The organism is Janthinobacterium foliorum (genome assembly GCF_978021625.1).
In genome coordinates this window covers 168742-224967 of record NZ_CDXDQE010000004.1, presented here as the reverse complement: position 1 = coordinate 224967, position 56226 = coordinate 168742, and the positions used below count along the sequence as shown (strand labels likewise).

Below are 56226 nucleotides of genomic sequence, written 5' to 3'. Positions count from 1 at the left end.
AGTAGGCGCGCAGGAAGTCGATGGTCGGCATTTAGTCCTGGGACTTTTTGGTGAGCTGCTTTTCAAACGCCACATCGAGCTTGCTGACGCGGCGCGCCTTTTGCGGCCCCAGGCCATTGACGAAGGCGACAAAGGCGTCCAGTTCCAGCGGCGGGCACAAAGGCGGCAAGCCGGGACCTTCGGTGAGGAAGAACAGCTCGTCGCCCGTGCGCGCCATCGTGTACAGGCGGTGGCCGGTGCGTTCCTTCAGCCGCTCGATGGCGGAGGTGGCGCGGGTCGAGCGCATCAGATGGCTCCCGTGCGCTGTTCCAGCCACGCCAGCGCAGGCGCATCGGCCGGCGCTGCCAGGTGCGGCGCCAGGCGCGCGCGCACGGTGGCGTGATAGTCGTTCAGCCAGGCCGCCTCGTCGTCGCGCAGCAGGCTGCGCTCGACGCAGCGCGTGTCGATCGGGCACAGGGTCAAGGTCTCGAAGCGCAGGAATTCGCCGAATGGCGTCGTTTCGGCCGCTACATTCAGCACCAGGTTCTCGATGCGGATGCCCCACTGGCCCGGGCGGTAGATGCCCGGCTCGATGGAAGTGATCATGCCCGGCTCCATGGCCGTCTGCGGCTCCGGCATGGCCGTCTGCGAAATCGACTGCGGGCCTTCGTGCACGTTCAGGAAGAAGCCCACGCCGTGGCCCGTGCCATGGCCGAAGTCGATGCCCTCGGCCCACAGCGGCGCGCGGGCGATCGCGTCGAGCATGGGCGACTTCACGCCGCGCGGGAACTGCGCGCGCGACAGCGCGATCATGCTGCGCAGGACGAGGGTGAAATCGCGCCGGTGCTCGGCCGTGATCGTGCCGACGGGGACCACGCGCGTGATGTCCGTGGTGCCGCCCAGATACTGGCCGCCCGAATCGATCAGCAGCAGGCCGTCGCCTTCGATGGTCGCCTGCGTGCCCGCATGGGCGTGGTAATGCATGATGGCGCCGTGCGCATTGAAGCCGGCGATGGTGCCAAAGCTGGGGCTGACAAAACCGGCGCGGCGCGCGCGCGCGGCCGTCAGGTGCTCGTCGACGCCGATTTCCGTCAACGGGGCGCGCCGCGGGTCGGCCAGGGTGGCATCGAGCCAGCTGAAAAATTCGCACAGGGCCGCGCCATCCTGCTCCATGGCGGCGCGCACGTGAGCCGCTTCGCTGTCCGTCTTGCGCGACTTGGCAAACGTGGTGGGATTGATGGCTTCCACCACGCGCACGCCATCGGCCACGGCCTGGCGCGTGCCGTAGGTGATGCGGCGCGGGTCCAGCAGCAGGGTGGCGCCGGCCGGCAAGGCGGCCAGCGCGGCGGCCGCACGGTCATACGCGGCCACGTCCACGCCTTCGCTCTCCAGGGTGGCGCGCAGGGTGGCCGGCAGCTTGCCGTCGGCAACGAATAACGTGGCACGCTCGGGGCCCACCAGAGCATGCGCGAGGAAGACCGGGTTGTAGTGCACGTCGGCGCCGCGCAGGTTGAACAGATACGCGATGTCGTCGAGCGTGGAAATCACATGGTCGCTGGCGCCGTGGCTCGCCATGCTGGCGCGCAGGGCCGCCAGTTTCTGCGTGCGCGACAGGGCCGGATACCCGGCCGCGTGCTCGTACACGGGCGCGGCCGGCATGGCCGGACGCTCCGGCCAGACGGCGTGCAGTACATCGATATCCGTGCGCAAGGTCACTTGCGCGCCCAGCGCCTGCTGCAGCAGGCGCGCATTGGCCAGGCCCAGCACGGCGCCGTCGACGGCCACCGTCTGCCCCGGCTGCATGGTCTCGCCCAGCCAGTCGATGTACAGCACGCTGGCGCCGGACGGGATTTTCTTCAGGACGATGCCGCTGCCGGCCAGCTCGTCTTCCGCCTGTTCCCAGTAGCGGCCATCGGTCCACACGCCGGCAAAGTCCTGCGTGACGACCAGCGTGCCGACGGAGCCCGTAAAGCCGGACAGCCATTCGCGGCCCTGCCAGCGCGCCGGCAGGTATTCGGACAGGTGCGGGTCGGCCGAGGGCACGATGCAGGCGTCGATGTGCTGCGCGCGCATGGCGGCACGCAGCTCGGTCAAACGGGAAGCGGGGGTACTCTGAACGGATGTCTGCATGGCGGCGAAGAGGTGCGGTGCTGGGAAGCGTCTATGATACCGCGATTAGCCCGGCGCTTGCAGGCCGTTCCGGCGGCGCGGCCTCATTCCGCATCATCGGCTTCATAGCGGCGCAAGCCGTCGAGGTCCAGCACGCGGATGCCGCCGTAATCGAGGCGCAGCAAGCCCTTTTTTTCCAGCACCTGCAAGGCCTGGTTGGCGCGCTGGCGCGAAGAGCCGGACAGCAGGCCGATTTCCTCCTGCGACAGCTGTACCAGGGTGTCCACGCCCGGATACAGATGCGAGTTGAACATCGACGCCAGGCAGCGCGCCACGCGCGTGTTCAGGTCCAGCAGGCGCTCGTTTTCCACCATGCCGATGAACTGGCCCAGGCGTTCGTTCAGCTGCATCAGCAGGAAGCGCGTAAACGGCAGGCTCGTTTCCAGCAGCCAGTGGAAGGTGGTGCCGGGCAGGCGCGCCACGCGCGTGTCGCGCAGGGCCATGGTGTCGTATTTGCGGATTTCATTTTTCAGCAGCGAACCTTCGCCGAACCAGCTGCCGGGCGGCACGCCGATGAAGGTCATGGCCTTGCCGGAGGCGGAAAAATTATTCATCTTGACCATGCCGCTGATGACGCCGATCCAGTTGTCCACCGGCTCGCCCTTGCGGCAGACAAAGCCGCCTTTCGGCACGAAGGTTTCAAACACATCCGCTTCGACCCGCGCCAGTTGAGCGGGGTCGAGCAGCCGTGCCCAGTGGGCCGCGCGCACGGCATCCTTGAGACTGATATCAGGGTTGGTCATTGTGCGATGCACCATCGAAAAGTGGGTAAATGTCCCCGAAAAGACAACTCGGCAAACTAACGCAAGCTACTATCATTGCACAAACGCCTGACACATAAAAAACACAGAGCGCCATCCAACGAGGTGGGGCCTGAGACAAGCAACAGGGAGACACTGGTGCAGACACATACCACAGCAGCAATGCCGACTTTTCCGCGGCGCTTATTGCAACACGGGACAGCACGATCCGACAAGCCCGCCTTTCGCGAAAAATACCTGGGCATCTGGCAGACCTGGACCTGGGCCGACGTCAACGACGAAGTGCGCGCACTGGCCTGCGGCCTGGCCGCCATCGGCTTCCGGCGCGGCATGAACCTGGCCATCATCGGCGACAACCGCCCGCGCCTGTACTGGGCCATGCTGGCCGCGCAAAGCCTGGGCGGCGTGCCCGTGCCCCTGTACCAGGACGCGCCGGCCGCCGACATGGCCTACGTGCTGCAGGATGCGCAGATCCGCTACGCCATCGTCGAGGACCAGGAGCAGGTCGACAAGCTGCTGGAACTCAAGGCGCTGTACCCGCACGTGGCCCACATCGCCTACGACGATGAGCGGGGCATGCGCCACTACCGCCAGCCGGAACTGATGTCCTTTGCCGCCCTGCAGACCTTGGGGCGGGCCTACGACCGCGAACATCCGGGCTTCTTCGACGCCGCCGTGGCAGCGGGACTGGGCAGCGACTCGGCCGTCATCCTCTACACCTCGGGCACCACGGGCAAGCCAAAGGGCGTGTGCCAGAGCCACACGGCGCTGCTGGCCGCCGGCGAAGGCTGCGTCGCCTTCGACAAGCTCACCGACAATGAGGACATCCTCTCCTACCTGCCCATGGCCTGGGTGGGCGACTGCCTGTTCTCGCTGGCGCAGGCCATGGTGGCCGGCTTCACCGTCAACTGCCCGGAATCGGGCGACACGGTGATGATCGACATGCGCGAAATCGGCCCCACCTGCTATTTTGCGCCACCGCGCGTGTTCGAGAACATGCTCACCAGCGTGATGATCCGCATGGAAGACGCGAGCAGCATCAAGCGCCGCATGTTCAGCCATTTCATGGACGTGGCCAGGCGCTGCGGCGCACAGATTTTGGACGGCAAGCCCGTCTCGCTGGCGGACCGCGTCAGCTACAGGCTGGGCGACATCCTCGTGTATGGCCCGCTGAAAAACGTGCTGGGATTGACGCGCGTGCGCGTCGCCTACACGGCCGGCGCCGCCATCGGCCCGGACCTGTTCCGCTTCTACCGCTCCATCGGCGTCAACCTCAAACAGCTGTACGGCTCCACCGAAACCTGCGCCTACGTCTGCCTGCAGCCGGACGGCAATATCAAGTTCGACAGCGTGGGCTTGCCCGCGCCGGGCGTGGAAGTCAGGTTGGCGGCGAATGGCGAAGTGCTGGTGAAGTCGCCCGCCACCATGAGCGGCTATTTCCAGCGCCCCGACGCCACCGCCGAAGTCATCGACGATCAAGGCTACTTCCATACGGGCGACGCGGGCGTGTTCGACGCCGAAGGCCATTTGAAAATCATCGACCGCGCGGCCGACGTGGGCAAGATGAATTGCGGCGCCATGTTCGCGCCCAACTACATCGAAAACAAGCTCAAGTTCTTCCCCTTCATCAAGGAAGTGGTGGCCTTCGGCCATGCGCGCGACCAGGTGTGCGCCTTCATCAATATCGATATCGAGGCGGTGGGCAACTGGTCCGAGCGGCGCGGCATCGCCTATTCCGGCTACACGGACCTGGCGGCGCGCGCGGAAACCTACGGCTTGATCCGCGACTGCATCGAGCAGGTCAACGCGGAACTGGCGGCCGATCCGCTGATGGACCGCACCCAGGTGCACCGCTTCCTGGTGCTGCACAAGGAACTCGATCCCGATGACGACGAACTGACGCGGACGCGCAAGGTGCGGCGCAAATTCATCGCCGAAAAATACGCGGTGCTCATTTCCGCCCTGTACGACGGCAAGGCAACGCAGTACATCGAGACCCAGGTGAAGTTCGAGGATGGCCGCACCGGCTCGACCAGCGCCGACCTGCAGATCTGGGACAGCAAAACGTACCGGCCCCAGGGCCTGGCCGCATGATGGAGCACAGCACGATGCAAATGAACGAACCTGAGACCCATTTCGGCACGGCGCGCAAGACCGGTCCCGTGATCCTCGACCTGAAGAATATCTCGCTGTCCTTCGGTGGCGTCAAGGCGCTGACCGACATCTCGTTTGACGTCAGACAGCATGAAATCCGCGCCATCATCGGCCCGAATGGCGCGGGCAAAAGCTCGATGCTCAACGTGATCAACGGCGTGTACCGCCCGCAGCAGGGAGAAATCATCTACCGCGGCGAACACCGGCGCGGCATGGATTGCTATGCGGCCGCCAAGTCCGGCATCGCCCGCACCTTCCAGAACATCGCCCTGTTCAAGGGCATGACGGTGCTCGACAACATCATGACGGGACGCAACCTGAAAATGAAGTCGAATTTCCTGCTGCAAGCCCTGTACTGGGGACCGGCGCGGCGCGAGGAAATCGAGCACCGCAAGAAGGCCGAGGAAATCATCGACTTCCTGGAAATCCAGGCCATCCGCAAGACGCCCGTGGGACGCCTGCCGTACGGCTTGCAAAAGCGCGTGGAGCTGGGCCGCGCCCTCGTGGCCGAGCCGGAAATCCTGCTGCTGGACGAACCGATGGCCGGCATGAACGTGGAAGAAAAACAGGACATGTGCCGCTTCATCCTCGACGTCAACGACCAGCTGGGCACGACCATCGTGCTGATCGAGCACGACATGGGCGTGGTGATGGATATCTCCGACCGCGTGGTGGTGCTCGATTACGGCAAGAAGATCGGCGACGGCACGCCCGACGAGGTGCGCAGCAACCAGGATGTCATCAACGCCTACCTTGGCACGAGCCATTAATTCCCGGGACCCGTATGAATATCAATTTTTTCTTTGAAGTGCTGATCGGCGGCCTGCTGTCGGGCGTCATGTACGCGCTGGTGGCCATCGGTTTTGTATTGATCTACAAGGCCTCGGGCGTCTTCAATTTCGCGCAGGGCGCGATGGTGTTCTTCGCCGCCCTCACCTGTGTGGGTTTCATGGACAAATTCGGCCTGTCGCTGTGGCTGGCCATTCCGCTGACGATGGTGACCATGATAGCTCTGGGCATGGCGATTGAAAAAGTGGTCTTGCGCCCGCTCGTCAACCAGCCCGAGATCACGCTTTTCATGGCCACCATCGGCCTGACCTTCTTCATCGAGGGCCTGGCGCAGCTGATGTGGGGCTCGCAGGTGCACAAGCTGGACCTGCCCATCGAAGACGTGCCGATGCCCTTCCTGATGGACCACTTCAATATCATCGTCTCGCAGTTCGACGTGGTGGCGGCCGGCATCTGCGCCCTGCTGGTAATTTGCCTGGCCCTGCTGTTCTCGAAGACCAAGGTGGGCCGCGCCCTGCGCGCCGTCGCCGACGACCACCAGGCGGCGCTGGCAGTGGGCATTCCGCTGCAGCGCATCTGGGCCGTCGTGTGGGGCGTGGCGGGCCTGGTGGCCATGGTGGCGGGCTTGCTGTGGGGCGCGCGCAACGGCGTGCAGTTCGCGCTGACCTTCATCGCCTTGAAGGCCTTGCCGGTGCTGATCCTCGGCGGCTTCACCTCCGTGCCAGGCGCCATCGTCGGCGGCCTGATCATCGGCGCCTCGGAAAAGCTGGCCGAAGTCTACCTCGGCCCCATGGTGGGCGGCGGCATCGAAGGCTGGTTCCCGTACGTGCTGGCCCTGCTGTTCCTGCTGGTGCGCCCGGAAGGCCTGTTCGGCGAACGCATCATCCGGCGCATATAAGGCAGCAACAGCAGCGTAGGTCGGGTTAGCCGAAGGCGTAACCCGACAAACACCCCAACAGCGAGCAAAGGACCACCCCATGATCTACCGTGAAGCAGGACAGTTCAAGACCAGCTACCAGGCGGACAACCAGATCTTCCCGATCCGGCAAGACCGCCTGGCATTGACGGCGACATTGATCGCCGCCGTGTTCATCCTGCCGTATTTCGCCTCGCCGTACATGCTCTCGGCGATCCTGATCCCGTTCCTGATCTTCGCCCTGGCGGCATTGGGCCTGAACATCCTGACGGGCTACGCGGGCCAGCTGTCGCTGGGCACGGCCGCCTTCATGGCCGTGGGCGCGTTCGCCTCGTATAACTTCATGGCCCGTCTGCCCGGCCTGCCGCTGCTGGTGTCGTTCATCCTCGGCGGCCTGTGCGCGGCCATGGTGGGCATCGCCTTCGGCCTGCCGTCATTGCGCATCCGCGGCTTTTACCTGGCAGCGTCGACGCTGGCCACGCAGTTCTTCGTCGTCTGGTGCCTGACCAAGATCCCGTACCTGACCAACTACAGTTCCTCGGGCGTCATCACGGTGCAGAAGATGAGCATCTTCGGCTACCAGTTCGACACGCCGCAAAGCAAATACCTGCTGGTGCTGGCCATCGTGGCCGGCATGGCGCTGATGGCCAAGAACATGATCCGCTCGAACGTGGGCCGCTCGTGGATGGCCGTGCGCGACATGGACATGGCCGCCGAAGTGATCGGCTTTCGCCTGATGCGCACCAAGCTGCTGGCGTTTGCCGTCAGCTCCTTCTATTGCGGCGTGGCCGGCGCCCTGTATGCGTACGCCTACCTGGGCACGGTGGAACCGGAAGCGTACAACCTGGACCTGTCCTTCCGCATCCTGTTCATGATCATCATCGGCGGCGTCGGATCGATCCTCGGCTCCTTCCTTGGCGCGGCCTTCATCGTGCTGCTGCCCGTCTTCCTGAACACCATCGCGCACGGCCTGGCGCTGCCCACCAGCGTGGCGTCGAACCTGGAGCTGATGGTGTTCGGCGCGCTGATCATCTTCTTCCTGATCGTCGAGCCGCACGGCCTGGCCAGGCTGTGGCAGATCGCGAAAGAGAAACTGCGTTTGTGGCCTTTCCCGCACTAAGAATTTGTACCTTGCAGTCAGATGTCGGTTCTGTTGAAAACCAAATAAAACAAGAGGAGACACAATGAAACACATCCAATCGCTCATGCTGGCCGCCGCCATCGCCAGTGCCGCACTCACCATGGCCGGCAGCGCACAAGCCCAGGACAAGGAACAGTACATCGCCCTGCCGTCCTACCGCGTGGGCCCCTACGCGGCCGGCGGTTCCGGTTTCTACGGCGGCATCATCGACTACTTCAACCTGGTCAACCAGGCCGGCGGCGTGAATGGCGTGAAGATCAGCTGGGAAGAGTGCGAAACGGAATACAACCCGTCGCGCGGCGTGGAATGCTACGAACGCCTGAAAACCAAGCAGGGCGGCGCCACTCTGGTGGAAACCCTGTCCACGGGCGTCGCCTACGGCATCCTCGACCGCGTGGCGCAGGACAAGATCCCCATGACCATGATCGGCTACGGCCGCTCGGACGCCGCCAACGGCAAGGTCTTCCCGTATGTCTATCCGCTGATCTCCAGCTACTGGAGCCAGGCCGCCGCCATGATCAAATACCTGGGCGACAAGGATGGCGGCATGGACAAGCTGAAAGGCAAAAAGATCGTCCACCTGTACCACGATTCGGCCTTCGGCAAGGAGCCGCTGCCCGTGCTCGAAGCGCTGTCGAAACAGTACGGCTTCGAGCTGGTGAAAATTCCCGTCGCGCCGCCAGGCAGCGAACAGCAGTCGCAATGGCTGCAGATCCGCCAGGCCAAGCCGGATCACGTGATCCTGTGGGGCTGGGGCGTGATGAATTCCGTGGCCATCAAGACGGCGCAGCGCAACGGCTTCCCGCGCGACAAGATGCTGGGCGTCTGGTGGGCCGGTTCCGAGGAAGACACGATTCCATCGGGCGACGCGGCCAAGGGCTACACGGCGATGACCTTCAACACGCCCGGCAACTACCCCGTGCTGGACGACATCCGCAAGAAGCTCTACGCCTCCGGCAAGGGCAATCTGTCGGACCAGTCGCGCATCGGTTCCGTCTACCACATGCGCGGCGTGACGGCCGGCATCCTGTGGGTGGAAGCGATCCGCACGGCGCAGGAAAAATTCGGCAAGGGCAAACCGATCACGGGCGAGCAGATGCGCTGGGGCCTGGAAAACCTGAACGTCGACGACGCGCGTCAAAAAGCCGTGGGCGCGCTGGGCATGTTCCCCACCGTGAAAACCAGCTGCGACGACCATGAAGGCTCGGGCGCCGTGAAGGTTCAGCAGTGGGATGGCAAGAAATGGACCGCCATCACGCCGAAGTGGATCGTCGGCGACAAGGCCCTGGTGCGCAAGCTGGTCGAGGAATCCTCGAACAAGTACGCGGAAGAGAAAAAGATCACGCCGGCGTGCATGAAGTAAATCGCTGCCGATGGTGGTGTCGGATTACGGCCCGCGGCCTAATCCGACCTACGCCGCATCCACGTAGGTCGGATTAGCGAAGCGTAATCCGACAGCATCGCCAACACATATGAAAACGAAGCAGCCATGACCCACACAGCCACGCAAACCCCGATCAAGCCGGACGCACCGCCGCCGTACCTGTCGGTGAACAATATCGAAGTCATCTACGACCACGTGATCCTGGTCTTGAAGGGCGTGTCGCTGCAGGTCCCGCAGGGCAAGATCGTGGCGCTCCTGGGCGCGAACGGCGCCGGCAAGTCGACCACCCTGAAAACCATCTCGACCCTGCTGCGCGGCGAGCGGGGCGACGTCACCAAGGGCGAAGTCCAGTTCAAGGGCGAACGCGTGGATCAATTGACGCCGAATGAGCTGGTGAAGCGGGGCCTGTCGCAGGTGATGGAAGGACGCCATTGTTTCGGCCACCTCACCATCGAGGAAAACCTGCTGACGGGCGCCTACACGCGCAGCCTGTCGCGCGGCGAATTGAAGGACGCGCTGGACAAGGTGTACCACTATTTCCCGCGCCTGAAAACGCGGCGCGCCAGCCAGGCCGGCTATACCTCGGGCGGCGAGCAGCAGATGTGCGCCATCGGCCGCGCGCTGATGGCCAGGCCCTCGATGATCCTGCTCGACGAACCGTCGATGGGCATCGCGCCGCAGATCGTCGAAGAGATCTTCGGCATCGTCAAGGACCTGAACCACAAGGAAAACGTATCGTTCCTGCTGGCCGAGCAGAACACCAACGTGGCCCTGCGCTACGCCGACTTCGGCTACATCCTGGAAAACGGCCGGGTCGTGATGGAAGGCCAGGCGCAGGAACTGGCCAGCAATGAAGACGTCAAGGAATTCTACCTGGGCGTGTCCAGCGCCGGGCGCAAGAGCTTCCGCGACATGAAGTTCTACCGCCGCCGCAAGCGCTGGCTGGCCTGACGCGGGAGGCAAGGCATGGACCTGGAGCGGGCGAAAGCCGTCTGCCGCGGCTTTCCCGGCGCGACAGAAGACATCAAATGGACGAACGTGCTGGCGTTTTCTGTCGGCGGCAAGCTGTTCGCCCTGTGCGGCGCGGAAGCGCGCAGCACGCGCGGCATGAGCTTCAAGGTCGATGCGGAACGCTTCCTGGAACTGACGGACCGCCCCGGCTTGCGTCCGGCGCCCTACTTGGCACGGGCCGGGTAGGTGCTGGTCGCCAGTCCCGATGCCCTCTGGCCGCCCTGCTGCACCGCGCATACCGCCTGATTGTTGCCGGGCTGACCAAAAAACTGCAATTGACCTTGGAGAATCCGTAACATGACCGATACGCTCGACAGTCTGGAAACGCGCGCCCCCGACGCGCGCGAACGCGAATTGATGGCCGGCCTGCCGCAGCTGATCGCGCGCGCGCAAGCGGCGCCGGGCTGGGCCCGCATCCTCGACGGCATTGATGCGGCCAGCATCACCAGCCGTGCCGCGCTGGCGCAGCTGCCCGTCACGCGCAAGTCCGACCTCAAGCAGCTGCAGCACGCGCAGCTGCCGTTCGGCGGCTTGAACACGACGCCGAAAAACGCCCTGTCGCGCGTTTTTGTCTCGCCCGGTCCCATCTTCGACCCGGAAGGCCGCGGTCCCGACTGGTGGCGCTTCGCTCGGCCCATGTATGCGGCTGGCGTGCGCGCCGGCGGCCTGCTGCAAAACTGCTTTTCGTATCACTTTACGCCGGCCGCCTTCATGGTCGAAGGGGGCGCCGCGCGCATAGGCTGCACCGTCATCCCGGCCGGCATCGGCCAGACGGAAATGCAGGTGCAGGCGATGATGGATCTGAAGCCGGACACGTATATCGGCACGCCGTCCTTTTTAAAACTGATCATTGAAAAGGCGCGCGAGATGGGTGCCGATATCAGCAGCGTCACCAAGGCCGTGATGGGCGCCGAAGCCTTGCCCGAATCGCTGCGCAGCTGGTTTGCCGCGAACGGCGTGCCGCACGTGTTCCAGACCTATGCCTCGGCAGACATCGGCAGCATCGCCTATGAAACGGCCAGCAATGGCAAGCTCAATCCGGGTATGGTCATCGACGAGAACGTGCTGCTGGAAATCGTCCATCCGGGCAGCGGCATGCCCGTCGCGCCGGGCGAGGTGGGCGAAGTCGTCGTCACCGTCTTCAATGCCGACTACCCGCTGATCCGCTTCGCCACGGGGGATCTGTCGGCCGTGCTGACGGGCGCGCCGGAGTCGCCGTGCGGGCGCACGAATACGCGCATCCGTGGCTGGATGGGGCGCGCCGACCAGACCACCAAGGTGCGCGCCATGTTCGTGCATCCGTCGCAGGTGCACGAGATCGCGCGCCGCCACCCGCAGATCAAAAAGGCGCGGCTGGTAGTGTCCGGGCGCATGGCCAACGACGAGATGACTTTGCATTGCGAAGTCGATCATCCCCATGACGCCAGCGGCACGGAAGCCATCATCGGCTCGATCCGCGAGCTGACCAAGCTGCGGGGCGACGTCCTGCTGGTGGCCGTGGGCAGCCTGGCGCAGGATGGAAAAATCATCGACGATATACGCGATTACAATTAGTTCGCTGGCACGCGGATGGCGTTTGCGGGATAATACCCGCATTCATCATCAGCCCCATTCATCGCCATGCAAGAGTCCATGCAAGAATTTCATCACAACCGTGCCCGTGACCTGATCAAGAACGCGGAACTGCTGTTCGACCAAGATACCGTGCAGGCGTCGATCACGCGCATGGCCGATGTGCTCAACACGCGCTTCAACGCCGACGATTCCAAGGAATTCCCGCTGGTGCTGGGCGTAATGGGCGGCGCCGTCGTGTTTACGGGCAGCCTGCTGCCGCAACTGAGCTTCCCGCTGGAGTTCGACTACATCCACGTGAGCCGCTACGGCGACGATGACAAGGGTGGCGAAGTGGTATGGAAAGTCATTCCCCGCTCGAACGTATCGGGACGCACCGTGATCGTGCTCGACGACATCCTGGACGAAGGCGAAACCCTGGCGCACGTCAAGCAGCGCCTGCTGGACATGGGCGCCGCGGAAGTCATCCTGGCCGTGTTTGCCGACAAGGCCATCGGCAAGAAAAAGCCCGTGCAGGCCGATATCGTCGGCCTGGTGATCCCGAACCGCTTCGTCGTCGGCTTCGGCATGGACGCCTATGGCTACTGGCGCAACCTGCCAGGCCTGTGGGCCATCAAGCCCGAGGATTTGAAGCAGGAGTGATGGCGACATGCCGGGGCCAGACCCCGGCATTTACGTTTTACAGCTTCAGCCGCGCGCGCGCCGCCTCATATTCCGCCTTCAGGCGCGCCACCATCTCTTCCACGCTCGGCACGTCATCCATCAAGCCCACGCCCTGGCCCGCGCCCCAGATGTCGCGCCAGGCCTTGGCGCTGCCCGAACCGAAGTTCATCGAACTCTTGTCCGCTTCGGGCAACGCTTCCGGATCGAGTCCCGCCGCTTCGATCGATTTTTTCAGGTAATTGCCATGCACGCCCGTAAACAGGTTCGTGTAGACGATGTCCGCCGCGCTGGAATCGACGATGGCGTCGCGGTAGCCGTCGCTGACGTTCGATTCCTTGGTCGCCAGCCAGCGCGAGCCGATATAGGCAAAGTCGGCGCCCATGGCTTGCGCGGCCAGCACGGCATCGCCCGTGGCGATGGAGCCGGACAGCGCCAGCGGACCATCGAAGAACTTGCGCACCTCGCCCACCAGGGCGAACGGCGACAGGGTGCCGGCATGGCCGCCGGCGCCCGTGGCCACCAGGATCAGGCCGTCGACGCCCGCTTCCAGGGCCTTTTTCGCGTGGCGGATCGAAATCACGTCATGCAGCACGATGCCGCCATAGCTGTGGATGGCGTCGAGCATTTCCTTCGGCGGCGCGCGCAGCGAGGAAATGATGATGGGGATGCGGTGCTTCACGCACACTTCCACGTCATGCGCCAGGCGGTCGTTCGACTGGTGCACGATCTGGTTGACGGCGATCGGCCCCACTTTTTTATCGGGATGGGCGGCCTGGAAGGCGGCCAGTTCGGCTTGCAGCTCGGTGAGCCAGGTGTCGAGCAGTTCAGCGGGGCGCGCATTCAGGGCAGGGAAGGAACCGACGATGCCGGCCTTGCACTGCGCCGCGACGAGGGCCGGGCCGCTGGCGATGAACATCGGCGACGCGATAACGGGTAAGGAAAGGTTTTGCAACGCTACAGGCAATGCCATGGCGGACTCGCTGAAAAGTTGATCGGACGTGGAAACACACACTGAACGGTGATTATAGTGCAGAAAAAGTACGATCGTGCTGAATTTAATCTGGCATCGCGTCAGCCATCGTTGAGCAAGTACTCACCCTCGACCCGCGCCGCCACCGCCCTGACCAGTTGCGCAATCGCCCACTCGGCCAGCGCGGCCGCTTCCTGGCGCAGGAAGCGCCGGTTGGCCTCTTCGAAGATGGGCATGCCGCGCAACAGTGCCGGCACCTCGGCGATGGCGATGCGCCGGCGTTCCAGCAGCAGGAACTTCAGCAGCACTTTCACGGCGTTCTGCGCATTGCGCACGGGATCGGACGCCAGATAATCGAGGCGCGAATACGCGCGCTGCAGGGCGCCGGCGGCATCCTCGAACGGCCGCCCGTGGCCGGGGATGACCACGCGCACGTCGAGGCTGGCGATCAGGTCCAGGGTGGCGCGCGCCTCCAGAAAGCCCGAGCCGCCATCGAGTTCGGGGAAGATCACGCCAAAGCCGTTTTCCCACAGGGCGTCGGCCGAGATCAGGATGCCTTCACCGGCACAATAAAAGATCAGCGAATGGGGGTCGTGGCCGGGCGCGCCCAGCGCCTGCCAGGCCATGTCGCCCAGCGTCAGCATGTCGCCGGGAGCCAGGGTGGCGTCAAAGCCGAAGCGCGGGCATTGCTGGCCCGTGGCCTGGAAGCTGAGGGCCTCGACATCCCAGGCGCGCACCTTGTCCGCTTCCGTCGCGGGAATGGCCGTATGGCAGCCGTATGCGGCCTGCAGCAGCGCGTTGCCGCCGCAATGGTCGGAATGCAGGTGGGTGTTGAACAGCCGGTCCAGCGGGCGGCCGGCCAGGCTGTGGCGCAGCAGGGCCAGCGTTTGCGGCGCGTGGGTCACATAGCCGCTGTCGATCAGCGCCGTGTCGTCCCGGCCCAGGAACAGGATGTTATTCGACGACAGCCAGCCGCGTTCGAACACCTGCATCGCATCGGGGAACAGTGCTGGCGATCGCGGCATGGGCTTTCCTCAGTAGTCGGGCTCGAAGTCGAGCAGCGATTCGCGCCCCGGCAATGCGGCCCAGACGGCGCGCTTGAAGTCGTCGTCGGCCTTGCTCCAGGCGATGATTTCGTCGAGCGTGCGCAAGCAGCCTTCGCACAAGCCGCTGTTGCGGTTCATCTTGCACAGGCTGACGCACGGCGAGGGCACGGGCGACGGCAAGGAGGGCGGAACGGCGGGCGGAGGGGGCGTAGCGGCCATCATGGAGCGGCACCGGTAAATGGACAGGCTTGCATTATGCCGCGAAACCATGCGGACGCGGCGATGGCTTCCCTGGACAATGTTTCTACCGCGATAATTTTTCATGCAAAACATGATCAGAAAGGCAATGTCTGCACATTTATTTTGTGCCGCGTTTTCATTCTGCGGGTGCCCGTCCTACAGCCTTGTCAGGCCAAATCCTGCTTGACTTGATGTTTTTCAGACCTATACTACCATCCATACAGATGGCAATTGGATGCCACAGGGAGTTTATGGAGACATATGGCCAAGCAAGATAGCAAGCCCAAAATTGGGGAATCAGAAAAAATCACGATCAATCTGGGCTTGATCGACCTGGGGCAGATCGATCTGCTGGTCCAGGAAGGATTTTATTCCAACCGCACGGATCTGATCCGTACGGCCATCCGCAACCAGCTGGGCACCCACGCCGACGTGGTGAAACAAACCGTCGCCCGCAAAAGCCTGGTACTGGGCATGCAGCATTATTCGCGCGCCGACCTGGAAGCGATCCAGGCAGCCGGCCAGCGCCTGCAGATACAGGTGCTGGGACTGGCCAGCATCGCCAGCGACGTCTCCGTGGAACTGGCCCTGGCCACCATCGAGTCGATCTTCGTATTAGGTGCCCTGCACGCCAGCACCGTCGTCAAGACGGCGCTTGCAGGGCGAATTCACTAGCGCACCGGTTTGCGGCAATGACCCGGCCGTTGCGCGGCACCGTTAAGGATGGTCATGAAACTAGCTCAAGACATGTTGGCGCACATGCGCGCCGCAACCCGCAATCTGATGGGCAGCGGTCCTGCCGCCGCCACCGAAGCCATCCAGCAGGCGCTGTCCGCCGCCGGCCTGGCGCCGCCGGCCGCCACGCCGCAGCCGGCGCCACAGCAGCCGATGCGCGACATCAATCCGCCGCCCGCGCCACCACCGCCACCACCGGCGGGCGCGCGGCCGCAACCGGCCGCCGCGCAGGAGGCCCCCGCCGCGCCTGCAGCACCTTCGACGCCCGCGCAGGCGGCGCAGGAATTCGCGCAGGATTTCATGGCGCGCCTGGGCGTGCCGGCCGGCCTGGGCCAGCACAGCTTCGACATGCCCAGCTTCGAACTGCCGAACTTCCACCCGCCCGGCTTCAATACGCCGGGCACCACGCCGGTGGACGTGCCGGCCGGCGCGCAATTCATTGACGGCGTGTACCGCAACCATGCGGGCACGCGCGCCTATAAACTGTATATCCCCAGCAGCTACCATGGCCAGGCCATGCCGCTGATCGTCATGCTGCACGGCTGCACGCAGAATCCCGACGATTTCGCCGCCGGCACGCAGATGAACGCGCTGGCCGAAGAAAAGGAGTGCTTTGTTGTCTACCCGGCGCAGACGCAGGGCGCCAACAGCTCGCGCTGCTGGAACTGGTTCAATGCGCTCGACCAGCAGCGCGACCAGGGAGAACCGTCGCTGATCGCCGGCATCGCCCAGCAAGTCATCGACGAATATCCCGTCAATGAACGCGAAGTGTTCGTCGCCGGCCTGTCGGCGGGCGGCGCCATGGCCGTCATCGTCGGCACCCTGTACCCGGAACTGTTTGCCGCCGTCGGCGTGCATTCGGGCTTGCCCTTCGCCTCGGCGCAGGACTTGCCGTCGGCGCTGGCGGCCATGAAGGGCGGCGCCATGCCCAATCCGAAACGCCAGGCGCCCGCAGGCGGCGTGCCCATCATCGTCTTCCATGGCGACCGCGACAACACCGTCAACCTGCGAAATGGCGATGAACTGATCGCCCAGGGCGTGCGCAGCCAGGCGGGCGGCAAGGCCGCCAAGGCGGCCTCCATCGATGGCAGCGTGCCGAATGGCCACCGCTATACGCGCACCACGCACAGCCAGGCCGACGGCTCGCCGCTGGGGGAATACTGGGTCATCCACGGCGCCGGCCATGCGTGGTCGGGCGGCAGCGACAGCGGCAGTTATACCGACGGCAAGGGCCCGGACGCCAGCCGCGAGATGCTGCGCTTCTTCAAGACGGTCAGTTAAGGATTGCTGGCGCCGCCGACGAAAGGCGCCACCTGCCGCTGCTTGTCGGCGATCTCGCATACGCCGTCGGCGTAGCGGTTGGAGATGGCGATGAACTGGTCCTGGATCTGCAAAAAGGCGTCGACGATCTCGGCGTCGAAATGCGAGCCGCGCCCTTCGCTGATGATCTGCACGGCCTGCGCATGGTCCATGCCCTGCTTGTAGATGCGCCGGCTGATCAGGGCATCGTACACGTCGGCCAGCGCCATCAGGCGCGCCGAGATCGGGATGGCTTCGCCCGCCAGCCCCTGCGGGTAGCCCGTGCCATCCCATTTCTCGTGGTGGCTGTAGGCGATCTCCTTGGCATACTTCAAAAAATCCACCTCGATGCCCAGCTCGTGCTCGGCCGCCAGGATGGCGTCGCGTCCCAGGGTCGTATGCGTCTTCATGATGGCCATTTCATGCGGCTCGAAGCGGCCCGGCTTGAGCAGGATATGGTCGGGGATGCCCACCTTGCCGATGTCGTGCAGGGGCGCCGTCTTGAACAGCAGCTCGATATTCTTGTCCGTCAAAAAATCGCGGAAGCGCGGCAAGTCGCGCACTTTTTCCGCCAGCGCCTTCAGGTAATGCGACGTGCGGCGGATATGGTTGCCCGTCTCGCTGTCGCGCGTTTCGGCCAATGACGCCATGGCGTGGATGGTGACGTCCTGCAGTGCCTTGACTTCCTGCACCCGGCGCTCCACTTCCGTTTCCAGGTACTGGTTCTGGTCGCGCAAGAAATCCTGCATCTGCTTCATCGCCAGCTGCGTCTTGATGCGCGCCAGCACGATGGGTGCCGAGATCGGCTTGGTGATGTAGTCGACGGCGCCCAGGGCCAGGCCCAGCTGCTCGTCGGCCACTTCGCTCATGGCCGTGACGAAAATCACGGGAATGGCGGCCGTGGCGGGACTGGCCTTGAGCGCGCGGCACACGTCGTAGCCGCTCATGCCCGGCATCATGATGTCCAGCAGGATCAGGTCGGGCTGGTCGTTGCCGGCGGCGATCTTCAGGGCGCGCTCGCCATTGACGGCGATCTTGGTGCGGTACTCGCCTTCCAGCACGGCACGCAGCAGGTCGATATTGTCCGGCGTATCATCGACCACCAGTATGGTTGGCTTGCTTGCCGGCGCCGTCATGCCCTTCTCTCGCTCTGCATAGTTATCCTTGTCACAGTGTCATTTCCAGCGCCTTGGCCACTTCGCCCAGCTGCGCCAGCGCGCCTTCAAAATCGTATTGTCCCAGCATGCGCTTCAACTGGCGCGCATGTTCGGCCTGCCCTGCCGCGACCAGCATGGGGCCGATGCCGTCCAGGTGCTTGACGGCCTGGGCGTCGTCCTGCTGCAGCAGCAGGGACAGTTCGCGCAAGCCTGTTTGCAGCTGCGCCCTGTCCACCGGCGCCACTGCCACCACGCCGGCGCCCGCCTCGGCCGCGCCGGCGCGCGACTGCATGGCCAGCACGATCTTTGGCACCAGTTCGTCGAGCGCCTGGGCGCAGGCGGCGAGCGCCTGCGGCAAGCCGTCGTGCGATCCAAGGCTGAGCAGATGCTCGACCCGCGCGGCGCCGTCGGCCAGTCCGCCGGCGCCGATATTGCCGGCAAGTCCCTTCAGCGTATGCGCTTCGCGGATGGCCGTGTCCAGCTGGTTGTTCTCGATGGCGCTGATGATGCGCAGCGTGGCATCGAACTGGGTCTCCACGAAACGCTCCAGCAATTTTCGCATCAATGCGGCATTCCCGCCCACGCGGCGCATGGCTTCCGTCATTTTCAGGCCCGCGACCAGGGGCAGTTCCACCTCCGGCGGCGTCTGCTTCACGCGCATCGCCTGCGGCGCGGCCGGATTGATCCAGCGTGCCAGGGTACCGAACAGCTGGGCCACGTCGATCGGCTTGGCGATGAAATCGTTCATGCCGGCGTCCAGGCATTTTTCCTTGTCGCCCACCATGGCATTGGCCGTCATGGCAATGACGGGCAAATTCGAAAAGCGCGGGTCCTGGCGCAGCTTGCGCGTCGCCTGGTAGCCATCCATCACCGGCATCTGGCAATCCATCAGCACGCCGTCATAGGCGTTTTCCGCGATTTTCGCCAGCGCGATGGCGCCATTGCCGGCGATGTCCACGCGGATGCCCGCATCGTTGAGGATATGCTGCGCCACTTCCTGATTGACTTCGTTATCTTCCACCAGCAGCAGCCAGGCGCCGCGCAAGGCCCGCTCGTCGTCGCGGTAGCTGCTCTGGCGCCGGGTCTTGCGGCTCTGGCCCGTGACGCCGCCAAACACGAACGCAATCTGATCGAGCAGGGTCGAGGCGCTGACCGGCTTGCTCAACACGCCATCGAGCGGCAGCTCGCGCCGGCGCGCCGCCTCCAGCAGCGCTTCGCGGTGAAAGGCGGTGACCATGATGCAGGCCGGTACCGCGTCGATGCCGGCGCCATCGGCGCGGATGGCGGCCAGGGTATCGAGGCCGTTCATGTCCGGCATTTTCCAGTCCATCAGCAGCAAGCCATACGGACGCCCTTCGGCGCGCGCCTGCGCCACCGCGCCGATGGCCAGCACGCCGCCATACACGGCGCGGGCTTCAAAGCCCAGCGCCGTCAGCATGCTGACGAAGATCTCGCGCGCGCTGGGGTTGTCGTCGACCACCAGCACGCGCAGGCCCTTGAACTGCTGCTGATACTGCGTTTGCGGCAGGCTGTCGCGCGGCACGGCGGCCAGGCCGAAACGGGCCGTGAAAAAGAAGGTGCTGCCCACGCCCGCTTCACTTTCCAGGTCGATCTCGCCTTCCATCATTTCCACCAGGCGCTTGCTGATGGTCAGCCCCAGCCCCGTGCCGCCATGGTGGCGCGTGGTGGAGGTATCGGCCTGCGTAAACGCCTGGAACAATTTGCTGCGCTGGGCCGGCGTCAGGCCGATGCCCGTGTCGCGCACCGCGACGCGCAGGACGGCCGCATGTTCCTCGCGCTGCTGCAGGCGGATGGTGACGACGATCTCGCCCTTCTCCGTAAACTTGATGGCGTTGTTGGTGAGATTGATCAGCACCTGGCCCAGGCGCAGCGGGTCGCCCTGCAAGGCATTGGGCACGTCGGGCGCGACGTCGAACAGCAGTTCGAGTCCCTTGTCCTGGGCCCGCATCACGGACAGGTCGGCGATCTGCGCCAGCACGTCTTCGAGGAAAAAATCGACCTTTTCAAAGGCCATCTTGCCCGCCTCGATCTTCGAGAAGTCGAGGATGTCGTCGATGATGGCCAGCAGGTTCTTCGATGCCGATTCCACCTTCTCCAGGTAGTTGCGCTGGGTCGGCGTCAGCTCCGTCTGCAGCGCCAGGTGGGTCATGCCGATGATGCCGTTCATCGGCGTGCGGATTTCATGCGACATATTGGCCAGGAAGTCGGACTTCATCTTGGTCGCGTCCTCGGCCACCTCGACGGCATGGCGCAGGTCCTGCTCGACGGCCAGGCTGGTGCTCATGTTTTTCAGCGCCTGCATCAATTCGCCCGTCTCGTCGCGCGACGTCACTTCGATGGCGGAGCTGAAGTCGCCATTGGCCACGCGCGTGGCGATCGCCACCGCCTCGCCCAGGGGCCGCGTGATCGAGCGCGCCGACCAGGCAAACGCCAGCCCGACCAGCAGTGCCGCCAGGCCGATGCCGCCCATCAGGGTCAGCGAGGTATCGATGTCATTGCGTATCCGGGCAGCGCTGTCGCGGATCTGCTGCTGCTGCAGGTCGTCAAGCTGTCCCACGTACAGCAGCACCTTTTCCAGCACGGGCAAGGTTTGCGTCTGCATGGCCTGCCCGGCGCCCGCGGCATCGCCCTGCCCGAGCAGTGCGAACAGCGCCTGCAGCGACGCGTAATAGTCGGCACGCGCGCGGTGCATCTGCTCCAGCAGGCGGCGCTCCTCGGCACGCGCCTTCAGGCCGTCGAGGATGCGGACCTGCTCATCGATGCCTCGCTTGATCGCTTCCAGGCGTTCCTGGTTCGCCTGGCGCAGCGCCAGCTTGTGCTGCTCCGGCAGGCTGGCGATGCGCGTGGCCGCCTCGCGGGCCAGGCCGTGGATCTTGCTGGTGGCCTTGGCGGCGACCCAGTCGCGCTGCAGGATATTGTCCGTCTCGGCGCGGATCGCATAGATGCGGCTGCCCGACAGCACGATGACGACCAGCATCAGCACGATCAGCATGGCGTAGCCCGCGTTGATGCGCACGCCGATCCGGATATCCCTGAAACGCATGACAGTTTCCTATCAGAAATTCTTAAAAACGGCAGTCTGAGCCTATTCCCCTACAAAATGCAAGGTCTTTTGCAAAGGAATGACGCGGCAAAGCGCCTAGCCGGCCGGTGTCGGGGCTTTTTCAGGAGGCGTCAAGCGGGCGATATGGGTTTGCAGACACGCGGGGCACCAGCACCCCGAATCGGCGCTGCCGGGCACGGGAACGGCCGGCGGCAGGGCCACGCACCAGCACGGCGCGCTGGCGTCCGGGTCAAGCTGGCCGCACTGGAAGGTGGCGCCGCAGCGGCTGCACTGGCTCATGGCTGTGTGTGAATTGGCAAGTGTGTGACATAGCGCAATTGCGGTTGACGCACATGTAACTGGGGGTAAAAGGGCTGGCTGGCGGACATATCGGGCCAGACTATAGGATCATCAGGGAAAATACAACAAGATCGCCCTATAATGCCTCCAGGATTTTCTTCTTCCCTGTAAAATCGCACAAATCTATTTTCCGGACTCGCCATGAATCAACTAGCTAACTTGAACCTGGACATGAATGACGACTTGACGGCGGTGTCGCCGCAAATCAAGGCGCAGATTCTGGCCGAGGCCCTGCCATACATCCGCAATTTCCACGGCAAGACCATCGTCATCAAATACGGTGGCAATGCCATGACGGACGAGCGCCTGAAGCACGGCTTCGCGCGCGACGTCATCCTGCTCAAGTTGGTCGGCATGAATCCTGTCGTGGTCCACGGCGGCGGACCGCAAATCGACAACGCGCTGAAAAAGATCGGCAAGCAAGGCACTTTCGTGCAAGGCATGCGCATCACCGATGAAGAAACCATGGAAGTGGTGGAATGGGTGCTGGGCGGCGAAGTGCAGCAGGATATCGTCATGCTGATCAACCATTACGGTGGCCAGGCCGTCGGCCTGACGGGCAAGGATGGCGGCTTGATCCGCGCGCGCAAGATGCAGATGCCGGACCGCGAACATCCGGGCGAATTCCTCGACATCGGCTTCGTCGGCGAGATCGACGCGATCAACCCGGCCGTCGTCAAGGCGCTGCAGGACGACGCCTTCATTCCCATCATCTCGCCGATCGGTTTCGGCCAGGATGGCCAGGCCTACAACATCAACGCTGACGTGGTAGCGGGGAAGATCGCGGAAATCCTGAAGGCGGAAAAGCTGATCATGATGACCAACATCGCCGGCGTCCAGGACAAGCAGGGCAACCTGGTGACCGACCTGTCGGCACGCGAAATCGACGAGATGTTTGCCGATGGCACGATCTCGGGCGGCATGCTGCCCAAGATCTCGTCCGCGCTCGACGCCGCCAAGTCCGGCGTGAACACGGTGCACATCATCGATGGCCGCATCGAACACTCATTATTGCTGGAAGTGTTGACCGAGCAAGCTTTTGGTACTATGATCCGTTCGCACTAAAAAAATCGCCATGCATCACGGCGAGCAGTTTGGCGGCGCAGATCACCTGGCGCCGCTTTTAATTTGCCCTTGTAGCTCAGTGGTAGAGCACTCCCTTGGTAAGGGAGAGGCCACGTGTTCGATCCACGTCAAGGGCACCATCGATTTATCCCCGTATCTGAAAAATGTCCATGGCCGCGTTGTCTCGCCTCGCCGACCATGCGTCCTGTCTTCGGCTCGACGCCTTGCCCTGAACACTTTTCATCTACTCTGCCGTCATCTCCCATAGTAAAAATGCCCATGGCGGCGTTGTCCTTCCTCGCCGTACTTGCGGACTGTCTTCGTCAGTCCGCCTTGCCCTGAGCACTTTTCATCTGCTTAGCCGCGTGCTTTACGCGGCTAAGCTAGGGCATCCTTGCTGCCGGTTTTCCAAACTTAATACACCCGCTCGACCTTCAAGCCCTTCTGGCGCAACAAATCCGGGACGCTTTTCGTTCCCATCAGGTGCAGCACGCCGATGGCGGCCAGGCTGTGTTTTTCGCGCGCCAGCAGGCGGGCGATGCCGTCGGCCAGGGCGGGATTGCGGCCGTCGAGCAGCACTTTTTGCACGAATTGCGCGGCGAACGAGGGGTCTGTCGCCGCCTTGGCCGCCAGCTTCTCGAAGGCGGCCGCGTCGGCCGTGCGCCAGGCGTCGGCGATCTCGCGCGCTTCCTGGCTTTGCTCCTCATCTTCGATCGAGACCACGCCGTCTTCCAGGAAGCGGCACTGGTCCGCCGGCGTCATCGCGCCAAACAACGCCATCTGGCCTTCCATCGATTCCAGTTCCACCACGGGGATCTTGCGTGCCTTGGCCTGCTGCGACAGATAGCTGTCCACGGCCAGCTCCGAGCGGTAGCCCAGCGTGGAAAATTCGCCGATGGCCAGCACGCTGGCCAGCATCCACGGCTTCATCGGCGCCACCGCTTCGGGCGCCATGCCATATTTTTTCAGCAGCGGCGCGAGGCGCGGCGCCAGGGTCTGACGGCAGTCGTCCGGCACCTTGCTGCCCGGCGCCTCCATGCCATATTTCAGCACGGCGCGCACGGCCGCGCGCGGATCGGCGCCCGGGTCGATCTCCAGCGCCAGCGCGCCGGCGCCCTCCAGTGCCCGCGTCACCGTCGGCTCGAGCGGGTAAAAATCAGGGGAGCCCACGTGGATGGTGCCGAACAAATACAGGGTGTGGCTGGCGTCCTGCACCTTGAACAGGGCGCCCCGGTTTTGTGCCACGGGCGGCGCTTCGGCGCGGGCCGCCTGCAACGGCAGCAAGAATAATCCGCAAAACATCACTATAATCTGGCGTCGCATGGTTTTCCTGATTGTTGAATTTTTCATCTAGCTAGTAAAGACTCCTGTGCCTGTGTCCCATCTTAACCGCTCGTCGCCGGTCTGGTTGTTTGACCTCGACAACACGCTGCACAATGCCTCGCACGCCATCTTCCCCACCATCACGGCCAATATGAACACGTATATTGCCCGCGTGCTGGGCGACGGCGTGACGCCGGCCGGCGACGCCATCGTCAATGCAGCGCGCGCGGCCTACTGGCGCCGCTATGGCGCCACCCTGCTGGGCATGGTCAAGCACCACCAGGTGCAGGCCGCGCATTTCCTGCACGAGACGCACGCGTTCGACGATTTGCCCGCCATGATACGCGCCGAGCGGGGACTGGGGGCTTTACTCAAACGCCTGCCTGGCCGTAAAATTTTACTCACCAACGCGCCGCTGCGCTATTCGAGCGACGTGATGCGCCACCTGGGACTGCGCCAGCATTTTTCACACCACGTCGCCATCGAAGCGATGCATGTGCACCGCCAGCTGCGGCCCAAGCCATCGACCCTGATGCTGCGCAAACTGATGCGCAAGCATCGCATCCGGCCCGGCCGCTGCATCCTGGTGGAAGATACGCTGGCCAACCTGAAGGGCGCAAAAAGGCTGGGTTTGCGCACGGCCTGGGTCACGCAGTACCTGAAAATGGCCGATCCGATCGGCGTGGCAAAACTGCCCAAGGCGTTAAATCGCCCCGCTTACGTCGATGTCAAAGTAAAATCTGTCCGGCATTTGGCACGCCGCCTTCACCGCCTGCGTTGAAGGGGAACTCCTGGGCCTCCGCTTGACAGCGGAAGCCGCACCGCTAGCGGCGGTGACGGAATTTCCCATCAAGGCAGCATTTTTTTTAACGACAAGAGAAAATATGGCAAGCACACCGCCGGGCCAACGCAGGCTACAAATTCTTCAGGCCCTCGCCGCAATGCTGGAGCAGCCGAAAGGCGAAAAGATCACCACCGCCGCACTGGCCGCCAGACTGGCCGTCTCGGAAGCGGCCCTGTACCGCCATTTTGCCAGCAAGGCGCAAATGTTCGAAGGGCTGATCGAATTCATCGAGTCGAGCGTCTTCGGCCTGATCAACCAGATCGCGGAAAAGCACAGCGATGGCATGACGCAGACGCGCGACATCGTCGGCATGCTGCTCAACTTCGCCATCAGCAATCCGGGCATGACGCGCGTGCTGATCGGCGACGCGCTGGTGAATGAGGACGAGCGCCTGCAAGTGCGCATGAACCAGTTCTACGACCGCGTGGAGCTGGCCCTCAAGCAGGCCTTGCGCGTGGCCGCCGCCGAAGGCCACGGCAAGGAAAGCGAAGTGGCGGCGCGCGCCACGCTGATCGTCAGCTTCGTCATCGGACGCTGGCACCGCTACGCCAAGAGCGGCTTCAAGATCAATCCGTCCCAGGAAGCGGCGCTGCAAATCGCCATGCTGCTGGGATAAATCACCGCCGTCGCTGTCCCCATGCCTACCGACTGTTTCGCCCTGCTCGACGACGCCAGCTCTCCCGGCGCCGGTTCGCGCCTGTACACGGGCCTGGCCGCGGTCTTGCAGTGCACCGGGGGGGATGCCTGGCCCGCCTTGCTGGAAGACCTGCAAGAGGCCTTAAATCGCGGCCAGTACGCCGTCAGCGTGTGCAGCTACGAACTGGGGGCGCACCTGCTGGCCATGTCGCCGCGCGCGGCTGCGGCCGGCGCGCCGCCACTGGCGCAGGTGCTGCTCTTCGAGCACTGCACGCCGCTGTCGCAGGACGAGGTGGCGCAGTGGCTGGAAAAGCACGCGCCGGCCAGTGCGACGCCGGCCGGCGTGGCCGGCATCGCGGCAAATGTCGACCAGGCCAAATTTACGCAAGCGCTCAAGCGCATCCACGACTACATCCTGGCCGGCGACACCTACCAGGTCAACTACACCTACCGCTTGCGCTTCGACGCCTTCGGCTCGCCGCTGGCCCTGTATGCGCGGCTGCGCGCGCGCCAGCCCGTGCCGTATGGCGCGCTGGTGATGCTGCCCGATGGCGGCGCCCTGCTGTCGCTGTCGCCCGAACTGTTCGTGCGCCATGCACAGGGCGAACTGACGGCGCGCCCCATGAAAGGCACGGCGCCGGCCGCCCCTGCGGAACAGGCCGAGGAGAACGCGCGCCGCGCCAGCGCCCTGGCCCATGATCCGAAGAACCGCGCGGAAAATCTGATGATCGTCGACCTGCTGCGCAACGACATCGGCCGCATCGCCGTGACGGGCTCCGTCAAGGTGCCGGCGCTGTTCCAGGTGACGCGCTACAGCAGCGTGCTGCAAATGACCTCCACCGTGCAGGCGCGCCTGCGCGATGATGCCGGCCTGGCGGACATCTTCCAGGCCTTGTATCCGTGCGGTTCGATCACGGGCGCGCCAAAGCGCCGCACCATGGAAATCATCGCCGAACTGGAGCCGGCGCCGCGCGGCATCTATACGGGCGCCATCGGCTGGTTCGATCCGCCGGCCGCCGGCGCTGCCCACCCAGTCGGCGACTTCTGCATGTCCGTGCCGATCCGCACGCTGGCCTTGCAGCCGCCTGGCCCTGGCGGCATGCGGCGCGGCGAAATGGGCGTGGGCGCCGGCATCGTCCTGGACAGCGACCCGCAAGAAGAATTCGCCGAATGCCAGCTCAAGGCGCGCTTCCTGACCGGCCTGACGAACGACTTCGAACTGTTCGAAACCCTGCGCGCCAGCCGCGCCGATGGCTGCCGCCAGCAGGAACGCCATGTGGCGCGCCTGGCCGCGTCCAGCGCCTGTTTCGGTTTTGCGTGGGATGCCGACGCCGCCCGCGCCGCGCTGCGGGCGGCCTGCGCGGCACGCCCCGATGATGCGCCTTTCCGCCTGCGCCTGGCGCTGCGCCAGGACGGCCAGTTCAGCGTGCAAAGCGGCGTCCTGACGGCCTTGCCCGAGACCGTGAAAATCATGCTGGCGCCCGACGCCACCACGGCGGACGACCTGTTCCTGCGCCACAAGAGCAGCGTGCGCACGCGCTACGACGCGGCCTGGCGCGCGGCCGAAGCGCAAGGCGGCTTCGACATGCTGTTCTTTAACGAGCGGGGAGAATTGACGGAAGGCGGGCGCAGCAATGTATTCGTGCGGCTCGATGGCCGCTGGCACACGCCGCCCCTGTCCTGCGGCCTGCTGCCCGGCGTGCAGCGCGCCGCCATGCTGGCCGATCCCGTCTGGAACGCGCAGGAAACCATCATCACGCGCGCCATGCTGGCACGCGCGGAAGCCATCGTCGTCTGCAATGCCCTGCGCGGCGCGCTGCCGGCGCAGCTCATCCTTTAAAGCAGAAGCTGCCGAAACCGTTCAAGTCAAGGCGCATTGCCGAAGGCAGTGCAGCGGCACGGCGACGCACTGCAACGCCGCCATGGACTCCTGAAACAGTTCAGGGCAAGGCGCATTGCCGAAGGCAGTGCAGCGGCACGACGAGGCACTGCAACGCCGCCATGGACTCCTGAAACAGTTCAGGGCAAGGCGCATTGCCGAAGGCAGTGCAGCGGCGCGACGAGGCACTGCAACGCTGCCATGGACTGTTTCAGCGGCTAGGCATCGATACGCATTTCGTAGCCGCCATAAATCATCCGCTTGCCATCAAACGGCAGCTTGGCCGGATCCATCATGTCGGCCAGGCGGGGGTCCTTCATGACCTTGTCGTTGATTTCATCGCGCCTGGCGCGCGACTCGTACACGATCCAGGAAAACACCACCACTTCGCCATCCTGCAAGTCCACCGCCTGCGGGAACGAGGTCAGCTTGCCCGGCTTGACGTCGTCGCCCACGCATTCGCGAAACTCCAGCGCGCCGTATTCGCGCCAGACGGCGCCGCAACTGCGCGACATGGCCAGATAGTCATCGAGCTTGGCTTTCGGCACCGGCACCACAAATCCATCGACATACGCCATGATCGTCTCCTTGATGGTTGTTTTGACAAATTTTTTTGACAAACGCGAACCACCAGCTTAGGACAAGCATGGCAAGACGACAAGCACGGCCTTAAAAAAAAGCAGGCCCGCGCGCCTGCTTCTGCTGTTACATCGCCAGCGCCTTTTCCACCGCGCCCACGAGTTTCTTGTCGTCCGGCGTCACCTTGCTGGGGAAGCTTTCCACGACCTTGCCGTGGCGGTCGATCAGGTATTTATGGAAATTCCAGGCCGGCGTCTTGCCCGTCTGCTTGATCAAATCGACATACAGCGGGTTCGGCGTGGGGCCGGAAACCACCGACTTGGCGAACATGGGGAATTTCACGCCATACGTGTTGTAGCAGAAATCGGCGATTTCCTTGCTATTGCCCGGCTCCTGCTTGCCGAAATCATTCGACGGGAAGCCCAGCACCACCAGGCCCTTGCTGCCGTACTTGGCGTACAGCGCTTCCAGCCCCTCGTATTGATTGGTAAAACCGCAATAACTGGCCGTATTCACCACCAGCACGACCTTGCCCGCGTACTGGCACAGGTTTTGCGGCGTCTCGTCTTGCAGGCGGTTGAAGGTCTGCTTCAGAATGGCGGGACAGGCCGCCGGCACCGCTGCCGCGCCGGGGGCGGCGTCGGCGGCATGGGCCGGCACGGCCAGGCTGGCACTGGCGGCAAGGGTGGTCAGCGCGAACAGCTGGGCAAGGGTCTTGGACATGAAGGGCACCATGGTCGAAAAAGAAAAAAACCATTCTATGCCAAACGCTGCCTGCGCGTATGCGGGCGCCAACAACAGCGATTACTTGAGCGACATCAAGGACGATGCAGTACTTGCCCAGCGCACAGTTTTTTTACCTATGCTCGGCCTTCCTACCCCTTTCCTTGCCCTGTGGAGTCGCCATGCCCTACCCGCACCTGACCGCATTCCCCGCCGCCCTGCTGGCCGCCAGCCTGCTGCTCCTGGCGCCAGCCGGCGCGCACGCCGCCACGACCGCCAAGGCCGTCAAGCCCGCCGCGACGAAGGACGCCCCCGCCCTGCCCGGCTACCAGGCAGACCTGAGCCAGACCACGGTTTCCGGCCTGTCCTCGGGCGGCTTCATGGCGGCGCAGTTTGCCGTCGCCTACTCGGCCACCGTCGCCGGCGCCGGCGTCGTCGCGGGCGGCCCGTTCTTCTGCTCGGGCCAGCCGGGCCGCTTCCCCTACATTCCCTACCTGACGAACGCGCTGACGACCTGCATGAACCCGGGCGAGTCGCAAGTAGCGCCGCCCGTGGCCAGCGAATTGCTGCGCGCGGCGAACGACTTTGCGCGCGCCAATTGGATCGACGATACGGCCAATTTGACGCGCCAGCGCGTGTACTTGTTCAGCGGGATGAAAGACCGGACCGTGACGCGGCCGGTGGTGGAACAGGTGAATCAGTTCTATCTGCTGGCGGGCACGCCGGCGGCGCAGATCCGCTTCATCGACAATGTCGGCGCGGGCCACGCCATCCTGACGGACAGCAGCGCCGACAAGCCGTGCGCCGTGACGGAGTCGCCGTTCATCAATGACTGCGACTACACGCAGGCGCGCGACATCCTGCAGCATCTGTATCCGGACCTGCTGCCTTCATCAGGCACCCTGACGGGCAAGGTGATCTCCTTCAACCAGCGCAGCTTCATCCAGGAAGCGTATTCCAGCATGAACAATACGGGCTATGCCTACATCCCGAAAGCCTGCGACAGCGAGAGCTGCCGCGTGCACGTGGTATTCCACGGCTGCCTGCAAACGACGCAGGCGATCGGCAACCGCTTCTACACCAGCACCGGCTACAACCAGGTGGCCGATGCCAACAAGATCATCGTGCTGTACCCGCAGGCCGAGCCGAGCCCCATCTACCCCTACAACCCGAAAGGCTGCTGGGACTTCTGGGGCTACACCAGCATCAACCCCATCGACCCGGATTTCTACCGCAGGAGCGGCACGCAGATGCAGGCGGTCAAGGGCATGCTGGACAGGTTAGGATCGGTTCGCAACAGCCGTCGATAACGGACATAACGGATGCTTGAGAAAATCGTAGCGAGCGGCAGGCCCTGCGCCCCCATCTGGCGAAGAGGCGCAGCGGTACTCCAGTACAGCCGGCATCGCCGGCCGGAAAGCGCGCCGCGCAGCAGATTTAATCGAGCATCCTAGATACCGCCCATGCAGATGTACTTGATGACCAGGTAGTCCTCGATGCCGTAGGTCGACCCTTCGCGGCCCAGGCCAGATTGCTTGACGCCGCCGAAGGGTGCGATCTCGTTCGAGATCAGGCCCGTGTTGACGCCGACCATGCCCGTTTCCAGGCCTTCGGCCACGCGCCAGATGCGGCCGATGTCGCGCGAATAGAAGTAGGCAGCCAGGCCGAATTCCGTGTTGTTGGCCAGGCCGATCACTTCTTCGTCCGTCTTGAAGCGGAACAGCGGCGCCAGCGGGCCGAAAGTTTCTTCGGTGGCCACGCGCATGTCGTTCGTCACGTCGGCGATGATGGTCGGCTCGAAGAAGCCATTGCCCAGCGCATGGCGCTTGCCGCCGGCCAGCAGGCGGCCGCCCTTGCCCAGTGCATCGGCCACGTGCTCTTCCACCTTGGCGACGGCCTTGTCATCGATCAGCGGGCCTTGCGTGACGCCCGCCTCGATGCCATTGCCGACCTTCAGCTTGGCCACGGCCGCCACCAGTTTTTCGGCGAACGCTTCATACACGCTGTCCTGCACGTACAGGCGGTTGGCGCAGACGCAGGTCTGGCCCGCGTTGCGGTATTTCGAGGCGATGGCGCCTTCCACGGCCGCGTCCAGGTCGGCGTCGTCAAAGACGATGAACGGCGCATTGCCGCCCAGTTCCAGCGACAGTTTCTTGATCGTCGGCGCGCATTGCTCGGCCAGCAGACGGCCCACCTGGGTCGAGCCCGTAAACGTCAGCTTGCGCACGATGGGGTTCGATGTCATTTCGCCGCCGATGTCCTTCGGCGCGCCCGTGACGATGCTGAACACACCGGCAGGCACGCCCGCGCGCTCGGCCAGCACGGCCAGCGCCAGCGCGGAAAACGGCGTTGCTTCGGCGGGTTTCAGGACCATCGGGCAGCCGGCGGCCAGGGCCGGGCCTACCTTGCGCGTGATCATCGCGGCCGGGAAATTCCACGGCGTGATGGCGGCGCACACGCCGATCGGTTCCTTGGTGATGACCATGCGGCGGTCCGGCCATGGCGACTGCAGGGTGTCGCCGGAGACGCGCTTGCCTTCCTCGGCAAACCACTCGATGAACGAAGCGCCAAACTGCACTTCGCCCTTCGCTTCCGGCAGGGGCTTGCCCTGCTCGGTGGTCATGATCAGCGCCAGGTCGTCGGCGTTTTCCAGAATCAGGTCGTGCCAGCGGCGCAGCACGGAGGCGCGCTCCTTGGCCGTCTTCTTGCGCCACGCGGGCCAGGCCGCATTGGCCGCCTCGATGGCGCGGCGCGTCTCGGCCGCGCCCATCAGGGGCACCGTGCCGATATGCTCGCCCGTGGCGGGATTGCTCACATTAATCGTCTGGCCACCATCGGCATCGACCCAGGCTCCATTCAGGTAAGCCTGGTGACGCAACAAGGTAGGATCTTTCAACTGCAGCATATGAATCTCCGGTCTGGTTTGAATTATCGACGGGAGATACTATGCCACAGCGCGGCCGATTCCGCAGGCGGGCAGCCGAATCGCCCGCGGATTTACTCGACCTTGAAGGACGACAGCTTCGGGTCCGGCGGCGGATACGCGAGCTTCATGCCCTGCAGGGTTTCCAGCAGCAGGGTTGCCACCACCAGGTTGCGCTGGGTCTTGGAATTGGATGGCACCACATACCACGGCGCATGGTCGGCATCCGTCTCGCGGATCGCCGTTTCATAGGCGCGCTGGTAGGCGTCCCACTTCTTGCGCTGGGCGATATCGTTGGGATCGAACTTCCATTGACGGTCGGGATCATCGAGCCGTTCCTGCAGCCGTCCCCGCTGCTCGTCCTTGGAAATGTGCAGGAAGATTTTCAGGATGACGGTGCCCGTTTCGCTCAGCATGCGCTCGAAATCGCGGATCTGCGCATAGCGGCGCTGGCATTCCGGCTTGTCGATCATGTCCTGCACGCGCGTGATCAGCACATCCTCGTAATGGCTGCGGTTGAAGATGGCGATCTCGCCCTTCACGGGCACGTGCTGGTGCACGCGCCACAGGTAGTCGTGCGCCAGTTCGATATCCGTCGGGCCCTTGAAGGCCACGGCGCGGATGCCCATCGGGTTGATATTGCTGAAGATCGCCTTGACGGTGCCGTCCTTGCCCGAGGTATCCATGCCCTGCAATACCAGCAAGACCTTTTTCTTGTGCTGCGCGTACAGCATGCTCTGGCACTCGGCGATCTGCGCCGTCAGGGCCACGGTTTCCTCGCGGTCCAGCGCCTTGCACTGGGACGCCGTCAGCTTCTTGTTGGCCGCCTTGGCGGCGGCGCCCAGCAGGCGCTTGCCGGCGAAATCCTCGTCCAGCGCATAGCCCTTGCCAGCCCGGAATTGCGTGCGCGCCTTCATGCCGCCACCGCCAGCTTGCGGTGCTCGATTTTCGTGCAGTGGTCCATCACCACCTCGAGTCCTGCCGCCCGCGCCAGCTGCGCCGCCGCCTCGTTGACGACCTCCAGCTGCAGCCACAGGCAGCCCGCCTTGACGGCGATGGCTTCCTCGGCGATGGGCAGGATATCCTCGGACTTGCGGAAGCAATCGACGATGTCGATGCGCGCGGGCGCGACAAAGGCGGCCGCCTCCGTCAGGGTGGCAAAGGCGCGCTGGCCCAGCACTTCTTTTCCCGCAAGGGCAGGATTGACGGGCAGCACGCGGTAGCCATGCTGCAGCAGGTAGCCGGCCACCTCGTGGCTGGCGCGTTCCGGCTTGTCGGACATGCCGACGATGGCGATGATGCGGCTCTCTTGCAGGATGCGGGCGATGTTGGACATGTTTTTTCTGTAGTCAGGCGTGCGACATTGCCCGCCTAGCGTAGCAGAAAAAGCCCGCTGCGCGGCGCGATTTGCGGCCTCCTGTGCTCACTGTGCGCACGCACAGTTGCGCTTCTCAGCCACAACTCACATCCGCTTGCTACGGTTTTCTCGGAACGAAGCTATTCTGAGAGCGCAGCGCCGCCAGCGTCGCCACGAAGGCCCGCGCGCGCGCCGTCACGGCGGCATAGTCTCCCGTGGCGCCCGGGCCACTCAAGCTGCTGCCGATGCCCACGGCCACGGCGCCGCTGGCGAACCACTCCGCCAGGTTTTCCACCGTCACGCCCCCCGTCGGCATCAACGGCGCCTGCGGCAGCGGCGCGCGCAGGGCCTTGATGTAGGCGGGGCCAAACATCTCGGCCGGGAAGACCTTGACGATGTCGGCGCCCGCCTGCAGTGCCGTGACGATTTCCGTCGGCGTCATCGCCCCCGGCATGGCCAGCACCTGGTAGCGCCGGCACAGGGCGATGGTTTCCACATTGACGCCGGGCGAGATGATGAACTGGGCGCCAGCCAGGATGGCCGCGCGCGCCGTCTCGGCATCGAGCACCGTGCCCGCGCCCAGCAGCACGTCATGGCCATGGCGTTCGCGCAGGCTGCGCAGCACGCCCAGGGTGTCGGGCGTGGTGAACGCCACTTCCAGCGCCGTGATGCCGCCGGCGATGCACGCCTCGGCGATCTGCAAGGCCGCTTCGGGCGTGCCGGCGCGCACGATGCCCACCATGCCCCGTTCGAGGATGCCCTGGAAAACCGTGTGCTTGTCCATGTTTTTCTCCTCTCAGGCCGGCAGGGCGCCGAAGCGCACTTCCGGCAAGCCGCGCACGTCCGGCTGGCGCGCATGGAACAGGCCACCGGCCAAAGGTTCGGCCGCCAGCTGCGCCGGCGCCAGGCTTTCCTGCGCCGTGGTGATGAACAATTCGTCAAACGCAGCGCCACCGAGGCTCACGCAGCTGGGCTGCGAGACGGGCAGGCGCACCGTGCGCTCGACGCTGCCATCGGGCGCGAAGCGCAGCACCTTGCCGGCGCCCCACTGCGCGCTCCACAGGTGGTCGTGGGCATCGATGGTGGCGCCATCGGCCGCGCCCGGGCCAGGATCGAGCACGGCGAAGACGCGTACCTTGCTGGCGTCCCCCCCCAGGTAATCGTCCCAGCGGTAAATGGCCTTTTTCATCGAGTCGCAAAAATACATGGCCGTGCCATCGACGCTGAAGCAGATGCTGTTCGAAATGGCGATCGCCGGCAGCGGCAGGCGCTCCAGGCTCAGATCCAGGTTGAGGCGGTAAAAGCCGGCGATGGCGTCGCGGCACGGGCGTTCATCGAGCGTGCCGAAGACAAAGCGTCCCTGGCGGTCGCAGCGGCCATCGTTCAAGCGCGTCATGGGCAGGTCGCCCTCCACCGTGTGCAAGGGCGTGACGGCGCCGCTGCGCGCGTCAAACCACGCCAGGCCCGAGGCAAGTCCCAGCAGCAGGATATCGTCGCTGTCCGTCTGCGCGAAACAGGCCAGGCGTTCGGGCATGTCCCACGTCTGGCGCGCTCCCGTGGCCAGCGCCAGCGCATGCAGCTGGCAGCCTTCGATATTCGTCCAGAAAACCCGGCCGCTGCGTTCGCACCAGCGCACGCCCTCGCCCAGGAAATTTTGCGCATCGACCAGTAATTGGGCCTGTGTCCCCATCTTTGTTCCTTTTTATTTTTCGTTCAATGCGATTCGCGCGGCACTGCGGAGCCGCGGCAGCCGACGAGAAAGTCGAGGTCCGCGCCTTCGTCGGCTTGCGTCACGTGCTTGATGTACATGGACTGGTAGCCGCCCTTCATGGCCGGCTGCGGCGCTGTCCACTCGGCGCGGCGGCGCGCCAGTTCCGCCTCGTCGACGTCCAGGTGCAAACGCCGGCCTTCCACGTCCAGTTCGATCATGTCGCCGTCGCGCACCAGGGCCAGCGGCCCGCCCACGGCCGCTTCCGGCGCCACGTGCAGCACCACGGTGCCGTAGGCCGTGCCGCTCATGCGCGCATCCGAGATGCGCACCATGTCGCGCACGCCCTGCTCCAGCAGTTTTTTCGGCAGTCCCATGTTGCCCACTTCCGCCATGCCGGGATAACCTTGCGGGCCGCAGTTTTGCAGCACCATCACGCAGCTGGCATCGATATCGAGTGCCGGATCGTCGATGCGTTTTTTATAGTGCTCGATGCTGTTGAAGACGACGGCGCGGCCGCGGTGCTGCATCAGCGCGGGCGTGGCGGCCGACGGCTTGATGACGGCGCCGCGCGGCGCCAGGTTGCCATGCAGGACGGCGATGCCGCCCTCTTCCTTGAATGGCCGGGCCAGCGGCGTGATCACTTGCGGGTTGAAGTTTTCCGCTTCCGCCACGTTGACGGCCAGGGTGGCGCCCGTCACCGTCAAGGCCTCGCCATGCAGCTTGCCCAGCAAGTCGCGCAGGATGACGGGCAGGCCGCCCGCATAATAAAAATCTTCCATCAGGTACTGCCCCGACGGCATCAGGTTCAGCAGGCACGGAATGTCGCGTCCCAGGCGGTCCCAGTCGCCCAGGCGCATGTCCACGCCGATGCGCCCGGCGATGGCCAGCAAATGGATCACCGCATTGGTCGAGCCGCCGATGGCGCCGTTGACCATGATGGCGTTTTCAAACGCTTCACGGGTCAGTATCTGCGACAATTTCAGGTCTTCATGCACCATGCCGACGATGCGCCGGCCCGTCAATTGCGCCTGCAGCTTGCGGCGCGCATCGACGGCGGGGATGGCCGCGTTGCCAGGCAAGGTCACGCCCAGCGCTTCGACCATGCTGGCCATGGTGGACGCCGTGCCCATGGTCATGCAGTGGCCGGCGGAACGCGACATGCACGATTCGGCCTGCTTGAATTCGTTTGAAGTCATGCGGCCGGCACGCACGTCCTCGGAAAACTTCCACACATCCGTGCCCGAGCCGATGGGCTGGCCGCGGTAATTCCCGTTCAGCATGGGGCCGCCGGACAGCACGATGGTGGGCAGGTCCACGCTGGCCGCGCCCATCAGCAGCGCCGGTGTCGTCTTGTCGCAGCCCGTCAGCAGCACCACGCCGTCGATGGGGTTGGCGCGGATCGATTCCTCCACGTCCATGCTGGCCAGGTTACGGAACAGCATGGCCGTGGGGCGCAGATTCGTCTCGCCCAGCGACATCACGGGAAACTCGACGGGAAAACCGCCCGCTTCCAGCACGCCGCGCTTGACCATCTCGGCCAGGTCGCGGAAGTGGCCATTGCAGGGCGTCAGCTCGGACCAGGTATTGCAGATGCCGATCACGGGACGGCCATCGAAGGCGTCGCTGGGATAGCCCTGGTTCTTCATCCAGCTGCGGTGAATGAAACTGTCCTTGTCGTCGCCGCCGAACCATGCCTGCGAGCGCAAGGGACGCTTAGCCTTCAATTCGCTCATGCTGCCTCCTGGCGGGCCATCAGGCCGCGCGCGGCGGCGATCAGCAGCGCGCCATGGCCGGCCAGATACTCCTGCTGGCGATCGTCGACGACGATGCGCTTGCCGTAAAAGAAACCCTGTTCCTCGATCAGCAGCGACAGCGCCTGGCGCAGCATGGGCTTGCCCGCAATGACGAGCGGCGTGTCGGGACGCATCTGGATGGCCGTGCTGTTGCGCAGCGCCAGCAAGTCGCCACTGAGCACGGCGCCCATCAGGAAGTTGGCCCGCTCATTGCAGTCGACGGCGCTGAACTGGCCCAGGGTGCGCACGCTGAAGCAGGCGCGCGCCAGCCCCGTTTTTTGCGCGGCGGCGGCGCCGGCCAGCAGCATCTTCGGCACCAGCGTCTGCGCAAAGCCGCCCTCGACCGATTGCTTGATCAAGGTATGCTGCGAGATCGCCTGCAGCAGTTCGCCGGCGATGGTGGTGCTGCAGCCGAGGATGCGGCGCTGCTCGTCCACGCTGATCAGTTTCGTGTGCGAGCCGGGCACGATGATGGTGGCCGCGCCGCGCAGCTGCAGCCGCTCCAGCAAGCCGATGACTTCCGTCTCTTCGCCGCGCATCATGTCCATCGCCTCGACGTTATGCAGGCCGATGGCGCCGTGCTGGTTGCGCACGCCGGGAATCAGCCACAGGGGCTGCGCCAGCACATCGGGCACGTCCACCGCCTGCATGCCTTGCGCCAGCTGCGCCAGTCCGGCCGGCGCCGGCAAATGCGGCACTTCCTGCAAGCCCATGGGCGAGCTGATCATGCCCGATGCCAGCGCCAGGTGCACCTCCGCCGGCGCGATGCCGGCACTGGCCAGCACCGCGGCGATGGTCTCGCGCAGCGCCTGTTTCAGCGCGCCGTTATGGCCATCGATGGCCGTGTTGCGCACGCCCGTTTCCTGCTGCGCCTGGGCCAGCACGGCGCCGTCCCGCCATAAGAGGGTGCGCGTATTGGTGGTGCCGGCATCGATGGTGACTATATTCATGGGCAGGTTCGCAGCGTCGGTAAGAAAGAAAAAAAAGGGGAAAAACTACCTCATGGTAGAACTGCCCCGCATATCTGACCAATCACTTATTTAACATCATTGATACCGGTTCGGATATGTCAAAATCATCGATATCCTGCACGCCCAAACGGTAGCTCAACGCCAGCCGCGCGCATTGTCCGGGCTGCAGTTCCAGGGCCTGCGCGGCACAGCAAAAACCGCCCGCATCGGAGCGCAGATGCAAGCCGTTCTGCGTGGTGGAAACACGCAAGACCCGGCCCGATGCGGGATCGGCGACGCGCGCCGCCTGCATGCCGGCCTCGCGTGACAGGCCGGCATCGGCGCAGTAGAAATCGTGATCGAATCCGTGCGCCCCCGCCAGCGCAGGCCATCCCAGCCGGGTGCCCATGGGCGCGGGCTGGCGAAAATCCAGGGCGCTGCCCGCCACATCGCATGGCTCCTGCATCCACCGCCCTGCGGGCCGGCAGCGGCCGGCAGCCAGGCACAGCACATGGTCGGCCACGCTGGTGCTCCCGCCCTGCAGATTGAACCAGGGCGCGGGAAGCCGCAGGCGCGACACGGCATCGGCCGTGGCCTCGCAAACGAGGTGCAGGCTGCCATCGTCGCCAAGGCGGTAGTGCAGGCGCGCCGACAGCCCATCGCGCGAGAAGTGCAGCAACAAGCTGCCTTCATCCGGCATCCCGCCCTGCCAGCCCGCCAGCGATGGCGCCAGGGGCGCGCTGGCGGCCAGCACGTCGGCCATGCGGCCATAGCGGTCGGGCGCCCACCAGGCCTGCAGGCTGGCGTCATGGCTATCGATCGCCACGCGCATGCCGCGCGCGTTGTACAAGGTAAATATCGTCATGACGGCGGGCGGCTGCGTTGCTGGAATTCGCGCGGCGTGCAACCGAGTTCGCGCTTGAAGACGGCGTGCATGTACTGCACCGTGGTAAAGCCGCAGCGCACGGCCACGTCGGCCACCTGGCCCGGTTCGCGCGCCAGCAGGGTCTTGGCCGCATCGAGCTTGAAATGCAGGATCTCGTCGTGCACGCTGCGTCCCAGCTCGTGGCGGAAGTGCGCTTCCAGCGAGGAGCGCGACACGCCCACGTAATCGGCCACCTGCTCCGTCTTGATGCCCTGGCAGGCGTACTGGCGGATGAAATGGCGCGCCTGCATCACCTGCGGATGCTGGAAGGGCTGGTGGCGCGTGGAGGCGAGCACGTTCAGGCCCGCCGGCGGCACCAGGATGCGCGTGCCGGACAGGCGCGCGCCGTTGAGCATCTGGTGCAGCAGGTGCGCCGCCGTGCGGCCCATTTCCTCGGTGCCCTGGATCACGGAACTCAAGGGTATGCGCGTGAGCATGCGCGCCAGCGGGTCGTTGTCGATGCCGATCAGGGCGACTTGCTCCGGCACGGCGATCCCCGCGTGCATGCAGGCCTGCAGCAGCTGGCGCGCCCGCGCATCGCTCACCGCAATGATGCCGACGGGTTTTTCCAGGCTGTTCAACCAGGCGATCTGCTGCTCCACCGCTTCGTCCCACGAGGGCGCGCTGGTAGCCACGCCACGGTACACGTCGGCGCGCAGGCGGTCGCGCTGCATCAGCGCGCAAAACGCCGTTTCGCGCTCCTGCGCCCAGCGGTTGACGTCCGCCTCGGGCAGGCTGAAACAGGCGAAACGCGTCAGGCCCGCCTCCACCAGGTGGTCATAAGCCAGCTTGACGATCTTGAAGTTATCGGTGGCCACGTAGGGAATGCCGGCCGGGTAGGCGTCTTCGCGCGCATACGAGCCGCCCACGGCCACCACGGGCACGCGGCTGTGCGCCAGCGCCGCGCACACGGCGGGATCGTCGAAATCGGCGATGATGCCGTCGCCCTGCCAGCGCTCGATGCCGGGCAGGCGGCAGCGAAAATCCTCTTCCAGGAACAGGTCCCACGACACGCGCGTGGTGTTCAGGTAGGCGGCGATGCCGGCGATGATGTCGCGGTCATAGATCTTGTTGCCGTTGAACAGCAGCGCGATGCGGTGCGCGGTCGGTAACTTCATGCTGGTGTCTCCTCCATGTGGCGGCCGGGACGTATCTTCGTCCCTGGCTGCCGGTCACGCATCGGTCTTACCGGCGTCCCGCTCTGGTACTGACATCGACCCAGACGGCGAGGGTCAGAATACTGCCTTTCACGATCATCTGCCAGTAGGTGTCCACGTCCAGCATGGACATGCCGTTGTCCAGGCTGGCCATCACCAGCGCGCCGATCAGCGCCCCGTACACCGTGCCCGAGCCGCCGCGCATCGACGTGCCGCCGATGAAGCAGGCGGCGATCGCATCGAGTTCGCTGAAGGTGCCGGCCGAGGGCGAACCGGCCGCCAGCCGGCCCGTGTTGATCAAGCCCGCCAGCGCGCACATCAGGCCCATGATGCCGAAGATCCACAGCTTGACGGCTTGCACGTTGATGCCGGACAGGCGCGTCGCCTCCATATTGCTGCCGACGGCGTAGATGCGCCGGCCAAACACGGTCTGGCTGGTGATGTAGCTGAACAGGCCCAGCAGCGCCAGCAACAGCAGCACGGGCAGCGGAATTCCTTCATAGCCGTTCAGGGTCTGCACGAAGGCGTACAGCACGGCGCCGATGACGATCACGCGCAAGCCGTCGAGCCACGCGGCCGTTTGCGGCAAGCCGTGCTGCGCGCGGCTGGCGCGCGCGCGCCACGTGAGGAAGGCGGCCAGCAGGAACAGGCCGATGCCCAGCGCGATGCCGGGCAGCGCGGGCAGGTAGCCCTGCCCCAGGTAGACCAGCGGCTCGGAGACGGGCGCGATGGTGATGCCGCCCGTGATGCCCAGCAAAATGCCGCGGTAGGCCAGCATGCCGCCCAGGCCCACGATGAAGGAGGGGATGCCCCGGTACGCCGTCAGGTAGCCATTCAAGAGCCCGATCACCAGGCCGCAGCCCAGCACGGCCGCCAGGTTCAGCGCCAGCGGCCAGTGCTGCGTCACGTCCAGCACGGCGGCGATGCCGCCCAATAGCCCCAGCAGCGAGCCGATGGACAGGTCGATCTCGCCGGCGATAATCACCAGCACCATGCCGCAGGCGAGGATGCCCGTCACCGACATCTGGCGCAGCAGGTTCGACAGGTTGCGCGGCGTGAGGAAACTGCCCTCCGTCTTCCAGGAAAAAAAGGCCCAGATCAGCGCCACGGCGATCAGGAGGGCCAGCATTTTATACTGGGTAAATAACTGTTTCACGCTCGGGGTGTTCATGCGGCGGGTTCCTTGTATGCGGTGGTGGCGGCAGGCGCCGGATGCTGGGCCAGTGCCGCCGCCAGCACGGTTTCCTGGCTCAGGCCATCGTTGATAAAGTCGCCGCGCAGCCGGCCTTCGCCCATCACCAGCACGCGGTCGGACACGCCCAGCACTTCGGCCAGTTCCGACGACACCATGATGATGGCCACGCCCTGGTCGGCCAGCGCCAGCATCAATTTGTAGATTTCATATTTGGCGCCCACGTCCACGCCGCGCGTGGGTTCGTCGAGGATCAGCACGCGGGGGCGCGTCAGCAGCATCTTGGCCAGCACGGCTTTTTGCTGGTTGCCGCCCGACAGGCTCGTGATCGGCAGCGACGGGCTGGCCGCCTTCAGCTCCAGCTGGGAGATCTCGCCGCGCACGGCAGTCAATTCCGCTTCGCCATCGATGCGCGTGGCGCGCGCAAACTCCGCCAGCACGGCCAGGGTAATGTTCTGCCCCACGTCCAGGTCTGGCACGATGCCATGATGCTTGCGGTCTTCCGGCACCATGGCCAGGCCCATGGCGATGGCCTTTTGCGGCGTGCCGGCATCGATGCGGCGGCCATCGAGCCACACCTCGGCCTGGCACGGCCCCTGGTAGGCGCCGAACAGGGCGGAGACGAGCTCCGTGCGCCCCGCTCCCACCAGCCCGGCGATGCCGAGGATTTCGCCCTTGCGCAGGGTGAACGACACGTCGTCGACGCGCTTGCGCTGCGGGTTGTCCGCATCGATGCAGGTCACGTGGCGCGCCTCGAACAGCACCTCGCCGATCGCGTCTTTCTTGCCGCGCTGCGGATACAGCTGGCTCATTTCGCGGCCCACCATCTGCGCGATGATGCGCTCGACGTTCATCTGCGCCATCGGCGTGGTGGCGATGTGCTTGCCGTCGCGGATGACGACGATGGTGTCGCAGATGGCGGCCACTTCGTCGAGCTTGTGCGAGATGTAGATGCAGGTGACGCCGCGCGCCTTCAGCGCGCGCAGGATGTCGAGCAGCACGGCGATTTCCGACGTCGTCAGGGACGACGAGGGCTCGTCGAGGATCAGCAGGCGCGCATTTTTGTTGAGCGCCTTGGCGATTTCCACCAGCTGCTGGTGGCCGCCGCCATAGTTCATCACGGGCAGCGCCACGTTCAGCTGCGGAATCTTCAGTTCACGCAGCAGTTCGTCGGCGCGCTTGTACATGGCCGCGTAGTGCATGCGCCCACCTGGCAGGGTGAGCTCGCGGCCCATGAAGATGTTCTCGGCCACGGACAGCTGCGGCACCAGCATCAGTTCCTGGTGGATGATGATGATGCCCGCATCTTCCGTATCGCGGATCGATTGGGCGCGCAGGGGCTGGCCTTGCCACAAAATCTCGCCTTCCCAGCTGCCATGCGGATAGACGCCGGACAGCACCTTCATCAGGGTCGACTTGCCGGCGCCATTTTCGCCGCACAGGCCGATGCATTCGCCGGCCCGCACCTGCAGGTCGATGCCGTCGAGCGCGCGGACACCGCCTACGCGGACGTCGCCAAACTGTTTGACGATGCCTTTCATTTCCAGCAGATAGTCGGACATGCTCACTCTCGTTGCGGATACGGGGAAGAATGTCGGATTACGCAACGCCCATGGCGTCGCTAATCCGACCTACGCTTTTTTCTCGGTAGGTCGGGTTGGCGCGCAGCGCGTAAGCCGACATCAAGGCGTAGGCCGGGTTGGCGCACAGCGCGTAACCCGACACCACCACTCGAGGGACTTAATTACCCAGCTGCGCCTTGGTATAGAAGCCGTCATCGACGAGAATGTTCACGTTCGCCTTGGTGAGCGGCGTCGGTTTGAGCAGCACGGTGCTGACTTTTTTCAAGCCGTTGTCATAGCTGGAGTTGTAGGCCGGCTTTTCATTGCGCGCCAGCTGCACCGCCAGCCTGGCCGCTTCGGCGGCGATGGTTTTCAGCGGCTTGTAGACGGTCATCGCCTGCGTGCCGGCGATCACGCGTTTCACTGCTGCCAGGTCGGCGTCCTGGCCCGAGACGGGCACCTTGCCGGCCAGCTTTTGCGCGGCCAGCGCCTGGATGGCGCCGCCCGCCGTGCCGTCGTTCGAGGCGACGATGGCGTCGATCTTGTTGTTATTCGCCGTCAGCGCGTTTTCCACGATTGACAAGGCTTCCGTGGCGCTCCAGTCCTTCACCCACTGCTGGCCCACGACCTTGATGTCGCCCTTGTCGATGTACGGCTTCAAGACCTTCATCTGGCCTTCGCGCAGCATCTTGGCGTTGTTGTCCGTCGGCGCGCCGCCCAGCAGGTAGTAATTGCCCTTCGGCTGCAGCTTGACGACGCCTTCGGCCTGCATCTCGCCCACTTTTTCGTTGTCGAACGAGATGTAGGCGTCGATATCGGCGCCCAGGATCAAACGGTCATACGACAGCACCTTGATGCCGGCCTTTTTCGCTTCCTTGATGGTGTTGTTGAGGACCGTCGCATTGAACGGCACGATCACCAGCACGTCCACGCCGCGCGAAATCAGGTTTTCGATCTGCGAAATCTGGCGCTGCTCGCTGGCGTCGGCCGATTGCACGAAGACCTTGGCGCCCTGCTTTTCGGCCGCGGCGATGAAGAAATCGCGGTCGCGCGTCCAGCGCTCCACGCGCAAATCGTCGATGGAAAAACCGATCTTCGGGTTCTTCGCGTCGGCCAGGGCGGCGCTGCTGGTCAATGCCAGCATGGCGGTCATGATGGCTGCACTGATGATCTTGTTCATTACGTGTCTCCTTGTTGGATTTTATTAACGACGTTTTTTAACTGCGGGTACAACGGACAACAAATACACTAGTGATTGTGGCGCGGCAGGGTCTGGCCCACGGCACGGTATTTCAGGGCCAGTTCCATGCAGGCGCCCGTTTCCAGCTGGCCCACGCTGGCGCGGTAGATCTCCTGCCACGGCGTGGCGCTGTCGTTCACGGGGGGCGGCAGCGCCGTAGCGCGGCGCGCCAGCTCAACGCCGTCGACCAGCATGTCGCAGCGGCCCGCATGCAGGTCCACGCGGATGATGTCGCCCGTGCGCAGCAGGGCCAGGCCGCCGCCGACGGCGCTTTCCGGCGAGGCGTTCAGTATCGACGGGCTGTCCGAGGTACCCGACTGGCGCCCGTCGCCCAGGGTCGGCAAGTTCAGGATGCCGGCCTTGAGCAAGGCGTCGGGCGGCTGCATGTTGACCACTTCGGCCGAACCGGGCCAGCCCACGGGCCCCGCGCCGCGCATGACCAGCATGCAGCTGTCGTCAATGGCAAGTGCCGGGTCGTTGATGCGCGCGTGGTAGTCGGCCGAGCCATCGAACACAATGGCGCGCGCCTCGAACACGCCCTCGCAGCCGGGACGCGACAGGTAGCGCTCGCGGAAAGCGGGCGAGATCACGCTGGTCTTCATGATGGCAAAGTCGAACAGATTGCCCTGCAGGGCCAGGAAGCCCGCCTTGTCCTTCAATGGCGCGGCAAACGGGCGGATCATCTCGCGGTCCGCGCTTTCGCGGCCTTGCAAATTGGCGGCCATGCTCAGTCCCGTGACCGTCAGGCGGTCCGCATGCAGCAAGCCCGCTTCTTGTAACTCCCACATGACGGCCGGCACGCCGCCGGCGCGGTGAAAACGCTCGCCCAGATACTTCCCGGCCGGCTGCATGTTCAGCAGCAGCGGCACGTCGTAGCCGTGCGCCATCCAGTCACTGGAGTGCAATTCCACGCCCGCGTGGCGCGCCATGGCCATCAGGTGCGGCTGCGCGTTGGTCGAGCCGCCAATGGCCGCGTTGACGATGATCGCGTCCAGAAACGCCTCGCGCGTCAGGATGCTGGACGGGCGCACGTCTTCATGCGCCATGCCGACGATGCGCTGTCCCGTGGCGTAGGCGATCTGCCCGCGTTCGCGGTACGGCGCGGGGATCGCCGAGCAGCCCGTGAGGGACATGCCCAGCGCCTCGGCCAGCGCGTTCATGGTCGATGCCGTGCCCATGGTGTTGCAGTGACCGGCCGACGGCGCCGAGGCGGCGGCGATCTGCAGGAATTTATCGCTGTCGATGGCGCCGGCGGCCAGCTGGCGGCGGCCTTTCCAGATGGCGGCGCCGGAGCCCACCAGTTCCCCATCCATCCAGCCGTCGAGCATGGGGCCGCCGGACAGCACGATGGCGGGAATGTCCACCGTGGCGGCGGCCATCAGCTGCGCCGGCGTCGTCTTGTCGCAGCCAGTGGTCAGCACCACGGCGTCGATCGGATAGCCATGCAGGATCTCCACCAGGCCCAGGTAGGCCAGGTTGCGGTCCAGCGCCGCCGTGGGACGGCGGCAGTTTTCGAAGATCGGATGCAGCGGGAATTCCATCGGGATGCCGCCCGCGTCGCGGATGCCGTCGCGCACGCGCTGCGCCAGCTCCAGGTGGATGCGGTTGCACGGGCTGATATCGCTGCCGCTTTGCGCGATGCCGATGATGGGGCGGCCCGAACGCAGCTCTTCCGCCGTGATGCCGTAGTTCATGAAGCGCTCCAGGTACAGCGCCGTCATGTCGATGTGGTCCGGATTGTCGAACCAGTCCTGCGAACGGAAGCGCCGTGCCGGCGTCGTCGCGCCGCTCATGCGCCGTACCATCCCGCATCGACAAAGTATTCGCGTCCCGTGCACTTGGCCGCGTTGTCGGAGGCCAGGAACAGCGCCAGCGCCGCCACGTCGTCCGGTTCCACGCGCACCTGCAGGCACTGGCCCCGCAGGATGACGGCTTCCGCTTCCGGCGTGTGCCACAGGCGCTCCTGGCGCGGCGTGCGCACGGCGCCGGGAATGATGCAATTGACGCGGATGCCATCGCCGCCCAGGTCGCGCGCCAGGCCATGCGTCAAGCCTTCGATGCCCGCCTTGGCCGTCATGTAGATCGACAGGTTGGCCTGCGCCAGGTGCCAGGAAATCGACCCCAGGTTGAGGATCACGCCGCTGCCCAGCGCCCGCATGGACGGCGCCACGGCCTGGGCGCAGAAATACTGGTGGCGCAGGTTGACGGCGATGCGTTCGTCCCAGTAGGCGGGCGTGACGTCCTGCAGCTGGTGGCGGTCGTCGTTGGCCGCGTTGTTGACGAGGATATCGGTGGCGCCGGTGGTGTTGCCGATGTCGGCAAAGGTGCTGGCCAGCGCATCGAGGTCCGTCAGGTCGCAATAGCGGAAAACGGGGGGCTGCGGCAGGTGTGCCAGCTTTTCCTGCAGCGCCAGCGACGCCTCGCGGGCGATGTCGAGAAAAGTGACCTGGGCGCCCTGGCGCGCGAATGCCTCGACGATGGCCACGCCGATGCCGGTGCCGCCGCCCGTGATGACGACGCGCTTGTTGGCCAGGCTGGGATAGGTTGCATGCTGCATGGGGACTCTCGTTGTAGGAAGGGGGAAATCAGATCAGGCCGCGCTGCGCCAGGTTCTGGTACAGGGCGCGCACGCCAAAAGTCCAGGGCGGGATCGCGTCGCAGGGCTGCACTACGTTGACCAGCGCGCCCAGCGCGGCGCTGGCGATGGTGACGCGGTCGCCCGGGTGATGCGTAAAGCCGCCGCCCTGCGCGTCGCGGTCCTTCACGGGCGAGAACATGGTGCCGAGAAAAAGCATGAAGCCGTCCGGATACTGGTGGTACCGGCCCGCCGTCTGGCGCACCAGGTCCAGCGGATCGCGGCTGATCTCGCGCATGAAACTGGCGCCTTCCAGCACAAAACCGTCGTCCGCACCCTCGATCAGCAGCGACACTTCCGCCTGGCGCACGGTGTCGAGCGTGAAGCCCTCGTCGAACAGGCGGATGAAGGGGCCGATGGCGCAGGAGCCGTTGTTATCCTTGGCCTTGCCCAGCAACAGCGCGCTGCGCCCTTCGATGTCGCGCAGGTTGACGTCATTGCCCAGGGAAGCTCCCAGCACCTGGCCACGGCTGTTGACGGCCAGGACGATCTCGGGCTCCGGGTTGTTCCAGGCCGATGATGGCAGCAAGCCCACCTGAGCGCCGCAGCCGACCGAGGACATGGCCTGCGCCTTGGTAAACACTTCCGCATCGGGGCCGATACCCACTTCCATGTACTGCGACCAGGCGCCCCGCTCCTGCAGTTGCCGCTTCAGGCGCTGCGCCGCCTCCGAGCCGGGGCGCAGCGCCGACAGATCGCTGCCCAGGGTGGCTTGCAGCGCGCCGCGCAGGCTGGCGGCGCGCGCCGCATCGCCTCCAGCCTGCTCCTCGATCACGCGCTCGAGCAGGCTGACGGCGAACGTCACGCCGCAAGCCTTGATCGCCTGCAAATCGCACGGCGCCAGCAGCAGCGGCCGCTCCGGCGGGGCGGCCATGGCCTGCTCCAGCAATGCCTGCACGGAGCCAAGCGCGGTGCCCGGCGCATGGCGGGCGATGCCCAGCGCATCGTCGCTCTCGAACAGCTCGGCCACGGTGGCGACGGTGTCCGTGATGTCGACCACTTCACCGCCGCGCACGGCGACGACGCAAGGGCCATCGCGCCAGATGCGGCCAATCAGGGTGGCCTGCGCCAGGTCGGCGGGTAGCAGGGAAGCGGGAGAAATCGGCAGCATGGCAGCTTTCAAAAGACGGTCGTCGGAAGGTCGGACTTCAAGGTCGAACCGATTCTGCGCGCCGCCATGGGTCACCGCAATTACGAAAATCACCAAATTGCATGATGATTATTGGTATTGCGGCGCACCAAAAAACGCCGCGCGAAGGCCCCCGGATTACCCCCGTCTGCGCGTCTGGAAGAGGAGATTTGGCGCATCGCATCAATCGCGCCAGCGATACCGTTTTGGATATCGGCAATGCGAAAAAAGTGATTGGTGGGGCCGGTATGGACAAACTAGTATCAGCCGTGGCCCACATGCGGCCATCGGCACGGAGCCGGCCCACAGAGGCCACGACGCCGGCACATTCACACTCAAAGAAGGTGGAGACCCGAAATGAAAACAACAATGAAAATGCTGGCCGCGAGCCTGCTGCTGGCGACGTCCGGCATGGCAGTCACTCCCATGGCGAATGCCGCTGACAAGGGCGCCATCGGCATCTCGATGCCGACCAAATCCTCGATGCGCTGGATCGCCGACGGCGACAACATGGTCAAGGTATTCAAGGAACGCGGCTACAAGACGGACCTGCAGTTTGCCGACGACGATATCCCCAACCAGCTGGCGCAGGTGGAAAACATGATCACCAAGGGCGCCAAGGTGCTGGTCATCGCCGCCATCGACGGCACCACCCTGTCCGACGTGCTGAAAAAAGCGGCAGACAAGGGCATCAAGGTCATTTCCTATGACCGCCTGATCCGCGGCACGAAGAACATCGATTATTACGCCACCTTCGACAACTTCCAGGTCGGCGTGCTGCAGGCGGGCTATATCGAATCGGCGCTGAAACTCAAGGAAGGCAAGGGTCCGTTCAACATTGAACTGTTCGGCGGCTCGGCCGACGACAACAACGCGCACTTCTTCTACAACGGCGCCCTGTCGGTGCTGAAACCCTACATCGACAGCGGCAAGCTGGTGGTGCGTTCGAAGCAGATGGGCATGGACAAGGTGGCGACCCTGCGCTGGGATGGCGCCGTGGCACAGGCGCGCATGGACAACCTGCTCAGCGCCTACTACGGCAACGCCAGGGTCGACGCCGTGCTGTCGCCCTACGATGGCCTGAGCATCGGCATCCTGTCGTCGCTCAAAGGCGTCGGCTACGGCACGCCGAAGCAGCCCTTCCCCGTCGTCACGGGCCAGGACGCGGAAATCCCGTCCGTCAAATCCATCATCCGCGGCGAGCAGTCGTCCACCGTGTTCAAGGATACGCGCGAACTGGCCAAGGTGACGGCGAACATGGTCGACGCCATGTTGTCGGGCAAGGCGCCCACCGTCAACGACACCAAGACCTACAACAACGGCGTGAAAGTGGTGCCGTCCTACCTGCTCAAGCCCGTCACCGTCGACAAGGCCAACTGGAAGCAGGTGCTGGTCACGGGCAGCGGCTATTACACCGAAGCGCAGCTCAAATAACAGGATCGCTCTCCATGACGGACACCCTGCTGGAAATGCGCGCGATCCGGAAGACCTTTCCCGGCGTCGTCGCGCTTGACCGGGTCGACCTGCGCGTGCGCAGCGGCGAAATTCACGCCATCGTCGGCGAGAATGGCGCCGGCAAGTCGACCCTGATGAAAGTGCTCAGCGGCGTATACGGCGCCGGCTCGTACACGGGCGATATCGCCTGGCAGGGGCAGGTGAGCGAGTTTGCCGGCATCCGCGACAGCGAGGCGCTGGGCATCATCATCATCCACCAGGAACTGGCACTGGTGCCGCTGCTGTCGATCGCCGAGAATATTTTCCTCGGCAACGAGCCGGCGCGGCACGGCGTGATCGACTGGGAAGAGGCGCAGACGCGCACGCGCGCGCTGCTGAAAAAAGTGGGTTTGAACGAGCAGCCCGACACCCTGGTGACGAACCTGGGCGTGGGCAAGCAGCAGCTGATCGAGATCGCCAAGGCGCTGTCGAAGAACGTCAGGCTGCTGATCCTCGACGAACCCACAGCCAGCCTGAACGAGAGCGACAGCGCGGCCCTGCTGGACCTGCTGCTGGAGCTGCAGCGCCAGGGCATCGCCTCGATCCTGATCTCGCACAAGCTCAATGAAATCTCGCGCGTGGCCAATACCATCACCGTGCTGCGCGACGGCAAAACGGTGGACAGCATCGACTGCCGCGCCGAGAAAATCAGCGAAGAGCGCATCATCGAGAAGATGGTGGGGCGCGAAATGGCCGAGCGCTACCCGAGCCGCGAACGCCACATCGGCGCGACGATTTTCGAAGTGCGCGACTGGCGCGTGCACCACCCGGACCATGCGGAACGGGCCGTCATCAAGGGCGTCAGCCTGCACGCCAGAAAGGGCGAGATCATCGGCATCGCCGGACTGATGGGCTCGGGGCGCACGGAGCTGGCGATGAGCATTTTCGGGCGCGCCTGGGGCCAGGGCATCAGCGGCACGGTGCTGAAGAACGGCGCCGCCATCGACGTGTCGAGCATCAGCAAGGCCATCGCGCACGGCATCGCCTACGTGACGGAGGACCGCAAGGCGCTGGGCCTGATCCTGGAAGAGGACATCACGCTCAACACCAGCCTGGCCAACCTGCCGGCCGTATCGCGCCACCTGGTGATCGACGAGCAGCAGGAATTCGCCGTGGCCGACGGCTACCGCCAGCGCCTGAACATCCGCTGCTACAGCGTGCTGCAAAAAGTCGTCAACCTGTCGGGCGGCAACCAGCAGAAAGTGGTGCTGGCCAAGTGGCTGTTTTCGCGCCCCGACATCCTCATCCTCGACGAACCGAGCCGCGGCATCGACGTGGGCGCCAAGTACGAGATCTACAGCATCATCAACGAGCTGGCCGCGGAAGGCAAATGCATCATCATGATTTCCTCGGAAATGCCTGAATTGCTGGGCATGTGCGACCGCATCTACGTGATGAATGAAGGACGTTTTTCCGCCGAATTCACGGCCGCCGAGGCGACGCAGGAAAGCATCATGCGCGCCATCGTCACACAGGGAGACAAGCATGCACACTGACACCGCCGAGACGGCCAAACCGGCAGCGGCACCGATTCCAGCGCCGGCGGCGCCACCCGCCAAATCGTATGCGGGCTTCCTGAAAAATAATATGCGCGACTACGGCATGCTGCTGTCGCTGGTGGCCATCATGGGCTTCTTCGAGTACATGACGGACGGCACACTGCTGCAGCCGCTGAACCTGACCAACCTGGTGCTGCAGAACAGCTACATCGTCATCATGGCGCTGGGCATGCTGATGGTGATCGTGGCCGGCCATATCGACCTGTCGGTCGGCTCCGTCGTCGGCTTCGTGGGCGCGCTGGCGGCCGTGCTGATCGTGCGCTACGACATGAACTTCATCGCCGCCAGCATCCTGTGCCTGCTGGCCGGTGCCGTCATCGGCGGCGCGCAAGGCTATTTCGTCGCCTTCTTCAAGATCCCGTCATTCATCGTCACCCTGGCCGGCATGCTGGTCTTCAAGGGCCTGACCCTGGCCCTGCTGGAAGGCCAGTCCGTCGGCCCGTTTCCGGCCGGCTTCCAGATGCTCAGTTCCGGCTTCCTGCCCGATCCGTTCAATGGCGACAACCTGCGCGGCTTTTCCCTGCTGCTGGGCGTGATCGGCGCGGCCGCCCTGCTCTTCGCCTCGCTGCGCGCGCGCGCCAGGCAGCTGCGGCACGGCATGGAAAATGAACCGCGCGCCTTCTTCCTGCTGAAGAACGCCATATTTGCCGCCATCATCGTGTATTTCAGCTACCTGCTGGCTTCCTACAAGGGCTTTCCCAACGTGCTGGCCGTGATGTCGGTGCTGATCATCGCCTACACCTACATCAGCAAGCGCACGGTGCTGGGACGGCGCGTGTACGCCGTGGGCGGCAACGAGAAGGCGGCGCGCCTGTCCGGCATCAAGACGGAGCGGGTCAGCTTCTACACCTTCGTCAACATGGGCATGCTGGCCGCGCTGGCCGGCCTGATTTTCGCGGCGCGCCTGAACACGGCCACGCCCAAGGCTGGCACGGGTTTCGAGCTGGACGTGATCGCCGCCTGCTTCATCGGCGGCGCTTCCGCCTCCGGCGGCGTGGGCAAGGTGATGGGTGCCGTCATCGGCGCCTTCATCATGGGCGTGATGAACAACGGCATGTCCATCATGGGCATCGGCATCGACTACCAGCAGGTGATCAAGGGCCTGGTGCTGCTGGCCGCCGTGTTCATCGACGTCATTAATAAAAATAAATGAGAAGAACAAGGAAGCACAGGTTCGAGCCTTAGGGGGCTCTGGCCGGCGTGCGCGCCGGCCTTTTTCATTGCATGGCCAGCCGCGCGGCCCGGTCGCCCCACCACGCCGCTTCCTCGAACACGGAAAACCCCGACAAATCGGCGTGCGCGAACAGGATGGCGCCATCGTGCTCGCGCAACGCCTTCAAGCCCGCATTGCTGCGAAAACCCGTCAACGGCGCGGCCATGGCGTGGCCGCGCACGGTGATGTCGACGCGCTCGACGCAGCTGGCAAAGTCGCGTCCGTATGCCGTCTTCAGGTCGACGCTGGCCAGTGCCAGCAATTCCTCGGGCGTGGCCGTGTCGAGCCATTTGCGGGCTTCCTGCGGCGTGCGGTCGGACAGGGCCACGTAGGCGCTGAAGACGGTCTTCTCCGGCGGGCGCACGCGGATGTCCTGGTGCGTGGCGACGACATAGCCCAGGCCCGGTTCCTGGTACACCACGTTGTCCCAGCACAGGGGCGCGTGCGGCCGTTCGTCGGGAAAGCGCTTGAGCAGAAAATTGGCCACCATCCACGGCGCATACGCGGGCGTATCGCGCCGCATATCGAAGCCGTAGGCGGCGATGTCACGCACCACGCGCGCCGCCACGTACACGGGCATGGCGCAGATGGCCTTGCGCGCCTTGACCAGGTAGGTGCGCGGCTGGCCATCGATCAGTTGCAGGCACAGCGCTTCCACGCCCTGCGCCGTGGTGGCCACGGACACCACCGTGCCGGCATGGCGCCTGACGCCCGAGGCGCGTTCCATCGCCGTGGCCACGGGCTGCATGCCGCCCGGCCAGGTCAGCCAGGCACCGCTGCCCGCATTGGCCGCCTGGCCCCAGCGGCTGCAGTAGTAATGCAGGCCGGCCCAGGCCGAAACCTGATCGTAGCGCGTGCCGTAATCGTCGCGGCAGCAGTAGTTCAGGTACCAGTGCAGGGTGGGCGAGGTATAGCCTTCGCGCTCCAGCCACTGCTTCAAGGTGATGCGGTCGAGCGCCTGCCAGGCGGGGTCCTGCGACGACGCCACGGTGGGAAAGACGAAGACGCGCCTGCCGTCGTTGCCATGCGTCTGGCGCAGGCGCCGCACCTCGGCAAAGAAGCGCTCGTGCTGCGCCAGTTCCGCCGGCGCCACGCCTTCCGTGGGGATGAAGCCGTCCTGCCACTGGCCATTGAACAGCAGGCGCTCCTCGGGCGCGTGCAGGATGTAGCGCTCGTCATAGGTCGGCTTTTCCGCCATCGGATCGCGCTGGATGATGCCCAGGTCGAACAGGATCTCGCGCACGTGCGTCGATTCGGGCGAGGGCAGCGGCAGATAGTGGCCGCCCGTGGGATAGGCCAGGTCGCCGAATTGCCCGCCGGCCGCGTTGCCGTATGGCTGCGGGCCGTCGACCATGAGGAAATCCCGGTGCCCCAGCTTCTTCAGGCGCCAGGCCGCCGTCAGGCCGGCGATGCCGGAACCGAGGATGGCCACGTCGGTGGTGAGGGTTTCAGCGGGCGGCGGCAAGGCCCTGCGTTCGCGCAGCAGGTCGCGCAGATAGTGGCCTTCATCCCGGCCCGGATACAGCACCCTGGGCGTGACTTCCTGCCAGCGCAGGTACGCCGCGATGCTGCCGATGCCGGCCGCCGCCGCCGTGGCACCGCCGGCGGCCCACAGCAGGAAGGAGCGGCGCCGCATCAACGGATCACCCGGTTCCAGTCCTGCTCGAATTCATGCACGAGCGACTGGGTGTTCAGGCGGTTCGGCGCCATCGGCAAGCGCTGCATGTCGGGCGGGAAGATGAACATCTCGCGCGTGGTGTCCGCATTCAGGTAGCGCATGGGCAGGCGGTAGGTCGTCGGCGGCGCGTAGTCAAGCTGGGGGGAGGCAAGAATGAACCCCCATTCGCCGAACGAGGGCACGTAGGCGTGATATGGCCAGGTGCGCATGCCCACTTCGCGCAGGGTGGCGTCGATGGTCCAGTAGGCGTGCGGCGCGAAGAACGGCGACGTCGATTGCACCACCATCAGGCCCTTGGCGGCCAGGTGCTTTTTCACCAGGTCGTAGAAGGGCACCGAATACAGTTTGCCCAGCGCAAAGCTGGACGGATCGGGGAAGTCGACGATGGCCGCATCGAACATGTCGCCGTTGTTGCGCAGCCAGACGGCGGCATCGGCATTGATGACGGTGACGCGCTTGTCCGAGAACGAGCCGTTATTCAGCTTTGCCAGTTCCGGGCGCGTGGTAAACGCGGCCGTCATGGCCGGGTCGAGGTCGACCACGGTGACGTGCTCGATGTGCGGGTAGCGCAGGATTTCGCGCAGGGCCAGGCCGTCGCCGCCCCCCAGCACCAGCACGCGGCGCGCCCACGGCAAGGCTTCCAGCACGGGATGCACGAGCGCCTCGTGGTAGCGGTATTCGTCGCGCGAGGAAAACTGCAGGTTGCCATTGATGTACAAACGCGTATCGTCCTTCCAGCGCGTGATCACCAGGCGCTGGTAGGGCGTGGTGGTGGAGTAGACGATCTGGTCGCCGAACAGGCCGTGTTCGCCCCACGCCACCATGCGGTCCGACATGGCAAACCCCACCACCAGCAGCAGCATCACGGCGCAAGCGCGCAGGAAGCGTCCCGTGAGATTTTTCAGTTCCGCGCGGAAGACGTAAATGGTCCACAGGCCCACGCCCACGTTCAGCATGCCGAACAAAAAGCCCGTGCGCACCAGCCCCAGATACGGCGACAGCACCAGCGGGAACAGCAGCGAGACGGCCAGCGCGCCCAGGTAATCGAAGGTCAGCACGCGGCTGACCAGCTCGGAAAATTCCGTCTGGCGCGAGTTCAGCGCGCGCATCACCAGCGGCACTTCCATGCCGACCAGCGCGCCGATCAGGAAGACCATCACATACAATAGCGTGCGGAACGGCGCCGCCATCCACGAAAACGTCATGAACAGGATGGCGGCCGACAAGCCGCCGATCAGGCCCACGGCCATCTCGATGTCGACGAAGCGCGAGAGCACGTCATCATCCTTGACATATTTTGAAAAGTGAGCGCCCACCCCCATGGCGAACAGGTAGCAGCCGATGATGGTGGAAAATTGCAGGATGGAATCGCCGAGCAGGTAGCTGGACATGGCGCCGGCGATCAGTTCATATGCGAGGCCGCAGGAGGCGACCACGAAGACGGACAAGATCAGAATCTTTTTGTTCATGGGGCTTTTTTTTGTTCTAATATGCGTTGACGTTATCAAATGCTCATTGCGAGGAATGCCGTGCCCGCCATCCTAAACTATCTGATCCATCTTATACTGGCGGCCGCGCTGCTGATTGCCTTTTTTATCATCTATACGCGCGTCACGCCCTATAACGAGGTGCTGCTGATCCGCCAGGGCAACCACGCGGCGGCGCTGTCGCTGGGCGGCGCGCTGCTGGGCTTTTCCGCCACCATCGCCTCGTCGCTGATGCACACGGCCGACTACCAGCAATTCTTCGCCTGGGCCTTCGGCGCCATGGTGGTGCAGCTGCTGGTGTACCTGGTCACCACGCGCCTGCTGCGCATGTCGAAGGACCAGATCGAATCGAACAACAGCGCGTTTGGCGGCCTGCTGGGCGCCATTTCCCTGTCGATCGGCGCCATCAACGCCGCCTGCATTTCCTGACACCGCTTCATCTTATTCAAGGACATCCATCATGAGCCTCGGCAGCTTTATCAAGAAGCAGTTTATCGACGTACTGCAGTGGAACGAAGAGACGGAAGGCGTACTGGCCTGGCGCTTCCCCATGCAGGATTTCGAGATCCAGAACGGCGCCATCCTGAACGTGCGCGAATCGCAGGTGGCCGTCTTCGTCAACGAAGGCAAGATCGCCGACGTCTTCGGTCCCGGCACGCACAAGCTGACGACGCAAACCTTGCCGCTGCTGACCAACCTGAAAAACTGGGACAAGCTGTTCGATTCGCCGTTCAAGTCGGACGTGTATTACTTCAGCACCCGCGTGCAGACGGGCCGCAAGTGGGGCACGCCGCAGCCGATCACCATCCGCGACAAGGATTTCGACATGGTCCGCGTGCGCGCCTTCGGCATGTACTCGTACCGCATCGCCGACGCCCGCACCTTCTTCACCGAGATCAGCGGCACGCGCGAGGTCTACACGCGCGACGAAGTGGAAGACCAGTTGCGCGGCATTTTGATGTCGAGCATGGCCAGCTCGCTGGGCGGCGCGAATGTGCCCTTCCTCGACATGGCGGCCAACCAGGCGCTGATGGCGCAGGAGGTCAAGGATGGCCTGGCGCAGGCGTTCGCCCGCTATGGCGTGGGCCTCGATGAATTCAACGTGGCCAGCATCAGCCTGCCAGAGGAATTGCAGGCGGCGCTGGACGAGCGCATCTCGGCCGGCATGAAGGGCGGCCTGGGCGCCGACAAGCTGGGCGGTTTTACGAAATTCCAGGTGGCCAACGCGATCCCGCTGGCGGCGCAGAACGAAGGCGGCATGGCCGGCATCGGCGCGGGTCTCGGTGCCGGCCTGTCGATCGGCCAGGTGATGGCGCAAAGCATGGCGCAGGGTACGGGCAACGCGCTGCAGCAACCCGCACCTGCTGCGCCACCGGCCCCCGTGGAAGAAGCGATCGAGGCGCGCCTGGAAAAGCTCAAGGGCTTGCTCGACAAGGGTCTCATCTCGCCGGCCGACTACGACGGCGCCAAGGCTGAACTGCTGAAAAAACTGATCGGCTAAACGCGACTGCATGCAAACTGTTTCCTGTCCCAGCTGCGGCGCGGAAGTTCACTTCCGCTCGCACGCTTCCGTGCTTGCCGTGTGCGAGTACTGCCACAGCACCATCCTCAAGGACGCCGACGCCGTCCGGGACGTGGGCAAGATGTCGGCCGTCCTGGAAGACTATTCGCCGATCCAGATCGGCACGGCCGGCGTGCACGATGGCGTGCACTTCAGCGTCGTCGGGCGCATCCAGCAGCGCTACAGCGCCGGCACGTGGAA

52 protein-coding genes and 1 tRNA gene (2 of these 53 cut by a window edge) are annotated in these 56226 nt (G+C 64.6%); 23 read left to right on the top strand and 30 right to left on the bottom strand.

All coding sequences use genetic code 11. The features are described 5' to 3' along the window. The 4 genes from ACZ92H_RS11285 to ACZ92H_RS11270 form a co-directional block, all read right to left on the bottom strand. Positions 1-31: the start of an MgtC/SapB family protein gene (locus ACZ92H_RS11285; RefSeq protein ID WP_131374727.1), read on the bottom strand. The gene continues 710 nt to the left of window position 1, outside the view; the window shows 31 of its 741 coding nt (coding positions 1-31); the start codon lies at positions 29-31; its stop codon lies off the left edge, out of view. Beyond that, entirely contained in the window at positions 32-286 is a 255-nt protein-coding gene (locus ACZ92H_RS11280; protein ID WP_102292766.1) for a hypothetical protein, read from the bottom strand. It lies immediately after the preceding gene. Further along, positions 286-2109, bottom strand: a complete 1824-nt coding sequence (locus tag ACZ92H_RS11275) for an aminopeptidase P family protein (protein WP_465049391.1) — start codon at positions 2107-2109, stop codon at positions 286-288. The genes ACZ92H_RS11280 and ACZ92H_RS11275 overlap by 1 nt, the downstream gene beginning before the upstream one ends. An 83-nt stretch (positions 2110-2192) precedes the next feature. Further along, complete coding sequence (locus tag ACZ92H_RS11270; RefSeq protein ID WP_131374733.1) at positions 2193-2891, bottom strand: Crp/Fnr family transcriptional regulator; 699 nt, start codon at positions 2889-2891, stop codon at positions 2193-2195. A 180-nt stretch (positions 2892-3071) separates the two neighbouring features. On the opposite strand from ACZ92H_RS11270, the gene ACZ92H_RS11265 reads away from it, so the two are divergent. The 9 genes from ACZ92H_RS11265 to ACZ92H_RS11225 all read left to right on the top strand — a co-directional run bounded on the left by ACZ92H_RS11265 (position 3072) and on the right by ACZ92H_RS11225 (position 12518). Further along, positions 3072-5003, top strand: a complete 1932-nt coding sequence (locus ACZ92H_RS11265; protein ID WP_465049390.1) for an AMP-binding protein — start codon at positions 3072-3074, stop codon at positions 5001-5003. Further along, positions 5000-5833: an ABC transporter ATP-binding protein gene (locus ACZ92H_RS11260; protein WP_131374737.1), complete on the top strand. Its 834-nt coding sequence runs from the start codon at positions 5000-5002 to the stop codon at positions 5831-5833. The genes ACZ92H_RS11265 and ACZ92H_RS11260 overlap by 4 nt, the downstream gene beginning before the upstream one ends. A 20-nt stretch (positions 5834-5853) precedes the next feature. Then, positions 5854-6750, top strand: a complete 897-nt coding sequence (locus ACZ92H_RS11255) for a branched-chain amino acid ABC transporter permease (RefSeq protein ID WP_465049552.1) — start codon at positions 5854-5856, stop codon at positions 6748-6750. A 79-nt stretch (positions 6751-6829) separates the two neighbouring features. Then, complete coding sequence (locus tag ACZ92H_RS11250; RefSeq protein WP_465049389.1) at positions 6830-7888, top strand: branched-chain amino acid ABC transporter permease; 1059 nt, start codon at positions 6830-6832, stop codon at positions 7886-7888. Positions 7889-7952: 64 nt separating this feature from the next. After that, entirely contained in the window at positions 7953-9272 is a 1320-nt protein-coding gene (locus tag ACZ92H_RS11245) for an ABC transporter substrate-binding protein (RefSeq protein ID WP_131374743.1), read from the top strand. Positions 9273-9398: 126 nt separating this feature from the next. After that, on the top strand, positions 9399-10244 hold the full coding sequence (locus ACZ92H_RS11240; RefSeq protein WP_465049388.1) for an ABC transporter ATP-binding protein: 846 nt from the start codon (positions 9399-9401) through the stop codon (positions 10242-10244). A 15-nt stretch (positions 10245-10259) separates the two neighbouring features. Next, entirely contained in the window at positions 10260-10490 is a 231-nt protein-coding gene (locus ACZ92H_RS11235) for an MmcQ/YjbR family DNA-binding protein (RefSeq protein ID WP_465049387.1), read from the top strand. Positions 10491-10601: 111 nt separating this feature from the next. Then, positions 10602-11858, top strand: coding sequence for a phenylacetate--CoA ligase family protein (locus ACZ92H_RS11230; RefSeq protein WP_465049386.1), 1257 nt, complete (start codon positions 10602-10604; stop codon positions 11856-11858). 78 nt (positions 11859-11936) lie between these two features. Then, complete coding sequence (locus ACZ92H_RS11225; protein WP_131374749.1) at positions 11937-12518, top strand: hypoxanthine-guanine phosphoribosyltransferase; 582 nt, start codon at positions 11937-11939, stop codon at positions 12516-12518. Positions 12519-12555: 37 nt separating this feature from the next. Here ACZ92H_RS11225 and ACZ92H_RS11220 read toward each other — a convergent pair whose 3' ends face one another. The 3 genes from ACZ92H_RS11220 to ACZ92H_RS11210 form a co-directional block, all read right to left on the bottom strand. Further along, a complete protein-coding gene (locus ACZ92H_RS11220) occupies positions 12556-13509 on the bottom strand; it encodes an NAD(P)H-dependent flavin oxidoreductase (protein WP_131374751.1) in 954 nt (317 codons plus the stop codon). 101 nt (positions 13510-13610) lie between these two features. Further along, complete coding sequence (locus tag ACZ92H_RS11215; RefSeq protein ID WP_465049385.1) at positions 13611-14534, bottom strand: MBL fold metallo-hydrolase; 924 nt, start codon at positions 14532-14534, stop codon at positions 13611-13613. A 9-nt stretch (positions 14535-14543) separates the two neighbouring features. Continuing rightward, positions 14544-14777, bottom strand: coding sequence for a DUF1289 domain-containing protein (locus ACZ92H_RS11210; protein ID WP_465049384.1), 234 nt, complete (start codon positions 14775-14777; stop codon positions 14544-14546). A 279-nt stretch (positions 14778-15056) separates the two neighbouring features. Between ACZ92H_RS11210 and ACZ92H_RS11205 the strand changes: the two genes are divergently transcribed. Beyond that, the gene (locus ACZ92H_RS11205; protein ID WP_034752801.1) at positions 15057-15470 is read left to right on the top strand and encodes a CopG family transcriptional regulator; all 414 of its coding nucleotides are present in this window, start codon (positions 15057-15059) and stop codon (positions 15468-15470) included. 54 nt (positions 15471-15524) lie between these two features. After that, positions 15525-16811: an extracellular catalytic domain type 1 short-chain-length polyhydroxyalkanoate depolymerase gene (locus tag ACZ92H_RS11200; protein ID WP_465049383.1), complete on the top strand. Its 1287-nt coding sequence runs from the start codon at positions 15525-15527 to the stop codon at positions 16809-16811. Here the strand turns inward: ACZ92H_RS11200 and ACZ92H_RS11195 are convergent. From ACZ92H_RS11195 to ACZ92H_RS11185, 3 genes are all read right to left on the bottom strand, one after another. After that, complete coding sequence (locus tag ACZ92H_RS11195) at positions 16808-17965, bottom strand: response regulator (RefSeq protein ID WP_131374755.1); 1158 nt, start codon at positions 17963-17965, stop codon at positions 16808-16810. The two genes, ACZ92H_RS11200 and ACZ92H_RS11195, sit on opposite strands and share 4 nt — an antisense overlap. A gap of 31 nt (positions 17966-17996) precedes the next feature. Next, positions 17997-21050 carry a response regulator gene (locus ACZ92H_RS11190; protein WP_465049382.1) on the bottom strand — a complete coding sequence of 1018 codons (3054 nt, stop codon included), beginning with the start codon at positions 21048-21050 and terminating at the stop codon, positions 17997-17999. Positions 21051-21146: 96 nt separating this feature from the next. Further along, on the bottom strand, positions 21147-21350 hold the full coding sequence (locus tag ACZ92H_RS11185; protein WP_465049381.1) for a cysteine-rich CWC family protein: 204 nt from the start codon (positions 21348-21350) through the stop codon (positions 21147-21149). Positions 21351-21581: 231 nt separating this feature from the next. Here ACZ92H_RS11185 and argB point away from each other — a divergent pair, with 231 nt between their 5' ends. Next, positions 21582-22475, top strand: coding sequence for an acetylglutamate kinase (gene argB / locus ACZ92H_RS11180; protein ID WP_010393729.1), 894 nt, complete (start codon positions 21582-21584; stop codon positions 22473-22475). Positions 22476-22540: 65 nt separating this feature from the next. Beyond that, positions 22541-22615 (top strand) — tRNA-Thr (locus tag ACZ92H_RS11175). 274 nt (positions 22616-22889) lie between these two features. Here the strand turns inward: ACZ92H_RS11175 and ACZ92H_RS11170 are convergent. Beyond that, the gene (locus ACZ92H_RS11170; protein WP_465049380.1) at positions 22890-23759 is read right to left on the bottom strand and encodes a TraB/GumN family protein; all 870 of its coding nucleotides are present in this window, start codon (positions 23757-23759) and stop codon (positions 22890-22892) included. A gap of 85 nt (positions 23760-23844) precedes the next feature. On the opposite strand from ACZ92H_RS11170, the gene ACZ92H_RS11165 reads away from it, so the two are divergent. The 3 genes from ACZ92H_RS11165 (at position 23845) to pabB (ending at position 27118) form a co-directional block, all read left to right on the top strand. Further along, positions 23845-24579: an HAD-IA family hydrolase gene (locus ACZ92H_RS11165; RefSeq protein ID WP_465049379.1), complete on the top strand. Its 735-nt coding sequence runs from the start codon at positions 23845-23847 to the stop codon at positions 24577-24579. 103 nt (positions 24580-24682) lie between these two features. Then, positions 24683-25258 (top strand): nucleoid occlusion factor SlmA, encoded by a 576-nt coding sequence (gene slmA / locus ACZ92H_RS11160; RefSeq protein ID WP_086144344.1) that lies wholly within the window; start codon positions 24683-24685, stop codon positions 25256-25258. A gap of 21 nt (positions 25259-25279) precedes the next feature. Beyond that, positions 25280-27118, top strand: a complete 1839-nt coding sequence (gene pabB, locus ACZ92H_RS11155; RefSeq protein ID WP_465049378.1) for an aminodeoxychorismate synthase component I — start codon at positions 25280-25282, stop codon at positions 27116-27118. 257 nt (positions 27119-27375) lie between these two features. Here the strand turns inward: pabB and ACZ92H_RS11150 are convergent, their stop codons facing one another. Both ACZ92H_RS11150 and ACZ92H_RS11145 read right to left on the bottom strand, forming a co-directional pair. Continuing rightward, the gene (locus ACZ92H_RS11150) at positions 27376-27735 is read right to left on the bottom strand and encodes a DUF1428 domain-containing protein (RefSeq protein WP_131374767.1); all 360 of its coding nucleotides are present in this window, start codon (positions 27733-27735) and stop codon (positions 27376-27378) included. A 127-nt stretch (positions 27736-27862) separates the two neighbouring features. Then, complete coding sequence (locus tag ACZ92H_RS11145; protein ID WP_465049377.1) at positions 27863-28459, bottom strand: glutathione peroxidase; 597 nt, start codon at positions 28457-28459, stop codon at positions 27863-27865. A 182-nt stretch (positions 28460-28641) separates the two neighbouring features. On the opposite strand from ACZ92H_RS11145, the gene ACZ92H_RS11140 reads away from it, so the two are divergent. Continuing rightward, entirely contained in the window at positions 28642-29769 is a 1128-nt protein-coding gene (locus ACZ92H_RS11140) for an extracellular catalytic domain type 2 short-chain-length polyhydroxyalkanoate depolymerase (protein WP_465049376.1), read from the top strand. Positions 29770-29909: 140 nt separating this feature from the next. Here ACZ92H_RS11140 and gabD read toward each other — a convergent pair whose 3' ends face one another. From gabD to ACZ92H_RS11065, 15 genes are all read right to left on the bottom strand, one after another. After that, entirely contained in the window at positions 29910-31364 is a 1455-nt protein-coding gene (gabD, locus tag ACZ92H_RS11135; RefSeq protein WP_465049375.1) for an NADP-dependent succinate-semialdehyde dehydrogenase, read from the bottom strand. A gap of 92 nt (positions 31365-31456) precedes the next feature. Continuing rightward, on the bottom strand, positions 31457-32299 hold the full coding sequence (locus tag ACZ92H_RS11130; protein WP_465049374.1) for a PPK2 family polyphosphate kinase: 843 nt from the start codon (positions 32297-32299) through the stop codon (positions 31457-31459). Further along, positions 32296-32718, bottom strand: a complete 423-nt coding sequence (locus ACZ92H_RS11125; RefSeq protein WP_131374777.1) for a CoA-binding protein — start codon at positions 32716-32718, stop codon at positions 32296-32298. The genes ACZ92H_RS11130 and ACZ92H_RS11125 overlap by 4 nt, the downstream gene beginning before the upstream one ends. Before the next feature lie 139 nt (positions 32719-32857). Then, on the bottom strand, positions 32858-33523 hold the full coding sequence (locus ACZ92H_RS11120; protein ID WP_465049373.1) for a bifunctional 2-keto-4-hydroxyglutarate aldolase/2-keto-3-deoxy-6-phosphogluconate aldolase: 666 nt from the start codon (positions 33521-33523) through the stop codon (positions 32858-32860). A 12-nt stretch (positions 33524-33535) separates the two neighbouring features. After that, complete coding sequence (locus ACZ92H_RS11115; protein WP_465049372.1) at positions 33536-34429, bottom strand: SMP-30/gluconolactonase/LRE family protein; 894 nt, start codon at positions 34427-34429, stop codon at positions 33536-33538. Positions 34430-34452: 23 nt separating this feature from the next. Continuing rightward, positions 34453-36183, bottom strand: a complete 1731-nt coding sequence (araD, locus tag ACZ92H_RS11110) for an L-arabinonate dehydratase (RefSeq protein WP_465049371.1) — start codon at positions 36181-36183, stop codon at positions 34453-34455. Beyond that, complete coding sequence (locus ACZ92H_RS11105) at positions 36180-37193, bottom strand: 2-dehydro-3-deoxygalactonokinase (RefSeq protein WP_131374783.1); 1014 nt, start codon at positions 37191-37193, stop codon at positions 36180-36182. Before ACZ92H_RS11105 ends, araD begins: the two co-directional genes overlap by 4 nt. A gap of 82 nt (positions 37194-37275) precedes the next feature. After that, positions 37276-38058: an aldose epimerase family protein gene (locus tag ACZ92H_RS11100; protein WP_465049370.1), complete on the bottom strand. Its 783-nt coding sequence runs from the start codon at positions 38056-38058 to the stop codon at positions 37276-37278. After that, a complete protein-coding gene (locus ACZ92H_RS11095) occupies positions 38055-39236 on the bottom strand; it encodes a XylR family transcriptional regulator (RefSeq protein ID WP_131374787.1) in 1182 nt (393 codons plus the stop codon). The genes ACZ92H_RS11100 and ACZ92H_RS11095 overlap by 4 nt, the downstream gene beginning before the upstream one ends. A 67-nt stretch (positions 39237-39303) precedes the next feature. Further along, complete coding sequence (locus ACZ92H_RS11090; protein WP_131374789.1) at positions 39304-40446, bottom strand: sugar ABC transporter permease; 1143 nt, start codon at positions 40444-40446, stop codon at positions 39304-39306. Then, positions 40443-42029 carry a D-xylose ABC transporter ATP-binding protein gene (gene xylG, locus ACZ92H_RS11085; RefSeq protein WP_465049368.1) on the bottom strand — a complete coding sequence of 529 codons (1587 nt, stop codon included), beginning with the start codon at positions 42027-42029 and terminating at the stop codon, positions 40443-40445. Before xylG ends, ACZ92H_RS11090 begins: the two co-directional genes overlap by 4 nt. Positions 42030-42207: 178 nt before the next feature. Then, a complete protein-coding gene (xylF, locus tag ACZ92H_RS11080) occupies positions 42208-43209 on the bottom strand; it encodes a D-xylose ABC transporter substrate-binding protein (RefSeq protein WP_290601978.1) in 1002 nt (333 codons plus the stop codon). Positions 43210-43277: 68 nt separating this feature from the next. Continuing rightward, positions 43278-45062, bottom strand: coding sequence for an IlvD/Edd family dehydratase (locus ACZ92H_RS11075; RefSeq protein WP_465049367.1), 1785 nt, complete (start codon positions 45060-45062; stop codon positions 43278-43280). Continuing rightward, the gene (locus ACZ92H_RS11070) at positions 45059-45826 is read right to left on the bottom strand and encodes a D-xylose 1-dehydrogenase (protein WP_131374796.1); all 768 of its coding nucleotides are present in this window, start codon (positions 45824-45826) and stop codon (positions 45059-45061) included. Before ACZ92H_RS11070 ends, ACZ92H_RS11075 begins: the two co-directional genes overlap by 4 nt. A gap of 28 nt (positions 45827-45854) precedes the next feature. Continuing rightward, entirely contained in the window at positions 45855-47015 is a 1161-nt protein-coding gene (locus ACZ92H_RS11065; RefSeq protein WP_131374798.1) for a fumarylacetoacetate hydrolase family protein, read from the bottom strand. A 429-nt stretch (positions 47016-47444) separates the two neighbouring features. Here ACZ92H_RS11065 and chvE point away from each other — a divergent pair, with 429 nt between their 5' ends. The 3 genes from chvE to mmsB are packed head-to-tail and all read left to right on the top strand — an operon-like array spanning position 47445 to position 51239. After that, positions 47445-48467 (top strand): multiple monosaccharide ABC transporter substrate-binding protein, encoded by a 1023-nt coding sequence (gene chvE, locus ACZ92H_RS11060; RefSeq protein WP_465049551.1) that lies wholly within the window; start codon positions 47445-47447, stop codon positions 48465-48467. 14 nt (positions 48468-48481) lie between these two features. Beyond that, entirely contained in the window at positions 48482-50023 is a 1542-nt protein-coding gene (gene mmsA, locus ACZ92H_RS11055) for a multiple monosaccharide ABC transporter ATP-binding protein (protein WP_131374802.1), read from the top strand. After that, a complete protein-coding gene (gene mmsB, locus ACZ92H_RS11050) occupies positions 50013-51239 on the top strand; it encodes a multiple monosaccharide ABC transporter permease (protein ID WP_465049366.1) in 1227 nt (408 codons plus the stop codon). The genes mmsA and mmsB overlap by 11 nt, the downstream gene beginning before the upstream one ends. Before the next feature lie 64 nt (positions 51240-51303). Here the strand turns inward: mmsB and ACZ92H_RS11045 are convergent, their stop codons facing one another. Next, positions 51304-52935 carry an NAD(P)-binding protein gene (locus ACZ92H_RS11045; protein ID WP_465049365.1) on the bottom strand — a complete coding sequence of 544 codons (1632 nt, stop codon included), beginning with the start codon at positions 52933-52935 and terminating at the stop codon, positions 51304-51306. Further along, positions 52935-54446: a polyamine aminopropyltransferase gene (locus tag ACZ92H_RS11040; RefSeq protein ID WP_131374808.1), complete on the bottom strand. Its 1512-nt coding sequence runs from the start codon at positions 54444-54446 to the stop codon at positions 52935-52937. Before ACZ92H_RS11040 ends, ACZ92H_RS11045 begins: the two co-directional genes overlap by 1 nt. Positions 54447-54506: 60 nt before the next feature. Here ACZ92H_RS11040 and ACZ92H_RS11035 point away from each other — a divergent pair, with 60 nt between their 5' ends. The 3 genes in view from ACZ92H_RS11035 to ACZ92H_RS11025 are tightly spaced (at most 31 nt apart) and all read left to right on the top strand, a layout consistent with a single transcriptional unit that may run on beyond the window. Further along, positions 54507-54893, top strand: coding sequence for a DUF350 domain-containing protein (locus ACZ92H_RS11035; protein ID WP_092799211.1), 387 nt, complete (start codon positions 54507-54509; stop codon positions 54891-54893). A gap of 31 nt (positions 54894-54924) precedes the next feature. Continuing rightward, on the top strand, positions 54925-55965 hold the full coding sequence (locus tag ACZ92H_RS11030) for an SPFH domain-containing protein (RefSeq protein ID WP_131374810.1): 1041 nt from the start codon (positions 54925-54927) through the stop codon (positions 55963-55965). A gap of 10 nt (positions 55966-55975) precedes the next feature. Continuing rightward, positions 55976-56226: the start of a DUF4178 domain-containing protein gene (locus tag ACZ92H_RS11025; protein WP_465049364.1), read on the top strand. The gene runs 1213 nt beyond the window's last position; the window shows 251 of its 1464 coding nt (coding positions 1-251); it begins with the start codon at positions 55976-55978; its stop codon lies off the right edge, out of view.

Bases quoted from the DNA above. Each gene is read 5' to 3' on its own strand.
- ACZ92H_RS11220 (WP_131374751.1), bottom strand. From the start codon at position 13,509: ATGGCATTGCCTGTAGCGTTGCAAAACCTTTCCTTACCCGTTATCGCG.
- ACZ92H_RS11145 (WP_465049377.1), bottom strand. From the start codon at position 28,459: ATGTCCAAGACCCTTGCCCAGCTGTTCGCGCTGACCACCCTTGCCGCC.
- ACZ92H_RS11045 (WP_465049365.1), bottom strand. From the start codon at position 52,935: ATGCGGCGCCGCTCCTTCCTGCTGTGGGCCGCCGGCGGTGCCACGGCG.
- ACZ92H_RS11150 (WP_131374767.1), bottom strand. From the start codon at position 27,735: ATGGCGTATGTCGATGGATTTGTGGTGCCGGTGCCGAAAGCCAAGCTC.
- ACZ92H_RS11040 (WP_131374808.1), bottom strand. From the start codon at position 54,446: ATGAACAAAAAGATTCTGATCTTGTCCGTCTTCGTGGTCGCCTCCTGC.
- xylF (WP_290601978.1), bottom strand. From the start codon at position 43,209: ATGAACAAGATCATCAGTGCAGCCATCATGACCGCCATGCTGGCATTG.
- ACZ92H_RS11075 (WP_465049367.1), bottom strand. From the start codon at position 45,062: ATGAGCGGCGCGACGACGCCGGCACGGCGCTTCCGTTCGCAGGACTGG.
- slmA (WP_086144344.1), top strand. From the start codon at position 24,683: ATGGCAAGCACACCGCCGGGCCAACGCAGGCTACAAATTCTTCAGGCC.
- ACZ92H_RS11140 (WP_465049376.1), top strand. From the start codon at position 28,642: ATGCCCTACCCGCACCTGACCGCATTCCCCGCCGCCCTGCTGGCCGCC.
- ACZ92H_RS11195 (WP_131374755.1), bottom strand. From the start codon at position 17,965: ATGACGGCGCCGGCAAGCAAGCCAACCATACTGGTGGTCGATGATACG.
- ACZ92H_RS11065 (WP_131374798.1), bottom strand. From the start codon at position 47,015: ATGCTGCCGATTTCTCCCGCTTCCCTGCTACCCGCCGACCTGGCGCAG.
- ACZ92H_RS11185 (WP_465049381.1), bottom strand. From the start codon at position 21,350: ATGAGCCAGTGCAGCCGCTGCGGCGCCACCTTCCAGTGCGGCCAGCTT.
- xylG (WP_465049368.1), bottom strand. From the start codon at position 42,029: ATGTCCGACTATCTGCTGGAAATGAAAGGCATCGTCAAACAGTTTGGC.
- ACZ92H_RS11270 (WP_131374733.1), bottom strand. From the start codon at position 2,891: ATGACCAACCCTGATATCAGTCTCAAGGATGCCGTGCGCGCGGCCCAC.
- ACZ92H_RS11225 (WP_131374749.1), top strand. From the start codon at position 11,937: ATGCAAGAATTTCATCACAACCGTGCCCGTGACCTGATCAAGAACGCG.
- ACZ92H_RS11250 (WP_465049389.1), top strand. From the start codon at position 6,830: ATGATCTACCGTGAAGCAGGACAGTTCAAGACCAGCTACCAGGCGGAC.
- pabB (WP_465049378.1), top strand. From the start codon at position 25,280: ATGCCTACCGACTGTTTCGCCCTGCTCGACGACGCCAGCTCTCCCGGC.
- gabD (WP_465049375.1), bottom strand. From the start codon at position 31,364: ATGCTGCAGTTGAAAGATCCTACCTTGTTGCGTCACCAGGCTTACCTG.
- chvE (WP_465049551.1), top strand. From the start codon at position 47,445: ATGGCAGTCACTCCCATGGCGAATGCCGCTGACAAGGGCGCCATCGGC.
- ACZ92H_RS11205 (WP_034752801.1), top strand. From the start codon at position 15,057: ATGGCCAAGCAAGATAGCAAGCCCAAAATTGGGGAATCAGAAAAAATC.
- ACZ92H_RS11090 (WP_131374789.1), bottom strand. From the start codon at position 40,446: ATGAACACCCCGAGCGTGAAACAGTTATTTACCCAGTATAAAATGCTG.
- ACZ92H_RS11120 (WP_465049373.1), bottom strand. From the start codon at position 33,523: ATGGACAAGCACACGGTTTTCCAGGGCATCCTCGAACGGGGCATGGTG.
- ACZ92H_RS11230 (WP_465049386.1), top strand. From the start codon at position 10,602: ATGACCGATACGCTCGACAGTCTGGAAACGCGCGCCCCCGACGCGCGC.
- mmsA (WP_131374802.1), top strand. From the start codon at position 48,482: ATGACGGACACCCTGCTGGAAATGCGCGCGATCCGGAAGACCTTTCCC.
- argB (WP_010393729.1), top strand. From the start codon at position 21,582: ATGAATGACGACTTGACGGCGGTGTCGCCGCAAATCAAGGCGCAGATT.
- ACZ92H_RS11030 (WP_131374810.1), top strand. From the start codon at position 54,925: ATGAGCCTCGGCAGCTTTATCAAGAAGCAGTTTATCGACGTACTGCAG.
- ACZ92H_RS11235 (WP_465049387.1), top strand. From the start codon at position 10,260: ATGGACCTGGAGCGGGCGAAAGCCGTCTGCCGCGGCTTTCCCGGCGCG.
- mmsB (WP_465049366.1), top strand. From the start codon at position 50,013: ATGCACACTGACACCGCCGAGACGGCCAAACCGGCAGCGGCACCGATT.
- ACZ92H_RS11070 (WP_131374796.1), bottom strand. From the start codon at position 45,826: ATGCAGCATGCAACCTATCCCAGCCTGGCCAACAAGCGCGTCGTCATC.
- ACZ92H_RS11265 (WP_465049390.1), top strand. From the start codon at position 3,072: ATGCCGACTTTTCCGCGGCGCTTATTGCAACACGGGACAGCACGATCC.
- ACZ92H_RS11280 (WP_102292766.1), bottom strand. From the start codon at position 286: ATGCGCTCGACCCGCGCCACCTCCGCCATCGAGCGGCTGAAGGAACGC.
- ACZ92H_RS11095 (WP_131374787.1), bottom strand. From the start codon at position 39,236: ATGAAGTTACCGACCGCGCACCGCATCGCGCTGCTGTTCAACGGCAAC.
- ACZ92H_RS11215 (WP_465049385.1), bottom strand. From the start codon at position 14,534: ATGCCGCGATCGCCAGCACTGTTCCCCGATGCGATGCAGGTGTTCGAA.
- ACZ92H_RS11200 (WP_465049383.1), top strand. From the start codon at position 15,525: ATGAAACTAGCTCAAGACATGTTGGCGCACATGCGCGCCGCAACCCGC.
- ACZ92H_RS11210 (WP_465049384.1), bottom strand. From the start codon at position 14,777: ATGATGGCCGCTACGCCCCCTCCGCCCGCCGTTCCGCCCTCCTTGCCG.
- ACZ92H_RS11190 (WP_465049382.1), bottom strand. From the start codon at position 21,050: ATGCGTTTCAGGGATATCCGGATCGGCGTGCGCATCAACGCGGGCTAC.
- araD (WP_465049371.1), bottom strand. From the start codon at position 36,183: ATGAGCGAATTGAAGGCTAAGCGTCCCTTGCGCTCGCAGGCATGGTTC.
- ACZ92H_RS11260 (WP_131374737.1), top strand. From the start codon at position 5,000: ATGATGGAGCACAGCACGATGCAAATGAACGAACCTGAGACCCATTTC.
- ACZ92H_RS11115 (WP_465049372.1), bottom strand. From the start codon at position 34,429: ATGGGGACACAGGCCCAATTACTGGTCGATGCGCAAAATTTCCTGGGC.
- ACZ92H_RS11245 (WP_131374743.1), top strand. From the start codon at position 7,953: ATGAAACACATCCAATCGCTCATGCTGGCCGCCGCCATCGCCAGTGCC.
- ACZ92H_RS11240 (WP_465049388.1), top strand. From the start codon at position 9,399: ATGACCCACACAGCCACGCAAACCCCGATCAAGCCGGACGCACCGCCG.
- ACZ92H_RS11275 (WP_465049391.1), bottom strand. From the start codon at position 2,109: ATGCAGACATCCGTTCAGAGTACCCCCGCTTCCCGTTTGACCGAGCTG.
- ACZ92H_RS11105 (WP_131374783.1), bottom strand. From the start codon at position 37,193: ATGAATATAGTCACCATCGATGCCGGCACCACCAATACGCGCACCCTC.
- ACZ92H_RS11125 (WP_131374777.1), bottom strand. From the start codon at position 32,718: ATGTCCAACATCGCCCGCATCCTGCAAGAGAGCCGCATCATCGCCATC.
- ACZ92H_RS11130 (WP_465049374.1), bottom strand. From the start codon at position 32,299: ATGAAGGCGCGCACGCAATTCCGGGCTGGCAAGGGCTATGCGCTGGAC.
- ACZ92H_RS11100 (WP_465049370.1), bottom strand. From the start codon at position 38,058: ATGACGATATTTACCTTGTACAACGCGCGCGGCATGCGCGTGGCGATC.